At 59.7% G+C, this 57671-nt stretch carries 48 protein-coding genes (2 of these 48 only partly in view); 21 read left to right on the forward strand and 27 right to left on the reverse strand.

The window, feature by feature from the left end; all coding sequences use genetic code 11:
• Positions 1 to 798, forward strand: the 3' portion of a protein-coding gene (gene purU / locus FH08_RS0102870; RefSeq protein WP_031356871.1) for a formyltetrahydrofolate deformylase. Its footprint begins 87 nt before the window's first position; the window shows 798 of its 885 coding nt (coding positions 88-885); its start codon lies beyond the left edge, outside the window; its stop codon occupies positions 796 to 798.
• Between the two features lie 92 nt (positions 799 to 890).
• Here the strand turns inward: purU and FH08_RS0102875 are convergent, their stop codons facing one another.
• From FH08_RS0102875 to FH08_RS0102920, 10 genes are all read right to left on the reverse strand, one after another.
• On the reverse strand, positions 891 to 1754 hold the full coding sequence (locus FH08_RS0102875; RefSeq protein ID WP_031356872.1) for a glycine betaine ABC transporter substrate-binding protein: 864 nt from the start codon (positions 1752 to 1754) through the stop codon (positions 891 to 893).
• Positions 1755 to 1896: 142 nt separating this feature from the next.
• Positions 1897 to 3102 (reverse strand): hybrid-cluster NAD(P)-dependent oxidoreductase, encoded by a 1206-nt coding sequence (locus FH08_RS0102880; protein WP_031356873.1) that lies wholly within the window; start codon positions 3100 to 3102, stop codon positions 1897 to 1899.
• Between the two features lie 53 nt (positions 3103 to 3155).
• Positions 3156 to 4454, reverse strand: a complete 1299-nt coding sequence (locus FH08_RS0102885) for an aromatic ring-hydroxylating oxygenase subunit alpha (RefSeq protein WP_031356874.1) — start codon at positions 4452 to 4454, stop codon at positions 3156 to 3158.
• Between the two features lie 63 nt (positions 4455 to 4517).
• Positions 4518 to 5324 carry a drug:proton antiporter gene (locus FH08_RS0102890; RefSeq protein ID WP_031356875.1) on the reverse strand — a complete coding sequence of 269 codons (807 nt, stop codon included), beginning with the start codon at positions 5322 to 5324 and terminating at the stop codon, positions 4518 to 4520.
• Complete coding sequence (locus FH08_RS0102895; protein WP_031356876.1) at positions 5321 to 6508, reverse strand: electron transfer flavoprotein subunit alpha/FixB family protein; 1188 nt, start codon at positions 6506 to 6508, stop codon at positions 5321 to 5323. The genes FH08_RS0102890 and FH08_RS0102895 overlap by 4 nt, the downstream gene beginning before the upstream one ends.
• Before the next feature lie 3 nt (positions 6509 to 6511).
• Entirely contained in the window at positions 6512 to 8431 is a 1920-nt protein-coding gene (locus FH08_RS0102900) for a (Fe-S)-binding protein (RefSeq protein WP_031356877.1), read from the reverse strand.
• Between the two features lie 2 nt (positions 8432 to 8433).
• Positions 8434 to 10497, reverse strand: coding sequence for an NADH:flavin oxidoreductase (locus FH08_RS0102905; RefSeq protein WP_031356878.1), 2064 nt, complete (start codon positions 10495 to 10497; stop codon positions 8434 to 8436).
• A 49-nt stretch (positions 10498 to 10546) separates the two neighbouring features.
• The gene (locus FH08_RS0102910; protein ID WP_031356879.1) at positions 10547 to 11083 is read right to left on the reverse strand and encodes a DUF5943 domain-containing protein; all 537 of its coding nucleotides are present in this window, start codon (positions 11081 to 11083) and stop codon (positions 10547 to 10549) included.
• 32 nt (positions 11084 to 11115) lie between these two features.
• Positions 11116 to 12087, reverse strand: a complete 972-nt coding sequence (locus FH08_RS0102915) for a dipeptidase (protein ID WP_031356880.1) — start codon at positions 12085 to 12087, stop codon at positions 11116 to 11118.
• A 36-nt stretch (positions 12088 to 12123) separates the two neighbouring features.
• Positions 12124 to 13413 (reverse strand): serine hydroxymethyltransferase, encoded by a 1290-nt coding sequence (locus tag FH08_RS0102920; RefSeq protein ID WP_031356881.1) that lies wholly within the window; start codon positions 13411 to 13413, stop codon positions 12124 to 12126.
• A gap of 441 nt (positions 13414 to 13854) precedes the next feature.
• On the opposite strand from FH08_RS0102920, the gene FH08_RS0102925 reads away from it, so the two are divergent.
• Positions 13855 to 14871: a GlxA family transcriptional regulator gene (locus FH08_RS0102925; protein ID WP_031356882.1), complete on the forward strand. Its 1017-nt coding sequence runs from the start codon at positions 13855 to 13857 to the stop codon at positions 14869 to 14871.
• 40 nt (positions 14872 to 14911) lie between these two features.
• On the opposite strand, the gene fdhA is transcribed toward FH08_RS0102925, so the two are convergent.
• Entirely contained in the window at positions 14912 to 16111 is a 1200-nt protein-coding gene (fdhA, locus tag FH08_RS0102930) for a formaldehyde dehydrogenase, glutathione-independent (RefSeq protein WP_031356883.1), read from the reverse strand.
• Between the two features lie 219 nt (positions 16112 to 16330).
• Here fdhA and betI point away from each other — a divergent pair, with 219 nt between their 5' ends.
• The 12 genes from betI to FH08_RS0102990 all read left to right on the forward strand — a co-directional run bounded on the left by betI (position 16331) and on the right by FH08_RS0102990 (position 32104).
• The gene (gene betI, locus FH08_RS0102935) at positions 16331 to 16930 is read left to right on the forward strand and encodes a transcriptional regulator BetI (RefSeq protein ID WP_031356884.1); all 600 of its coding nucleotides are present in this window, start codon (positions 16331 to 16333) and stop codon (positions 16928 to 16930) included.
• A gap of 11 nt (positions 16931 to 16941) precedes the next feature.
• Complete coding sequence (gene betB / locus FH08_RS0102940) at positions 16942 to 18411, forward strand: betaine-aldehyde dehydrogenase (RefSeq protein WP_031356885.1); 1470 nt, start codon at positions 16942 to 16944, stop codon at positions 18409 to 18411.
• Between the two features lie 11 nt (positions 18412 to 18422).
• A complete protein-coding gene (gene betA, locus FH08_RS0102945) occupies positions 18423 to 20111 on the forward strand; it encodes a choline dehydrogenase (RefSeq protein WP_031356886.1) in 1689 nt (562 codons plus the stop codon).
• A 678-nt stretch (positions 20112 to 20789) separates the two neighbouring features.
• A complete protein-coding gene (locus FH08_RS0102950; RefSeq protein ID WP_031356887.1) occupies positions 20790 to 22181 on the forward strand; it encodes an undecaprenyl-phosphate glucose phosphotransferase in 1392 nt (463 codons plus the stop codon).
• Between the two features lie 88 nt (positions 22182 to 22269).
• On the forward strand, positions 22270 to 23418 hold the full coding sequence (locus tag FH08_RS0102955; protein WP_035565153.1) for a polysaccharide biosynthesis/export family protein: 1149 nt from the start codon (positions 22270 to 22272) through the stop codon (positions 23416 to 23418).
• A 34-nt stretch (positions 23419 to 23452) separates the two neighbouring features.
• Positions 23453 to 23902, forward strand: a complete 450-nt coding sequence (locus FH08_RS0102960; RefSeq protein WP_031356889.1) for a low molecular weight protein-tyrosine-phosphatase — start codon at positions 23453 to 23455, stop codon at positions 23900 to 23902.
• Positions 23903 to 23907: 5 nt separating this feature from the next.
• Positions 23908 to 26151: a polysaccharide biosynthesis tyrosine autokinase gene (locus tag FH08_RS0102965; protein ID WP_031356890.1), complete on the forward strand. Its 2244-nt coding sequence runs from the start codon at positions 23908 to 23910 to the stop codon at positions 26149 to 26151.
• Complete coding sequence (locus FH08_RS0102970) at positions 26148 to 27596, forward strand: hypothetical protein (protein ID WP_051887686.1); 1449 nt, start codon at positions 26148 to 26150, stop codon at positions 27594 to 27596. Before FH08_RS0102965 ends, FH08_RS0102970 begins: the two co-directional genes overlap by 4 nt.
• Entirely contained in the window at positions 27593 to 28660 is a 1068-nt protein-coding gene (locus FH08_RS0102975) for a glycosyltransferase family 4 protein (protein ID WP_031356892.1), read from the forward strand. Before FH08_RS0102970 ends, FH08_RS0102975 begins: the two co-directional genes overlap by 4 nt.
• Positions 28647 to 29738, forward strand: a complete 1092-nt coding sequence (locus tag FH08_RS0102980; protein WP_031356893.1) for a polysaccharide pyruvyl transferase family protein — start codon at positions 28647 to 28649, stop codon at positions 29736 to 29738. The genes FH08_RS0102975 and FH08_RS0102980 overlap by 14 nt, the downstream gene beginning before the upstream one ends.
• Positions 29698 to 30879 (forward strand): glycosyltransferase, encoded by a 1182-nt coding sequence (locus tag FH08_RS0102985; RefSeq protein ID WP_235210272.1) that lies wholly within the window; start codon positions 29698 to 29700, stop codon positions 30877 to 30879. Before FH08_RS0102980 ends, FH08_RS0102985 begins: the two co-directional genes overlap by 41 nt.
• Positions 30872 to 32104, forward strand: coding sequence for a hypothetical protein (locus tag FH08_RS0102990; RefSeq protein ID WP_035565157.1), 1233 nt, complete (start codon positions 30872 to 30874; stop codon positions 32102 to 32104). Before FH08_RS0102985 ends, FH08_RS0102990 begins: the two co-directional genes overlap by 8 nt.
• Position 32105: 1 nt before the next feature.
• On the opposite strand, the gene FH08_RS0102995 is transcribed toward FH08_RS0102990, so the two are convergent.
• From FH08_RS0102995 to FH08_RS0103025, 7 genes are all read right to left on the reverse strand, one after another.
• The gene (locus FH08_RS0102995) at positions 32106 to 32369 is read right to left on the reverse strand and encodes a hypothetical protein (RefSeq protein ID WP_031356896.1); all 264 of its coding nucleotides are present in this window, start codon (positions 32367 to 32369) and stop codon (positions 32106 to 32108) included.
• Between the two features lie 7 nt (positions 32370 to 32376).
• Positions 32377 to 32826 carry a dihydroneopterin aldolase gene (locus tag FH08_RS0103000; protein WP_031356897.1) on the reverse strand — a complete coding sequence of 150 codons (450 nt, stop codon included), beginning with the start codon at positions 32824 to 32826 and terminating at the stop codon, positions 32377 to 32379.
• Positions 32823 to 33473: a sarcosine oxidase subunit gamma gene (locus tag FH08_RS0103005; protein WP_031356898.1), complete on the reverse strand. Its 651-nt coding sequence runs from the start codon at positions 33471 to 33473 to the stop codon at positions 32823 to 32825. Before FH08_RS0103005 ends, FH08_RS0103000 begins: the two co-directional genes overlap by 4 nt.
• The gene (locus tag FH08_RS0103010) at positions 33463 to 36465 is read right to left on the reverse strand and encodes a sarcosine oxidase subunit alpha family protein (RefSeq protein WP_031356899.1); all 3003 of its coding nucleotides are present in this window, start codon (positions 36463 to 36465) and stop codon (positions 33463 to 33465) included. Before FH08_RS0103010 ends, FH08_RS0103005 begins: the two co-directional genes overlap by 11 nt.
• The gene (locus FH08_RS0103015) at positions 36462 to 36764 is read right to left on the reverse strand and encodes a sarcosine oxidase subunit delta (protein WP_031356900.1); all 303 of its coding nucleotides are present in this window, start codon (positions 36762 to 36764) and stop codon (positions 36462 to 36464) included. Before FH08_RS0103015 ends, FH08_RS0103010 begins: the two co-directional genes overlap by 4 nt.
• 141 nt (positions 36765 to 36905) lie before the next feature.
• On the reverse strand, positions 36906 to 38150 hold the full coding sequence (locus FH08_RS0103020) for a sarcosine oxidase subunit beta family protein (protein ID WP_031356901.1): 1245 nt from the start codon (positions 38148 to 38150) through the stop codon (positions 36906 to 36908).
• 51 nt (positions 38151 to 38201) lie between these two features.
• Entirely contained in the window at positions 38202 to 39596 is a 1395-nt protein-coding gene (locus FH08_RS0103025) for an L-serine ammonia-lyase (RefSeq protein ID WP_031356902.1), read from the reverse strand.
• 313 nt (positions 39597 to 39909) lie between these two features.
• Here FH08_RS0103025 and FH08_RS0103030 point away from each other — a divergent pair, with 313 nt between their 5' ends.
• From FH08_RS0103030 to FH08_RS0103040, 3 genes are all read left to right on the forward strand, one after another.
• Positions 39910 to 40191 carry a hypothetical protein gene (locus FH08_RS0103030; RefSeq protein ID WP_031356903.1) on the forward strand — a complete coding sequence of 94 codons (282 nt, stop codon included), beginning with the start codon at positions 39910 to 39912 and terminating at the stop codon, positions 40189 to 40191.
• Positions 40192 to 40435: 244 nt separating this feature from the next.
• The gene (locus tag FH08_RS53975) at positions 40436 to 40570 is read left to right on the forward strand and encodes a hypothetical protein (protein WP_268810816.1); all 135 of its coding nucleotides are present in this window, start codon (positions 40436 to 40438) and stop codon (positions 40568 to 40570) included.
• 282 nt (positions 40571 to 40852) lie between these two features.
• Positions 40853 to 41959 (forward strand): GlxA family transcriptional regulator, encoded by a 1107-nt coding sequence (locus tag FH08_RS0103040; protein WP_031356904.1) that lies wholly within the window; start codon positions 40853 to 40855, stop codon positions 41957 to 41959.
• A gap of 54 nt (positions 41960 to 42013) precedes the next feature.
• On the opposite strand, the gene FH08_RS0103045 is transcribed toward FH08_RS0103040, so the two are convergent.
• From FH08_RS0103045 to FH08_RS0103060, 4 genes are all read right to left on the reverse strand, one after another.
• The gene (locus FH08_RS0103045; RefSeq protein ID WP_419177980.1) at positions 42014 to 42913 is read right to left on the reverse strand and encodes a choline ABC transporter substrate-binding protein; all 900 of its coding nucleotides are present in this window, start codon (positions 42911 to 42913) and stop codon (positions 42014 to 42016) included.
• Positions 42914 to 43059: 146 nt separating this feature from the next.
• On the reverse strand, positions 43060 to 44064 hold the full coding sequence (locus tag FH08_RS0103050; protein WP_031356906.1) for a GlxA family transcriptional regulator: 1005 nt from the start codon (positions 44062 to 44064) through the stop codon (positions 43060 to 43062).
• A 70-nt stretch (positions 44065 to 44134) separates the two neighbouring features.
• Positions 44135 to 45037, reverse strand: coding sequence for a choline ABC transporter permease subunit (gene choW, locus FH08_RS0103055; protein WP_031356907.1), 903 nt, complete (start codon positions 45035 to 45037; stop codon positions 44135 to 44137).
• Positions 45030 to 46208, reverse strand: coding sequence for a quaternary amine ABC transporter ATP-binding protein (locus tag FH08_RS0103060; protein ID WP_031356908.1), 1179 nt, complete (start codon positions 46206 to 46208; stop codon positions 45030 to 45032). Before FH08_RS0103060 ends, choW begins: the two co-directional genes overlap by 8 nt.
• 464 nt (positions 46209 to 46672) lie before the next feature.
• Between FH08_RS0103060 and FH08_RS0103065 the strand changes: the two genes are divergently transcribed.
• Positions 46673 to 48640 carry a methyl-accepting chemotaxis protein gene (locus FH08_RS0103065; RefSeq protein ID WP_031356909.1) on the forward strand — a complete coding sequence of 656 codons (1968 nt, stop codon included), beginning with the start codon at positions 46673 to 46675 and terminating at the stop codon, positions 48638 to 48640.
• Positions 48641 to 48710: 70 nt separating this feature from the next.
• Here the strand turns inward: FH08_RS0103065 and FH08_RS0103070 are convergent, their stop codons facing one another.
• The 4 genes from FH08_RS0103070 to FH08_RS52910 form a co-directional block, all read right to left on the reverse strand.
• Complete coding sequence (locus FH08_RS0103070; protein ID WP_031356910.1) at positions 48711 to 49331, reverse strand: flavin reductase family protein; 621 nt, start codon at positions 49329 to 49331, stop codon at positions 48711 to 48713.
• A complete protein-coding gene (locus tag FH08_RS0103075; RefSeq protein WP_051887702.1) occupies positions 49328 to 50266 on the reverse strand; it encodes a 3-hydroxyacyl-CoA dehydrogenase family protein in 939 nt (312 codons plus the stop codon). The genes FH08_RS0103070 and FH08_RS0103075 overlap by 4 nt, the downstream gene beginning before the upstream one ends.
• Before the next feature lie 264 nt (positions 50267 to 50530).
• Positions 50531 to 50830 (reverse strand): hypothetical protein, encoded by a 300-nt coding sequence (locus FH08_RS52905; RefSeq protein WP_031356912.1) that lies wholly within the window; start codon positions 50828 to 50830, stop codon positions 50531 to 50533.
• Positions 50831 to 51390: 560 nt separating this feature from the next.
• The gene (locus FH08_RS52910; RefSeq protein ID WP_200878703.1) at positions 51391 to 51543 is read right to left on the reverse strand and encodes a hypothetical protein; all 153 of its coding nucleotides are present in this window, start codon (positions 51541 to 51543) and stop codon (positions 51391 to 51393) included.
• A gap of 490 nt (positions 51544 to 52033) precedes the next feature.
• Between FH08_RS52910 and FH08_RS0103100 the strand changes: the two genes are divergently transcribed.
• The 3 genes from FH08_RS0103100 (at position 52034) to FH08_RS0103110 (ending at position 57162) form a co-directional block, all read left to right on the forward strand.
• Complete coding sequence (locus FH08_RS0103100) at positions 52034 to 54091, forward strand: FUSC family protein (protein ID WP_152602713.1); 2058 nt, start codon at positions 52034 to 52036, stop codon at positions 54089 to 54091.
• A 566-nt stretch (positions 54092 to 54657) separates the two neighbouring features.
• Entirely contained in the window at positions 54658 to 56007 is a 1350-nt protein-coding gene (locus tag FH08_RS0103105; RefSeq protein WP_081889338.1) for an MFS transporter, read from the forward strand.
• 33 nt (positions 56008 to 56040) lie between these two features.
• The gene (locus FH08_RS0103110; RefSeq protein ID WP_031356915.1) at positions 56041 to 57162 is read left to right on the forward strand and encodes a porin; all 1122 of its coding nucleotides are present in this window, start codon (positions 56041 to 56043) and stop codon (positions 57160 to 57162) included.
• Positions 57163 to 57279: 117 nt separating this feature from the next.
• Here FH08_RS0103110 and FH08_RS0103115 read toward each other — a convergent pair whose 3' ends face one another.
• Positions 57280 to 57671: the 3' end of a DUF3100 domain-containing protein gene (locus FH08_RS0103115; RefSeq protein ID WP_031356916.1), read on the reverse strand. It continues 961 nt past the right edge of the window; 392 of the gene's 1353 nt are visible here — the last part of the coding sequence; its start codon lies off the right edge, out of view — the gene reads right to left on this strand; it ends in the stop codon at positions 57280 to 57282.

Below are 57671 nucleotides of genomic sequence, written 5' to 3' on the forward strand. Positions count from 1 at the left end.
GTGGTCGGCTTCCTCGACCGGCATCAGTGTTACGTCGATGAACTCACCGTCTTCGACGACGACCTCAGCCAGCGCTTCTTCGTACGCTGTGTTTTCCACGGAGTGGATCACGATGAAACGCTGCAGATCGCCGCGTTGCAGCAGGAATTCACGCCGATCGCCGAACGTTTCTCGATGACGTGGGCGATACACAACGTGGCTGCGCGGCCGAAGGTTCTCATCATGGTGTCGAAGCTTGAACACTGCCTGGCCGACCTGTTGTTCCGCTGGCGCATGGGTGAACTGAAGATGGACATTGTCGGAATCGGATCTAACCATCGTGAACTGGAACCGCTTGCCGTGCAGCACGGCCTGCCCTTCCGTCACCTTCCGGTTACCGCCGATACCAAACCACAACAGGAAGCACGCCTGCTCGATTTGTTCGAGTCGTCCGGTGCGGAGTTGATGATTCTCGCGCGCTACATGCAGATCCTGTCAGGAGAGACGAGCCGGAAACTGGCCGCACGCGCGATCAACATCCATCATTCGTTCCTGCCCGGTTTCAAAGGTGCGAAGCCGTATCACCAGGCGCATACGCGTGGCGTGAAGCTGATTGGTGCTACGGCGCATTTCGTGACCGATGATCTGGATGAAGGTCCGATCATCGAACAAGTGGTCGAGCGCGTGGATCACTCGTACAAACCGGAACGCTTGCTCGCGACGGGGCGCGATGTCGAATGCATCACGCTTGCGCGCGCGGTGAAGGCGTTCATTGAACGGCGCGTCTTTATCAACGGCGACCGGACGGTGGTGCTGTAATCGGCCTTTCAGATTCAGCCTTCGAAATCAGGCTCTAAAACGAACAACGCCGCTTTTCAGCGGCGTTGTTTCGTTGAAGCTAAAGCCAGACTTTAGTTAGCAGTCCAGCTCGACACACGGTCGCCATGTGCGCTCACCCACGCGTCCGCAGCAGCGGCCGGCTTCGCGCCGTTCGTGGTAGCCAGCATCACGCTGTCGATCTCGCCCGGTTTCCATTGGAACTTCTTCAGGAAAGCGACCACGGTAGGCGCCTTCTTTTCGAGTTCCGGATTCACCACGCTGTCCACATGCTCCGCTTCACCGAACACCTTCTTCGGATCTTCCAGGAATTTCAGCTTGTACTTCGCGAACATCCAGTGCGGTTTCCAGCCGGTCACAATGATCGGCTTCTTCGCATTTTCCGAACGTGCCAGCTCCGCCGTCATCGCACTGCCTGAACTCGGCATCAACGTGTAGTCAAGACCGTATGCCTTGATCGCTTCGCTCGTCTTCGACATCACGCCGGCACCGGCATCGATACCGACAATCCGCCCGCCGAACTCCGCCTTCTTCGCTTCGAGATCCGTCAGGCTCGTCACGTCCGCATCTTCCGGCACGATCAGGCCGATCTTCGCGTCAGGGAAGTTGGTGCCGAGATCGACGACCTTCGACTTGAAGTTTTCCCAGTACGCACCGTGCGTGACCGGCAGCCACGCCGACAAAGTAGCGTCGAGGTCACCGCGCGCCACACCCTGCCACATCACGCCGGCAGCGACCGGTACGAGTTGCACGGGATAACCCAGTTTCTTCTCGATGATCTGAGCCGCCACGTTCGACGTCGCCACGCTGTCGTCCCAACCTTCCACGTAGCCGATCTTGATGGTCGGCTTCGCATCGGCGGCAATCACACCCGCGCTGGTTGCAGCCAGCGCAGCACTTAAGGTGCTTAAAACAAGCAGTTTCTTGATCAGTCTCATTGTCGTACTCCCCTTTGCGGTCCTCACCATTGAGGCTTAAGAATCACCGGCCAGAAAAGCGCCGACTGGTTAATTTTCGACACCCAGTTGTCTGGATGCGACCTCATTTTGTCCGGCTGTACCGCCGGTCCTGATGAATACCCTACTTATCGACGACAAGGTCCGTCAGCGGCTTGCTGCAACACAACAGAACCATGCCCTGATCGATCTCGCGCTGACGAATGCCGCCGTTATGCTTCATGTCGACTTCGCCGGAGAGCAGCTTGACCTTGCAGGTGCCGCACATGCCTTGCGTACACGATGCCGGCAAGCGCACGCCCGATTTCTTGGCCGCGTCCAGCACATGCTGCGCGCTGCCGCACTCGATCTCGCGATTGCTCTTGGCAAAACTTACCTTGAAGGTGGTCTCGACAGGCGAGGGTGCGGGCGCCGGATCAAAGCCGATCGCGCTCTCCCGCATTTCGCTAAAAGTTTCGGTGGACCGCAAGGCATCCGCCACGTGCGCAGTCGTCAATTGCGCTGCGACTTCGGCGATCGTCTCGAAGGAGAAGCTTTCCTCGTGATAATGCGTCGTGTCGAAACCGCCTTCCGCGAGCAGATCGCGCACCGCTTTCATGTACGGCGCCGGACCACAGGTAAAGATTTCCCGCTCCAGAAAATCTGGTGCGACAAGCTTGAGCAACGGGAGTGTAAGGAAGCCTGTTACGCCGGGCCAGTTCGTCCGCGCGCCAACTCTTTCGCACACGAACGCCGTGCGGAAATTCGTCTGGTTCGACGCAATCAGATCGAGCTCGCGCGCGAAGATGATGTCGTCGGGCGTGCGTGCGCTGTGCACGAATACGATATCGCGATCCTCGCCGAGTTCGTGATGCGCACGGCTCATGGACATCAACGGCGTCACGCCGGATCCCGCCGATAAAAACAGGAATTTGCGCGCCGGATGCCGCGCGCAGGTGAATTCGCCGGCGGGTCCGAGCACGCGAACCTTGCCGCCCACCAGCAGATTGTCGTGCAGCCAGTTCGACACCTTGCCGCCCGGCACGCGCTTCACTGTGATGGAAATTGTGTGAGGACGCGTAGGCGGCGAGGAGATCGTATAGCAGCGATTGATCGACTCGCCGTCTATCTCCAACTCCAGCGTGATGAACTGACCCGGTTCAAAAACGAAGGTCCGTTCACCCGGCGCACGAAAGAAGAAACTCTTAACGTCGTGCGTTTCCTGACGAACGTGACAGCAGACGAGCGTTTCGTCAGTGTCGCTGTCCCAACGGGCGGGAAGCGTGCCCCAGAACTCGGGCTGGGTCACTCGGTTCGGGGCAGGCTCGAACGTCGCCTGATCGCGCATCATCTGTTTCTCCGCTGTAGCTTTGTGGGCGACGTTGTTTGTTGGTTAGCCGCCGGTTAGCGCTTGAACGACACGACTTTCTCGCCGTGATCGCTGACGCTTGCTTCATCCGGCGTGTTCGCGTAGTCGTCGAGCCGACCGACATACCACTCGCAGAATTTCTCCACGAGGCCTTCCGTGAACGGCGAATAGGGACCCGGTTCATACGCGCTGCTCGTCACGCCCAGTTGCGAGAATTCCACCAGCGCACGGTCCTGATCATTGGTCGCGCGCCAGACGGCGGTCAGGTTGTCGACGTTGTAGTCGATGCCTTCCTTCGCGTCCTTGTGTACGAGCCATTTAGTGCGAACCAGCGTCTCGCCGGCCGACAGCGGAATCACAGAGAAACTCACAATATGATCGCTCATGAAGTGATGCCACGAATTCGGTTGCGTCCAGAACGACAGGCCACCAAGATCGGCTTGCTGGAAACCACCAAGCAATTTCTTCGATGCCACCTTGGCGTCCATCGTCTGCGACTCGCCACTGCGATCGAGCGGCAAACGTTGTGTGCGAAAACCACTGACAAGGTCAGCCAGCCGGTCGATTTCCTTCGACGGCAGGTTCATGGCTTCCCATTGTTTCGTGCGTTCTTCAACGGTCTTGTCGAAGGCTGCCATCGCTTCTTCGTTGTCGGCAGAACGCTGATAACCGAAGCCATATTCGTACAGCGAGATGGTCAGTTCCGGATGGTTCGCGACGCAGTGATAGCACTCGCGATTGTTCTCCATCGTGAGCTTCCAGTTGCCCTTTTCGATGATGTCGATAGCGGCGGCCACCTTGCAGTCGGCCAGGCCATGCGGCTTCAAATACGGTTCCATCGAAGCGCGCAATACAGCGAAGTCAGCCGGTGGCGTTTCAGCGAGGCAGATGAAGATCAGCCCCGCGAGATTTTCGAGGTGGACCTTCTTGAGGCTGTGCTTGCACTTGTCGAACTGCTCGCCCATATGCTCGGCGAACATCAGGTCGCCGTTCAGGTTGTAGGTCCAGCTGTGATACGGGCACACGATATTGCCAAGCGAGCCCTTTTCGGAGCTGCACAGGCGCGCACCGCGATGCCGGCAGACGTTATGGAACGCGCGGATCTGCATGTCGTCGTCGCGTACGATGAGGATGGAGTCGTTGCCGAGTTCCACCGTCATGTAGTCGCCCGCTTCCGGCACGTCCGGTTCGACCGCGACCTGGATCCAGTGCCGCCGGAAGATCGCGTCCATGTCGAGCGCGTGGATTTCCTCGCTTGCGTAGAACGGCGCTTCGAGCGTGTGACCCTTCTTGCGGCGTTCGATCATTGCGCGAACGTCTGCGGAAACTTTCATCGTGTACTCCGTGTTTTGGTGCCCCGCCCGACCTTGAATGTGCGGGAATTTTCGTGTCGCAAATCAGTAATCGACGAGTTGATGCTCGCGCAAATAGGCCAGGATCACTTGTGCTTTTTCGACGGAAGTCCCTTCAATTACGACGCTGCCGCCGCGGCTTTCCGTCGTCGTGGCCGAGAGCATGCGCGCATGACCCGAACGCTTTTCGGCCGCCGCCAGCCGCACGGGTTTTGCCGTCGCGGGCTTGATCGACCAGCGCAGGCTCTCCGATGCGTTGGCGGCGCTCACCAGCACCGGTTCGATCGTGCCTTCACGCAGTTTTGCGTACGCGTAACGCGGCGTGGCGTTGGCCATGGGATGCACCGCGACAACGGCGGGCAAGCTTGCCCGCACGCGGCGACGCAAACCTTTCGGCAGGAATTGTCGGACGGCGATGCTTGCCGCTTCAACGTCTGCTTCAATCTCTACGTCCACCGCCGATGCAAGCAGCGCGAAGCCCAATGCGTCGGCAAGTTTATAAGGCAGCATGCCGCTGTCTTCCGTGCCTTCCGCGCGCGTGCCGGTCAGCACAAGGTCGTAGCCCTTCAAGCGTGCGGTTAGCGCTGGCGCAATTTCGTCGCCAACGGCTACCGCCAACACTTCCACCTTTGCCGCGCCCAACGCGAGATATTCGCGCAATGCGGGATTGGTTGGCTCGCCTGCGTGCAACACGTCAAGCGTCGCCTGGTGTTGGGCCGCGAGCCGCGTTGCCAGCGTCAGCGCGGCAGCGTCGTTGCGGCTGTAGCGCGCAGTTCCGCTCACCGGATGACGTCCGACCGAGACCAGGACGGCGATCTTGCTTACGTGCTTCGTGGTCGATGCATTACTCATGCGAGCGCTCCTTCCAGCTTTGCCGAGCTCGAGGCGTTGCCTCCGGACGTTGTTAGCGAGCCCGGGTTGGCACGCGCGCGACGTGCTGCAGCGGCGGCGTCGGTCAACGCCGCGATCGTCTCCTGCGCATCGCCGATGATCGTCAGGTTCGCGCGTTTCGCGATTGGCGCGCTCGCGTCCAGGTTCACCGCGATAACGTGACGGCAATCCTTGATGCCCTGCAAGTGCTGCACCGCGCCGGAGATACCGAACGCGATGTAGATGCTCGCATCGACCGTCTTGCCCGTTGCCCCGATCTGCTTGTCGCGCGGGAACTTGCCATCGTCGACGGCTACCCGGCTTGCGCCAATTGCGGCGCCCACGGTGCTGGCGAGACGCTCGAACGCCGGGATATCAGTCACGCCATTCCCCGCCGACACGATGAAATCGGCTTCTTCCAGCGCCACTTGGGCGGCATCGATTTCTTCGATGCCTAGATCTTTGTATGGACTCGCGTTTTGAAGGCCTGCAACGGCGAACTGCTCCGCCTCGACCCGCTCGCCTGCGCCAACGAAAGGCAGCCTTGCGTCAACGGCATTCGGGGCCAGCAGGATCACATCGGGAAGCGAACGCACGGAAAACGCCTTGTGCGCTTGTGTGTAAACCGACACGTGCGCGGCGTCGATTTCGACCACATGCGCCGCCACCGATGCCTTCGCTTGGGCAGCGTATCGGCGTCCGAGATCGCCGTCGCCGGTCGCGTTATCGGGGATGAAAACATGCGCGGGCGAATAAGCCGCGACACACGCGGCGAGCGCGTCCAACGCGGCATCAGGTACGAATGCGCGACGGTCGAATGCCGGCATCTCGATCACCTTGTCCGCGCCCAACGCAGCCGCATCGTCCTTCAATTCGCCCAGGACAAGCAACACGACCTGCGTTGTCGAGTCCGCCAGTAACGCGGCGGCAGCAAGCGTTTGCCGCGCGTGGTCATCCAGCGAACCACGGTCGCTGTGTGCAGCCACGAGCAATGAGCGCTGCGCCGTGGCCATCGTACGCCGCGCCTTTGCTTGTTCACGATGCCCGCTCAGCGCAGCAGCATTGACGTCTCCCGCCACGCCGACAAACCCCAGCGTAATGCGCTTGAGCCCTTCTGTCGTGACAGAAAACGGCCGGCGCGGATCAATTCGTTTGATGGTGTGCATTGCTTACTCCAGCGCCGCTGCAACGAGTTCAGCCACATCCAGCACTTCCGGGCGAGTACCTACTACACCTTCCAGCATTGCCGTGCAGTTCGGGCATCCGACCGCGACGATCTCCGCGTTGATCGAGCGGGCGTCGTTGATACGGATGTCCGGGATACGCTGCTTGCCGGGGATGTCCGTGAGCGGCGCTCCGCCGCCACCGCCGCAGCATCGGCCGCGCATGCCGTTGCGTTCCATCTCAACGACCTTGATTCCGATCGATTTGAGAAGCTTGCGTGGCGCTTCCGTCTCGCCGTTATAGCGGCCGAGATAGCACGGGTCGTGATACGTGACGGTCTTGCCCGCGGCAAGCGCGCTTTCAGCGGCGGGCGTGAGCTTGCCGTTCGCGACGAGTTCCGCAATCAACGACGTATGGTGCTGCACTTCATACAGACCGCCCAGCGCGCGATATTCGTTGCGCAGGCTATGCATCACGTGCGGATCGGCGGTGACGATCTTCTTGAACGAATACTTCGAAAGGGTCGCGATGAGTTGCGTCGCCAGTTGCTGGAACGTGGCTTCATCGCCGAGACGACGGGCGGTGTCGCCTGTATCCGTCTCCACGCCGCCAAGCACTGCATAGTCCACGCCTGCTTTGTTCAGCACTTTTACCAGCGCGCGTAACGAGCGCTGGTAGCGCATATCGAACGCACCTTCGCCTGCAATGAGCAGCACATCGACCGGACGTCCCGGCTGCGCGACCTGCACTTGCAGATCCACGGCCCAGTCGTAACGCGCGCCGATATCGAAGCCGTTCGCGCTGCCGGTCTCGCGCAAGTTCGCCAACGTTTCAGGACCCTTGCCCGGCACGATGCCTTCGACCAGCGTCTGGTTACGCCGCATATCCACGATGGCGTCCACGTGCTCGATCAGCATCGGGCACTCCTGAACGCATGCTCGGCACGTGGTGCATGACCAGATCGTATCTGCTTCGATCATCGTGGAAATCAGCGGCTTCGACGGCGCCCCTGAATGCTTGCCGAGCGGGATGCCAGGCGTCGGGCTGCCTGCATACGCGGCGTCCGTGCCGCCGACCATACCCGTCACCAGATCCTGAATCAGCTTCTTCGGATTCAGCGGCTGTCCCGCAGCGAATGCCGGACATGCCGCTTCGCACTTGCCGCATTGCACGCAGGCATCGAAGCTCAGCAATTGATTCCAACGAAACTCCACCGGCTTGCCGACGCCATATTCCTTTGCATCGAGCACGGGCATCTTGAGCGCAGTAGGCGGCACGACGTCATGCTCGTGGCTACGTCCGGTGAAGCGCTCTTGCCGCGGATGAAACGCGAGATGCAGCAAGCCAGCGAGCGCGTGTTTCATCGGACCACCGCGGGCTGCGCCAAAGGTCATCGTAAAAGCACCCACGGCAATCAGCAACGCAACGATGATCGCCAATGCGCCAGACATGGCTGCTGCGGGCAACACGATGAACAATACCAGCCCGAGTGCGAACGACCCCAGCAGCAACGGCAGGCTGTCCCACGGCCCACGGGACAACCGCGCCGGCACCGCCTTCGCGCCGTGCCGCCGACGCCACACGAACACCGCACCCACCAGCATCACGAGCGCCGCGAGGAAGATCAGCTTGTCGAGCCAGGGCGAATAGATAGCCAGCCCGTAGTTGAGGAACACCAGCGCCATGGCGGCAATCGCGCCGCCTGCGGTGGCCACGTGGGTCTTCGCGATGTACGGATCGCGTGCGACCACATGATGCAGATCGACGAAATAGCGCTTGGGGATCGACAGCAAATTGCCCCAGCCGTATGCACCCGCAGCCGTCGCCCGACCCTCGCGCCAATACGCGGCACGCTTGAACAGTGCGAATGCCAGACCCGCCACCGACAACCACAACAACGCGGTAATGACAAACACCGGGCTCATTATCAGAAGTCCTTGACGAGGCGCAGCGCGTCGTAGATCGCGCCGTGAATGTTGTGCATGGAGATGCAGTCGCCTACGCGGAAGAGCAGGAAGCGGCCGTTGCCCAGTTCTTCACTCAACGATGGTTGCGGTTCGGACGCGAACAGCTTGTGCACATCGATCTGGCCGCGATTCAACGACTCCGGTTTCAGCTTCCAGTAGAGTTCGTCGTTCGGCGTAATGCCGTTCTCGATCACCACCTGATCGACCGCGCGCTCTTCCTGTTCCTCCGTGTACTCGTTGCGGATCACGGCGATCTTCTTGCCGTCTTCCTCGTACACTTTGTCGAGCCAGTAGTTCGGTGTCGAGATCACGCCTTGCGCGTACAGACGTCGATAGAAAATCGGGAAGGTCGTGCCGCCCACATCGTCGGACACTTTCACATCCGGCGTCACGATCTCGACATTGCCACCCCGGCTCGCGATGAAGTCCGCTACGCCCGCGCCTGCATGCGTGCTGACGCCGTCATAGACCAGCACGTTCTTGCCCGGCTCGACCTTGCCAGAGAGAATGTCCCACGAACTCACGGCGAGACCATCAGCCACGCCCCACGCCGGCACCTGCTGCGTAAACGACGACCCGCCCGTTGCCAGCACGACGATGTCCGGCTTCTCCGCCATGATCATCTTGTCATCGGCTGCCACACCCAGCCGCCGATCCACACCAAGGCGCTTCGTTTCCATGTCGAACCAGCGCACGATGCCCGCCATCTGCTCGCGCTGCGGCGCCTTGGCCGCCAGCATGATCTGGCCGCCGACATAATCGTTCTTCTCGAACAATACGACGTCATGTCCCCGCGATTTCGCCACGCGTGCAGCTTCGAGCCCCGCAGGACCCGCGCCCACGACGACGACCTTGCGCTTCGGTCCACGCGATTTTTCGATCACGTGCGGCATGGTCTCTTCACGTGATGTCGCCGCGTTCTGCACGCACAGCACATCGAGACCGTTGTACTGCCGGTCAATACAATAATTCGCGCCCACGCACTGCTTGATCTCGTCTTCGCGGCCATCGCGAATCTTGATGACCATGTGCGGATCGGCGATCTGCGCCCGCGTCATGCCGACCAGATCGATCATGCCGGACTCCAGCAAGCGCTCGGCTTGCCCTGCATCGCGAATACTTTGTGCGTGCATCACCGGGAGCTTGACCACCGACTTGATGCCAGCCGCGAGATGCACGAACGGCTCGGGCGGCAGCGCCATCGGCGGCATGCAGTTTGCGAGGGTGTTGTGCGTGTCCGCACCGGAACCAATCACGCCGATGTAGTCGATCAGGCCCGACTCCGACATCGACTGTGCGATCTCTTTCAACTGCGTGTGATCGAGGCCATCTTCGTGAAATTCATCGCCGCACATGCGCAGGCCGACGCAGAAGTCCGGACCTACCGCTTCACGCACGGCCTTGAGCACTTCGTTGCCGAAGCGAAGGCGGTTTTCGAGCGAGCCGCCCCATTCATCGGTACGAAAATTCGTGCGCGGACTCCAGAACTGGTCGATCAAATGCTGGTGCGCCGCCGATATCTCGACGCCATCCATGCCCGCCTCTTTCACGCGCTTCGCGGCCGCTGCGAAGTCGGAAATGATGCGCTTGATTTCTTCCACTTCAATGATCTTCGCGTTGCCGCGATGCACCGGTTCACGCACGCCGGACGGCGACATCAGATGCGGCCAGTGCTCGCCGTGATACGCGGTTCGACGGCCCATGTGCGTCGCCTGGATCATGATCTTCGCGCCGTGCTTGTGCATGGCTTCGGCCAGGCGCGAGAGCGGATCGATGACTTTGTCGGTCGCAAGATTCACCGACTTCCACCATCCTTGCGGACTATCGATGGACACCGGGCTCGAGCCGCCGCATACGGCCAATCCCACACCGCCCTTGGCCTTTTCCTCGTAATAACGGATATACCGGTCACCGGGCAAACCGCCCGGTTCCGCGTAGACCTCCGCATGCGCGGTGCTGACAATGCGATTGCGCAAAGTCAGCTTGTTCAGCGTAAGAGGCTTGAAAAGGTTGGGGTAACGCATCGCGGTCGACCTCGGATTTATCTATGTACTACGCTGCTTTATTACTCGTTCACGCTGCCAGCGGCGTCACTTCGAACACGCAATGCGAATGGCCTTCGGCCGCGCATTGGGTCTCGACCGAAAACGACTTCGGGCCTTTCTTTGTGCCTTCCGGTGCGGTGTCGTTGACCCAGTCCATCGCGCCAGAGAACCAGCCTGCGAACATGTAGCAAAGCTTGCCTTCCTTGCCCGGCTGCGCCAGCACGAAGGACGAGTTACGCAGATGCACGGTTGCAGTTGAAGCCGCCGGATCGCTTTTCTCGATCGAGAACAAACCCCAGCCGCGTTGCGACAAGCGCTTCAGGTAATGTTCGAACACGGCCATGCCGCTGATGCCGTGTTGCTTGGCTTCTTTATCGCACCAGTGATACGCCGACTTGTGGCCCGCGGTATAAAGGCTCTTCGCATACACATCGCGGCCGAGCGCTTCTTCAACGGCCAGATGGTTGTTCGTGAAGAAGTGGCGCGGCACATACAGCATGGGCAGCGAGTCGGTCGTCCAGACGCCGGTTTCCGGATCAACGTCAATAGGCAGTTGCGGTTGCATCGGGTGGGTTCCTTTTTATTGGGTGAGCCGGTTCAGACGTTCCAGACGCTGTCGAACACGCGCACCCAGTTCTCGCCCATGATCTTCTTGATGCGCGACTCGCTCCAGCCGGCGCGTTCCATCGCGGCGGTCAGGTTCGGGAACTCACCAATCGTTCGGATACCTTCGGGATTCACGACCTTGCCGAAGTTCGTCAGTTGACGATAGCGGCCCTTGTCATGCGTGATCCAGTCGAAGAATTCCGTGCTGTAGCCTTGCGTGAAGTCCGTGCCAATGCCCACGTTGTCTTCGCCGATCAGGTCGACCACGTATTCAATGGCCTCGAGATAGTCTTCGACCGTCGCATCCGCACCGCGCTTGAGGAACGGCGCGAACATGGTCACGCCGACAAAACCGCCTGCGTCGACAATTTCCTTAAGCTGTTCATCGCTCTTGTTGCGCGGATGTTCTTTCAGGCCGGACGGGCAGCAATGCGAATAACACACCGGCTTCTTCGAGAAGGCGATAGCTTCTGAAGAGGTCGTTCCGCCCACGTGCGACAAGTCAACCATGATGCCCACGCGATTCATTTCCTGAATCACTTCGCGACCAAAACCCGAGAGACCGCCATCGCGCTCGTAGCAACCGGTGCCCACGAGGTTCTGCGTGTTGTAGCAAAGCTGCACGACGTTCACGCCAAGCTGCTTGAATGTTTCGATGTAACCCAGGTTGTCCTCGAACGCGTGCGCGTTCTGGAAACCGAAAATGATGCCCGTCTTGTTCTCTTTCTTTGCGCGGCGAATGTCGTCTGTCGTGCGCACGAGCGTGAGGATGTCGCTGTGCTCGCGGATCATCTGGCGCATTTCAGCAATGTTGTCGACCGTCTTCTGGAAGCTCTCCCAGACCGAAACGGTGCAATTCACCGCGGTTACGCCGCCCTTTCTCATGTCTTCGAATACCGACGGCTCGAACTTCGAAATGTTCAGGCCGTCGATGATGATGCTGCTGTCGTGAAGTGTGCTCATCTCTTGCTCCGGAAAAGGAGGGCGTAATCAAAAAATTCAATAAATGGGGAAGCGTTCGCACAGCGCGAAGATTTCGCGGCGCACGCGGTGTTCGGTGTCAGCGTGACCTTCGGGGTGGTCGCGCAGCGCGTCGAACACTTCCACGATCAGTCGGCCGATATCGCGAAACTCTGCCACGCCAAAACCACGCGTGGTGCCGGCCGGCGTGCCGAGGCGCACGCCTGAGGTAACCGTGGGCTTTTCCGGATCGAACGGTATGCCGTTCTTGTTGCAGGTGATGCCCGCGCGTTCCAGCGCATGCTCGACCTGATTGCCCTTCAAGCCCTTCGGACGCAGATCGACGAGCAGCAAGTGGTTGTCCGTACCGCCGGTCACCAGATCGACGCCGCCAGCCTTCAGCACTTCGCCGAGCGCCTTCGCGTTGGCCAGCACGTTATCGATGTACGTCTTGAAACCGGGCTGCAGCGCCTCGCCGAAGGCGACGGCCTTGGCTGCGATTACATGCATCAGCGGACCGCCCTGGAGGCCCGGGAACACTGCTGAATTGATCTTCTTGGCGATGTCTTCGTCATTGGTCAGTACAAAACCGCCGCGCGGGCCGCGCAGTGTCTTGTGCGTGGTGGACGTCACCACATGCGCATGCTCGACCGGGTTTTGATGGCGCCCTGCAGCGATCACGCCGGCAATGTGCGCCATGTCAACCATCAGCTTCGAACCGGCCTTATCCGCAATCGCACGCAACCGCGCAAAGTCCAGTTCGCGCGGATAAGCCGAGAAACCCGCAATCAGCAACGTCGGCTTGTGCTGCATTGCGAGTTCTTCGATCTGCTCGTAATCGATCAACATCGTCTCGCGGTTCACGCCGTACTGGACCGCGTTGAACCACTTGCCGGACATCGCCGGCTTGGCGCCGTGCGTCAGGTGGCCGCCTGCATCGAGCGACATGCCGAGCACGGTGTCGCCCGGTTTCGTCAGCGCGAGCATCACGGCGCCATTCGCTTGCGCGCCGGAATGCGGCTGCACGTTGGCGAACTTTGCGTTGAAAATCTGCTTCACGCGATCGATCGCAAGGGTTTCGATTTCATCGACGAATTCGCAGCCGCCGTAATAACGCTTGCCCGGATAACCTTCCGCATATTTGTTCGTCAGCACCGAACCCTGCGCCTCAAGAACGGCGCGCGAGACAATATTCTCCGACGCAATCAGTTCGATCTGCGACTGCTGGCGTTCCAGCTCTTTCAGGATGGCGCTGCGCACTGGCGCGTCGCGGGTGGCAAGCGGTTCGTCGAAGAACGGGGCGGCGGGGCGAGTCGGGGAATTTGACATTGAAGCATCCGTGGGTTCGGGGACAAGTCGTTTTTTGAAAGACGGTTTGCTTCGAGAGCCAACCTGCAAAGACACTCGAAACCACGCTGAGAACCGCTTTCCGATGCGTCTATTCTTGACTTTCACCCCACGCGCCAATTTATGAATTTAGACGTGTTCTTGGCCTTTTCCGACATTCACGTCCGTTTTACACAAGTCGCGAAGCGCCGCTCTGGCGCGCGCTTTTCATGCTGCACCGCAGCGGACAATTTCCGCTCCCGTGCGGTGCTCAACTAGGTCTCGATCCCCTTCGCGGTGCGTCTACAAGCGCTTACGCCACCGTAAGCTTCAGCGGCAATAGGGTTTAGCCTGATGGCATGCATGTTGCAAAGATCTACAAAATGTCCATAGTCGTGTCCCCACGACATAGCCACACCTTAGATTCGAAGGATTCCCTCCTCCATGTCCCCCGACCGAACCGCGTCGCTCGCGCATTTCGCGTTCATGCCGCTGCCTAATTTCACGATGATCGCGTTCACCAACGCCATCGAAGTGCTGCGCATGGCGAACTATCTGACCGGGCAGAAGCTTTACACGTGGTCGATCGTGAGCCCGGACGGTGGTCCCGTGGCAGCAAGCAATGGCCTCTCCGTCGATACCGGACCAGTCGAGTGCGTGGGGCAACCGGACATTGTGTTCGTGGTCGGCGGCATCGACGTCCAACGCGAAACCACGCCCGCACATCTGGCCGCGCTGCGCCGTTTTGCCCGGCTCGGCAGTGTGCTCGGCAGTCTCTGCACCGGCACCTATGCCCTTGCGCGCGCCGGTTTGCTCGCGGGTTATGCGTGCGCGATTCATTGGGAAAACATGTCGGCGTTGAAAGAGGAATTCCCGGAAACACGCTTTCTCAAAGAGCTATTCGTGATCGACCGGGACCGCGTGACGTGCACGGGCGGCGTCGCGCCGCTCGACATGATGTTGAACCTGATCGCCACGCGCGTGGGATCGGCGAAGGTCACGCAGATTGCGGAACAGTTCATCGTGGAGCACGTTCGCGATACCAGCGCTCAGCAACGCATGCCGCTGGTCGCGCGGCTGGGCTCGGCGAACAAGTCGCTGTTCGAAGTGATTTCGCTGATGGAGAACAACATCGAGGAGCCGTTGTCGCGCGAAGAGCTCGCACGGCTGGCGGGGATGTCGCAGCGGCAATTGCAGCGGCTGTTCCGCGAGCACCTTGGCATGACGCCGACGCATTACTATCTGACGCTGCGGCTGCGCCGCGCCCGTGAGTTGCTGCTGCAGACCGACATGTCGATCATGCATATCACGATGGCTTGCGGCTTTCAATCGGCCTGCCATTTCAGCAAGAGCTACCGTGATTCATTCGGCACGGCGCCCACGCGGGAACGCCGGCGCCAGTTGCCACCGCTCGCAGTCGTTGCCACTCCTTCGTTGGCAATTGCTCAAAACGCCGCTTAAGCTTCAACTCCAGCTAGAGCGGCGCCTTGAGCATGGACACTTAAGCCGCCTTCAACATCCCGTGCGGGTCGATCACGAACTTGCGCGGCGCACCGCCATCGAATTGCCGATACCCATCCGGCGCCTGATCGAGCGTCACCACTGAGACGTTAACAATATCCGCAATCGGCAGGCGATCCCACAAGATGGCTTGCATCAGGTTCTGGTTGTACTTCACGACCGGCGTCTGCCCGGTGAAGAACGAATGCGACTTCGCCCAGCCCAGGCCGAAGCGAATGCTCAGTGCACCCTTCTTCGCGGCTGCGTCGGCGGCGCCTGGATCGTCGGTGACATAGAGGCCCGGAATCCCGATTGCGCCCGCTACCCGCGTGATTTCCATCAGCGAATTCAGCACCGTGGCAGGCGCTTCCTGATGGCTTCCACTGCTGCCGTGACCATGCGCTTCGAAGCCGACGCAATCGACTGCGCAATCCACTTCCGGTGTGCCGAGAATGGCCGCAATCTGCTCACTGAGCGTTGCGTCCTTCGATAAATCCACAGTCTCGAAGCCGACCTTGCGCGCGTGCGCGAGTCGCTCTTCGTTCATGTCGCCGACAATCGTGCAAGCCGCGCCCAGCAAACGAGCGGACGCCGCCGCGGCCATTCCGACCGGACCCGCGCCCGCTATGTACACGGTCGAACCCGGCTTCACACCCGCCATCACGGCGCCGTGATAGCCCGTAGGCAGGATGTCGGAGAGGCACGTGAGATCGCGGATCTTCGACATCGCCTGGTCGCGGTCGGGAAACTTCAGGAGATTGAAGTCGGCGTACGGGACCATCACGTATTCCGCCTGGCCGCCAATCCAGCCGCCCATATCCACGTAACCATAGGCACCGCCCGGTCGCGACGGATTGACGTTCAGGCACACGCCCGTGTTCTGCGACTTGCAAGTCGGACAACGGCCGCATGCCACGTTGAACGGCACGGAAACCAGATCGCCAATTTGAAGCGTCTCCACGTCGCGCCCAATCTCAATCACCTCGCCAGTGATCTCGTGTCCGAGCACCAGGCCGACCTGGGCGGTCGTGCGACCGCGCACCATATGCTGGTCTGACCCGCAAATATTGGTCGTGACGACCTTGAGAATTACACCGTGGCCGATCTGCCGGCCGCGTGGATCAACCATCTTCGGATAGTCGATGGTTTGCACTTCAACCTTGCCCTGCCCCAAGTACACAACGCCGCGATTACTGCTCATTGCCTGTCTCCTTGTCTCGTGGACGATCCGCACGGCGATCAGCGCCATGCACCGCCTAACGAGCGTAGTCCTGTGGCGCACCACCGACGCGCATCGAACGCGACATGGGTTTGGCAGAATCCGACATCGCGGTTTTATATTGATTGACCAATCAATATAAAATACCTAGCATTCAATCCTGGTTTTCTCAACGCCACGTATATAAACCCCGTAAAACCCATGCCCAAGCTCGGAATGCGCGAAATCCGCCGGGCGCAGTTGATCGACGCCACGCTGCTGACCATCGACCATGCCGGTCTTGCCGGCACGACGCTGGCGTCGGTCGCGCAGCGCGCGAGCATTTCCACGGGTATCGTCAGTCATTATTTCGGCGACAAGGACAGCCTGCTCGAAGCCACCATGCGCCATGTGCTTCGAGACCTGTGGAACGCGACATCGCGCAGGCGCCGGGTCGCGAAGGACGAACCCCGCGCGCGCTTGCGCGCGGTGGTGGCGGCGAACTTCGATGCCGCGCAAGTCAGCAATCCGGTGATGAAAACGTGGCTTGCGTTCTGGTCGGAGAGCATGCACAAACCGCAATTGCGGCGCCTGCAGAACGTCAATACGCGCCGCCTGTATTCCAATTTGTGCGCCGATTTTTCCAAGGCGCTGCCCCGTGCCGCTGCCCGACGCGCCGCAAGCGGACTGGCCGCATTGATCGACGGCCTGTGGTTGCGCGGCGCGCTGTCGGGCGAGCCGTTCGACACGAAAGCGGCCATGCGCCTGGCCAATGATTACATCGACCTCGTGCTCGACACACGCGGCCGGACCCTCACTTAAAGGACTACGCCATGCCCGTTTTCGAATTGCAGCGCTTGTACATCGGCGGCGCTTACGTCGACGCCACCAGCGGCGAAACCTTTGACACGCTCGACCCGGCCACGGGTGAAACGCTGGCCAGCGTGCAACAAGCCAGCGCAGCGGATATCGATCGCGCCGTGCGCTCCGCTCGCGAAGGGCAGCGCGAATGGGCCGGCATGACCGCAATGCAACGCTCGCGCATCCTGCGTCGCGCGGTGGATATTCTGCGCGAACGCAACGACGAACTCGCAGCGCTCGAAACCCGCGATACCGGCAAGCCGATTGCCGAAACGCGAGCCGTGGATATTGTCACCGGCGCCGATGTCATCGAATACTACGCCGGGCTTGCAACGGCCATAGAAGGCCAGCAGATACCGTTGCGGCCAAGCTCGTTCGTCTATACGCGGCGCGAACCGCTTGGCGTGTGCGCGGGCATTGGCGCGTGGAATTATCCGATCCAGATCGCCTGCTGGAAGTCCGCGCCTGCGCTCGCCGCCGGCAACGCGATGATCTTCAAGCCCAGCGAAATCACGCCGCTCAGCACGTTGAAGCTCGCTGAGATCTATTCCGAAGCCGGCGTCCCCGCGGGCGTGTTCAACGTCGTGCAGGGTGATGGTCGTGTCGGCGCGTTGCTTGCCGCGCACCCGGACATCGCGAAGATCTCGTTTACGGGCGGTGTCGAGACGGGCAAGAAAGTAATGTCGATGGCCGGCGGTTCATCGCTGAAAGAAGTGACGATGGAACTGGGCGGCAAATCCCCGCTCGTCATTTTCGAGGACGCCAATCTCGAACGCGCCGCCGACATCGCGATGAGCGCCAACTTCTTCAGTTCCGGCCAGGTCTGCACGAACGGCACGCGTGTGTTCGTCCAGCGACCGGTGTACGAGCGCTTCGAAGCGCTCGTGCTGGAGCGTGTAAAGCGCATTCGCGTGGGCTCGCCAACGGACGCCAACACCAACTTCGGCCCGCTCGTCAGCGCAGCACAATTGCATAAGGTCCTGGGCTTTATTGAAAGCGGTAAGCAAGAAGGTGCGCGACTGATCGCCGGTGGATCGCGGATCACGCATGATGCATTCGCTCAAGGGCAATACGTCGAGCCGACCGTCTTCACTGATTGCCGCGACGATATGCGGATCGTGCGCGAAGAGATTTTCGGCCCTGTCATGAGCATCCTCGTGTTTGATGACGAAACCGAAGTAATTGAACGTTCCAACGCCACCGAATACGGCCTCGCCGCAGGCGTGGTCACGGAGAATCTGTCCCGTGCGCATCGCGTGATTCACGCCCTGCAAGCCGGCATCTGCTGGATCAATACGTGGGGCGAATCGCCCGCTGAAATGCCCGTGGGTGGATACAAGCAGTCGGGCGTCGGCCGCGAAAACGGCATTACCACGCTTGAGCACTACACGAGCATCAAGTCCGTGCAGGTCGAGCTGGGTCCCTACCAACCCGTATTCTAAGGAGCGACGCGATGAGCGCGAACGAGTTCGACTACATCGTCGTGGGCGCAGGTTCGGCAGGCAACGTGCTCGCCTCCCGTCTCACCGAAGACCCTGACGTGACCGTGCTGCTGCTTGAAGCGGGCGGTCCGGACTATCGCTTCGACTTCCGCACGCAGATGCCCGCCGCGCTGGCGTTCCCGCTGCAAGGACGGCGCTATAACTGGGCCTACGAAACGGATCCCGAACCGCACATGAATAACCGTCGCATGGAATGCGGACGCGGCAAGGGACTGGGCGGGTCGTCGCTGATCAACGGCATGTGCTACATCCGCGGCAATGCGCTGGACTACGACGGCTGGGCTGAGCGGAAAGGCCTTGAAAACTGGACCTATTCCGATTGCCTGCCGTATTTTCGCAAAGCGGAAACCCGCGATGCAGGGCCGAACCCTTATCACGGCGGCGATGGTCCGGTACACGTGACGACCTCGAAACCCGGCAACAATCCATTGTTCGCCGCGATGGTCGAAGCGGGCGTGCAGGCGGGCTATCCCCGCACCGATGATCTCAACGGTTACAGCCAGGAAGGTTTCGGCCCAATGGACCGGACTGTGACGCCGAAGGGCCGTCGCTCGAGTACCGCACGCGGATATCTCGACCGGGCGAAGGGCCGGCCGAATCTCACGATCGTCACACATGCCGTCACGGATCAGGTCTTGTTTGCCGGGAAAAAAGCGATCGGCGTGGCGTATTTGCATGGCGGCGAACGTGTCACCGCGCATGTGTGCCGCGAGGTACTGGTATGCAGCGGCGCGATTGCATCGCCGCAATTACTGCAGCGTTCGGGCGTGGGCCGGTCGACGTGGCTGCGGGAACTTGACGTGCCTTTAGTGCATGACCTGCCCGGCGTGGGTGAGAATCTCCAGGACCATCTGGAGATGTACATGCAATACGAGTGCCTTGAGCCCGTGTCGCTTTATCCTGCGCTGCAGTGGTGGAACCAGCCGCAGATCGGGCTCGAATGGATGTTGAACGGCACGGGCATTGGTGCGAGCAATCAGTTCGAGGCGGGCGGTTTTATCCGTACGCGCGACGACGACCTTTGGCCCAACATCCAATACCATTTCCTTCCGGTTGCGATCAATTACAACGGCTCGAACCCGATCAAGATGCACGGCTTCCAGGCGCACGTGGGTTCCATGCGATCGCCAAGCCGCGGCCGCATCAAGCTGAAGTCACGCGATCCGAACGCCCACCCGAGCATCCTGTTCAACTACATGTCGGACCCGCTAGACTGGCGTGAATTCCGTGACGCGATCCGCATTACGCGCGAGATCATGCATCAGCCGGCGCTTAAGAAATATCGGGGACGTGAACTGCATCCGGGCGCCGACCTCACGACCGACGATCAACTCGATGCGTTCGTGAGGCAACGTGCGGAGACAGCTTTTCATCCTTCATGCTCGTGCAAGATGGGTTATGACGACATGGCCGTGGTTGATAGCGAAGGCCGAGTGCACGGGCTCGAGTCGCTGCGCGTGGTGGATGCGTCGATCATGCCGCTAATCGTGACCGGCAACCTCAATGCGCCGACCATCATGCTGGCCGAAAAAATCGCGGACAAGATACGGGGACGTGAGCCGCTCGCTCGTGTTGATACGCCGTATTTCGTCGCGCATGGAGCCAGGGCGCGTCACGCGGAGACAATCGCCGCGATCTGATTAGCAGCGCTTATTGCAATTCAGTTTGAATCCTGGGGCATCCCGGCTTAGCGGCCGCGATGCCTTTTTTTGTTTTGCGTCATTCATTGACTGTCCGTTGCAATTTATAACGCCATTCGTCTTGCGAGCGACTATTAGGATTATGGCGATTTTAATTTTATAAGTCTTCAGCCAACTCTATATTTTATCGAGCACGCATCTCGAGGTATCTTGCCGAGTTAAATTTTGCACGTCATAACCGCGATGTTTTAAGAGTGCATGTTATTCATTTAAGACTCATCCGATCAGCATGCAGCCGCCGCGCAGGGACAATAGCATCGCTCGACAGCACGGCGAAGCTGCTCCATTGGTATCGGCCAACCGGGCCCGATTAGTTAGATTGGGCTTTCGCCGACTTACACGCGCTCACTGACTGCATTCGTATCGCGCTCATTTTTTGCCCGATTAACTGAATTTCAATTCAGATCAATTTGACATCCATAAGCCTATTCCGAAAGTAATCGAAAACCCGTTAATTCAATTATTCACTCAACTTAAATTGATCACAATGACTTTCAAAAATACAGGGCGAAACCGCAGGCGCGAAAGGCTTTGCGCCAGCCTGGCTCTGGTGACGAGGTCGATCGTGTTCTCCTTCGACGAAATTGGCATGCGCCGCCGGTTCGATTGGAATCGATCATGCTGACCCTGGGCGGACTGATCGCCCGTCTGCTGGATGTCGCGCTGATCCTCGGTGGCGCCGCGCTCGGCTGGACTATCCGCAGCGGTAGCCTCACGCCGGCAGCATCGGCAACCGCAGTCGCGGCGTCGACTACTGCGTTTTCAGCGGCGATCTCGCTCGCGTTGTTAGCTGCTGTCGGCGTATATCAGTCACGGCCTGCGCGATCGCTTTCCTCGTTTGCCGGACAGATCCTGTTCGCTTGGCTCGCCACCCAGATCTGCACGGTGCTCGTGATGTTCTCGATCCACCGCGTCGATCTCGTATCGCGTCTCTGGTTCGGATACTGGACCGTTGCCACCGCTGTTGCGTTGATAACGTCACGGCTGATTGCGCACATCGTTCTGAGTCGGACCCGCCATGCCCGTTTGAATCTGCGCCGCGTTGCGATTGCCGGAACTCGCGAGCAATGCGATGCCTTGATGCGCAAGATGCAAGCAGCACCTGATTCGGCCTTTCGCCCAGTCATGACGCTCGATCTTCACGCAACATGTGGAATGTCGGATGCAGCTGTTCCACGTTATGCCTCAACGCAAGCGTTCGTACAGCGTGTCCGCTCGGAAAACGTTCGTGAACTCTGGCTCGCGCTGGCGTTATCGGAAGAGCCGCGAATTGCTGCGCTGGTGGATGAGTTCAGGAACGACCTCATCAACATCCGCTTCTTCCCCGACGTACGCAGCCTCGCCCTGTTCGACGGCGGAGTTATCGATCTGCTCGGTGTGCCCGCGATCAACCTGGTTGCATCGCCGCTGTCGCCGCTGGCGCTCGCCAAGAAGGACATCTTCGACCGCGCATTCGCTGCACTTGCCCTCCTCGCGGTGGCGCCGCTGATGCTCGTGATTGCCCTCGCGGTGAAGCTCTCCTCGCGCGGACCGGTGTTATTCACCCAACGCCGCAAAGGCGCCGACGGTGATGTCTTCCGGATCTTCAAGTTCCGTTCGATGACCGTACACGCTTTGGAGACCGGGGTGCTCAAGCAAGCAATCCGCAACGATCCCCGCGTGACTCGGGTCGGGGCTTTTCTCCGTCGGACCAGCCTCGATGAGCTGCCGCAATTCTTCAACGTGCTGATCGGCGATATGTCGGTGGTCGGTCCAAGACCTCATGCGATCGAACATGACGCGCTGTATCAAACGGTCGTCGATGACTACATCCATCGCTATCGCATCAAGCCCGGGATTACCGGCTGGGCGCAAGTCAACGGCTTCCGCGGTGAAACCGACGGCATCGAAAAAATGCAGGGCCGCGTGGACCACGATCTGTACTACCTGCGCAACTGGTCGTTCGCGCTCGACATGCGCATCGTGATCGCGACTGTCATGAAAGGGCTGAAGCACAGCAATGCTTACTGACGGCCGCCAAGAAATTCGTATTCAAGCGCTGGCGCCTTCAACGAACAAGGATCGCGAGCCACACCTCAATCAATCAAGGAAGGCCCTAATGAAATCATCAATTACCCAACCCCACACGGGCTTGCGCCGTCTGCTTGCCGCGGGCGTTACCGGCACCGTGTTGTCCGGTTGCGCACTGGCGCCCGGTCTGAACATTCACGGGAACGATGTTGGAACGGCCTTCCAGACCGGTGAGAAAACGGAGCAGCAAGAACCAGCCGTTCCAATCAGCGAAATCGACGTGACGTTGCTCAGGCAAATGCGCGAAGCCGCGCGGACCGTCTCATCGTCCTCCGCATCGCTGATCACCGCGCCAACGCCCTATGTGCTTGGCCCGGGCGACGTTCTGAATATCACCGTTTGGGATCATCCCGAGCTGGCTGCCGCGCAATCTGGACCATCGCAGACGGTCACACGTGCAGCGGATCCGGTCGCAGGTTTCGTCATCGACCAGCAGGGCAACGTGATGTTCCCGTATGCGGGACGAGTCCATGTGGCCGGAATGCGCGCCGAGGATGCTCAAGCCGTATTGGCGAAGGCGCTCACCAAATCGTTTTTCGAGCCGCAGGTGACGCTTCGCGTGGCTTCTTATCGCGCAGCACAAGTGTACGTGGACGGCGAAATTCATACGCCGGGAGCTCAGTCAATCAACGACATCCCGATGGGACTTTACGAAGCCATCAGCCGCGCAGGCGGTTTCAGCGCGACCGCCGATCAAAGCAGGATGGTGCTCGTGCGCGACGGCGTTTCGCATTCGATCAACCTGTCCCAGTTGCTCGAGCGCGGGCAGAACCCGTCGGACATCGTGCTCCGGAGCGGTGACGTCCTGCGCGTTCCGGCACGCGATGAAAGCGGGGTCTTCGTCATGGGTGAAGTGAACAAGCCGTCGACTGCGGTGCCCATGCGAAACGGCAAACTGACGCTTGCCGACGCGCTTGCGCAAGCGGGCAGCGTCACCGCGAACTCATCGGACCCGGGGCAGGTGTATGTGATCCGCGGCTCGATCAGTGACGAGCCGCTGGTCTTCCATCTCGATGCGAAATCACCCGTCTCGATGGTCCTCGCCAATCAGTTCGATCTGGAGCCACGCGATGTGGTCTACGTCGATAGCGGCAACCTCGTGCGTTTCAGCCGCATCCTCAGCCTGTTGATGCCCGCGGTCAACGCCGGCCTCACGGCAGCAGTGGTAGCGAAATGATGGCCGCCGCGAATCTAACCAAAGCGTCGCTGGCATGAAAACCATCCTCGTATTGTGCATCGGCAATATCTGTCGAAGCCCAATGGCCGAAGCACTGCTGTTGCGCGCGTTGCCCGGCATGACGGTTCGCTCCGCCGGCCTCGAAGCAATGATCGGCGAGCCCGCCGATCCCACCTCGATCGCATTGATGTCCGAAGCAGGACTGAATATCTCGGCGCACCGGGGCCAGCAAGTCAACTCGGCGCTGGTGACCCATGCGGACCTGATCCTGGTGATGGACCGGCAGCAGAAACAAGAGGTGTATCGGCGTTATCCAACGTCGGCGGGAAAGGTGTTTTGTCTCGGAGAGCACGAAGGGACCGACATCCCGGATCCGTATCGCCAACCTCGCGCTTCCTTTGAACACGCGCTCCATTTGATCGAGCTGAGCGTCAACAGTTGGCTGCCCCCGATTCGGGCGCTACAAGAACCGAATAAAGAGTAATTCTGATGAAACAAGAAAACACGAAAACCACGGTCGCGTTGTCACCTGTCGAGGAACTCGACCTCGTTCGCTATCTGGATGTGCTGCTCGCGAACCGTCGCGTCATTGGCGTAGTCACCGCTATTACCCTCGCCATCGGCGTGGCGTACGCGGTCATCACACCGCCCGTGTACGAAGCCGACATGCTGATCCAGGTCGAAGACAACGGTATGAACGCAAGCAGCCTGTTGGGCGACGCATCGTCTCTGTTCGACGTCAAGACGCAGGCTGCAGCGGAACTTGAAATACTGCGCTCGCGCATGGTGGTCGGGAAGGCGGTGGATTCGCTGCAACTCTATATCGATACTAAACCGAAGTATTTTCCGGTCATCGGTTCATGGATTGCCAGCCGCAACAAACACCTCTCCAATCCGGGACTTTTCGGCAAGGGAGGTTACGTATGGGGTGCGGAGTCGCTGCAGATCGCAACCTTCGATGTCCCCAAGTCGATCGAAGGTGAAACGATCACGCTGACCGTGCTGAACGACGGTAGTTTCCAGCTCGACAACCCTGATCTCGCGCAGCCGATCCGTGGTCACGTTGGTGTTCCTTTGCAGGTTACGCAGGACGTCGGCACGTTCCGCCTGCTCGTCACCGAACTTCACGCCAAGCCCGGCGCGCAATTCATTCTCGTGCGCAACTCGCAACCCAAGACGGTGTCGAGCCTGCAGCAAGATCTGAACATCACGCCTAAAGGGAAGCAAAGCGGGATCATTGGCGCCACGCTCCGTGGGACCGATGCATCGCTGACAGCAACCATCCTGAATCAGATCGGGCAGGAATACGTGACGCAGAACGTCGAACGCAGGTCGGCGGAAGCACAAAGCTCCCTCTCCTACCTCGAAGGCGAGATGCCGCGCCTCAAGGCGAAGCTGAGCGCCGCCGAGGATAGCTACAACGCACTTCGCAACAAGAGCGGCACCTTTAATTTGAGTCAGGAAGGCACGGCATATCTGCAGGAAAGCGTCGCATCAGAGACCGCGTTACTCGCGCTGAAACAGCAGAAGGCTGAGTTGTTGACACGCTTTGCGCCTGGTCATCCGGCATTGCGCGCACTCGACAAGCAGATTGACGCTGTGAGCGCAAAAAGCAGCAGCGTATCGACCCGCATGAAGACATTGCCCAACCTCGAACAGAATTCGTTGCGGCTCATGCGCGATCTTCAGGTCGATAGCGATAACTACGTCAACGTCGTGAATAACGTCGAGCGCCTGAAGCTGGTGAAGGCGGGCAAGGTCGGGACCGTCCGTCAGATCGACTTTGCCAATATCCCCGAAGAACCTGTCAAACCGCGTAAGGCAATGGTCCTCGCCCTGGCGGCAATCATCGGCCTGATGCTGGGTGTGGTCGCCGCATTTGTTCGCGATGGTCTGTTTGGCGGCGTGACCAACGCGCACGAGATCGAGCAACACACCGGCATGAAAGTGTATGGCACGGTACCGTTCTCTCCCGCGCAACTGACACACGCCAAGGCTATTCATGCACGTCTTCCGGGCGTGCATCTGCTGGCGGTATCGGGGCCAACCGACGCGCCCATCGAAAGCCTGCGCAGTTTCCGCACCGCGTTGCAGTTCGGGATGCTCGGAGCCGCGAACAATCGCGTGGTAATCACCGGGCCCACGGCATCCATCGGCAAGTCTTTTGTATCCGCGAACCTCGCGGCCGTACTCGCTGCCGCCGGCAAGCGTGTCCTGCTGGTCGATGCAGACTTGCGCAAGGGCTACCTTAACCAGTACTTCGGCAAGCAACGCACGTCCGGCCTGTCCGATCTGCTGATAGACACCGCGACCATAGACGACGTGGTTCATCGCGACGTAACCGCCGGACTCGACTTCATCGGCACGGGCGTCTTGCCGCCGAACTCCGCCGACCTTGTGCAGAGCGAGCGCATGGCGCGCCTCTTGGACCAGTTGAGCGAACGATATGACCTGGTGATCGTCGATACACCACCGGTCCTCGCCGTCTCGGATACCGCCAACATTGCCGCCCATTGCGCGACGGTATTCCTGGTCGGGCGTTTCAAGCGCACGACTATCGGCGAACTGCTTGAAACGACGAAGCAACTCGAACAGGCAAACGTAGCTGTCAAAGGCGTGATCTTCAATGGCCTCGACTCCAAGGGTTTGCGTTACGGCTCCAAGTACGGTCAATACCGCTATGTGGCATATGAGTACGACGCGCCGGGCAAGGGAAAGGGGTCGAAAAAATGACCGCCAGCCTGATACAACGCCGCGAACAGGCTTCCGTACCCATGCTTCTGCTCGCGGCGGGCGGCATCCTGATTGCGGTCGCCGCGCTGTTTCTCGGCAAGATCACCGGCGTGACCGCCATACTGGCGGCCATTCTGGCTGTGAGCATTCTCGCGATCCGTCCGCGCAATGAATTGCTGCGTCTGTTCAAGCTCTTCCTGCTCGCGACCTTCTGTGTCCTTCCCGCCTGGCAACTCGCCGCCGGCGACGAGATCTATCTCAATCTGCTCCCGCAAGACAGTACGGCGGTCATGCTGTGGTTCTTGCTCAGCATTGCCGGGGTCTGGTTTCTGAAGCTCTCGCTGGACGTCGCGCAGCGTCGTCTGGCGCCGATTGATCCCATCGCCTATGGGCAGACAGGCGTCACGGGACTGGTGTACTTTTTCGCTCTGGCTTCGGTTGCCGCCATCGTGCTCATCTATGTGAAGCTCGGGGGTTACGCAAATATTGTCGAGCTCTACGACGAAAGACTTCAAAACTCCGTCACCGACTACGACCCGCTCGGCGGCCTCGGCATGGTCCAGGCGCTCGCGAACACTGCGCCGCTCTGGATCTTTGTATGCCTGACGCTGCGCCCGCGCTGCAGCAAGCTGATGACAGTATTCGCATTCGCCCAGTTGGGTGTACTCGGCTGGTTGTCTTCAGGTGTGTTCGGAAATCGCCAGGGCATCATATTCGTCTACCTGTTTGCAGCATTGCTCTATCACTTCCTGATCGCACCCGTTAGCCGCCGTGCGGCGAAAACCTCGGCCGTTTTGCTGGCGGTAATCGCATTGGCCCTGATGCCGTTGAAGTTTGGCGTCGATTATTCCGACCTGGGTGAACTGACCGAACGATTCGCGGATCAACGCGCGCTCGAACTCAGCATGGGCCCGGTCAGCTTCTTCCTGTTTCGCGATCTTTCACGCTTCGACGTACAAGCGCAAACAATCGAAACGGTGATGAAGACCTCCTACGATTTGCCTATGGGACGAAGCTTCGCGGGAGCCACCGCCTCGATCGTGCCGAAAGCGATATGGGATGACCGTCCCGCCACATTCGCTCAGGAAAAAAGCGACATTGTGAGCGACGTCCAGTCATCCGGCGGTGACGAAACCACGCTTTTGTTCGGCATGCCCGGTGAATTTCTGGCGAACTTCGGCTTGATCGGCTACGTGCTTGCCTTCGTATTTCCTGCATTGTTGTTAGTCGCTGTCAACGCGTTAAGCGACTCGCGTCACCGAAAATGGCTGCCGATGAAAATAGTCCTGATGCCGCTGCCATTCCTGTTCTTTCTGTTTGATTCCAACGTCATCGCTTATTACGTCGTGCGCTGGATCGTCTTGTTCGCGCTGCCGATGGCCTTGGTGTTGAGGTTCTCCGAGCGAGGCCAAGACACCGTCGCCTTCGGAGGGCGCATGTCATGAAAATCGTTCATGTAGTTGAAACGTGGACCGGCGGCATTGCAACTTATGTGCAGACGCTGGCTATCAAGCAACGTGATCTTGGCCACCACGTAACGCTTCTTTGCGACTTGGGAAAATTAGAGGATGGTTTGCATATCGAGGGCGTGGACATAGTCCATTATCGATCGAGCCGCAACCCTGCCAGATTCTGGTCGATCTCGCGACGCCTGCAACGCTGCATAGCGTCGTTGTATGCCAATGTTGTCCACTGCCATAGTTCGTTTCCAGGCATGTATGTGCGGATGAGAAACCATGCGGGCGTCAGGATCATCTATACGCCACATGCATGGTCGTTCCTCAAGACGGACGTGACGACACCGGCCAAGTGGGGGTATGGTCTCGTCGAACGCATGCTCGCGCGACGCTGCGACCAGATTCTCTGCATGTCGTTTGACGAACTGCGCGCCGCGCGCAGATATCGGATTCCGGCTGAGAAGATCGAGTTCATCTATACCGGCATTGCTTCCGACGAATATGTCTATGCCCCGAAGCAAAGAGGTGAAACCAATTCGATCAAAGTGGGATATTTCGGACGCCTTGATTATCAAAAAGGCTTTGATGTGGTTCTTGAAGCATTACCGTTGCTTGATGCAAGCCTCGAGCTTCATGCATACGGCGCGGCGGTGCGCGGCGGAATCGACGCTAACAACAACGCAAGTGACGACACCCGCATTACGTATCACGGCTGGCTCAACGCCGCAGGTATCCGGCGCGCGATGCAGGAGATGGATGTGGTCGTGGTGCCCTCGCGCTGGGAAGGGCTTGCGCTCGTCCCTATTGAAGCCATGCGGGCGGGAAAGGTCATTGTTGTATCCGGAGAAAGCTCGTTGCCTGAGCAGGTCATCCATGGTTACAACGGCGTCATCCTCCGCGAACTGAGTGGCCATTGCCTGGCCGACAACCTCAACCGGCTGACGCTGGATGAGTGCCGGCGCATGGGCACAAACGCACGTCACGTCTTCGAAAGTACGTTTCAGATTGATCGTTTCCTCAACACCCTGATGAGTTGCTATGAACGCCCCTGAGTACTATCTGCTGCACGCCTATAGCTCGCACAACAGCGGCGACGGACTGCTGGTCAAACTGAGCCTGAAGGCGATCCGCGCTGCGGGCGTGACCCGGACAATCACGGTGGTGTGTCTGGACAAGGCTTCATTCGCAGGCTATCTGAACGACCCGAGTATCAAGCTGGTATCTCTGGGCGAGTTCTTGTGGTCCAGGATTCGCAACGCATTCTCACGCCGCCGGAGTGTCTATTTTGGCGTGGGCGGCGGCTACCTGCGCGCATCGAGCAAGTCAGAAGGCTGGAAGTCGTTCATTGCGCATGGTAGCCAGATTTTCATGTCTAGCATCGGCGGCCGTAGCCTCCGAATTTATTTCCCTCAAAGCGTGGGACCGTTCGATACGCGTCCCGGCAAAATGCTGGCTTCGCTGGTGCGCCGCCATGTCGAACGTATTTTCCTGCGCGACGACAAGAGCGTGACCGAACTCGCACACCCCGGTGCAACCCGAACAGGCGACCTCGTAGTCCTGGAAATTGCCAGGGAAGCGATGGAGGGTACGCTAAGACGCCCCGCCGCTGTCGCACCGCAGGTCTACCTGGTCTTTCGCGACCTGCAGGGTAAGCCGTATCGCGATGCTTATCTGCAACGCATCCGCGCGCTCATGGCGCTTCTTCCCGATGCAAAGCTGGCCGTCCAGGCGCGCGGCCGCGGCAATAGCGACGACGTGTTCTATCGCGAGCATCTCGGTGTGAACGACGCGGTGCTGCTCAAGGACGTGCTTGCCGAGGGCAACGCAATAGTCGTCTCAGTGCGGCTGCACGGGAGCCTGGAGAGCATTCTGGCCGGCGTGCCAAGCGTGCATCTGGCCTATGAGCGCAAAGGCCGTGCCGCGTTCGCCGATCTTGGCCTGGATGACTTCGCGTTTCATGCGAGCGACTTCGACCCGCAAGCTGTCGCTGATGCAGTGCAATCCATTGTGCTCGATGAGGAGCAGTACTGGTCGCGTGTCGAGCGCAGTGCGCAGCACAGTCATCAGTCTTTTGTGGAGGCCATCAAACATGAACTGCGAGCGTTCGATCACGCTGATCATGGACGGTAACTTCCGCCGCGTAGGCAGTCAGATCATCAGCCCACATATGGGCTATGCACGTTTTGGCGCGCGTTTTTCTGAAAGCTTCGACGACGTCGTCATCGTCGCACGTTCGTTTCCTGCCGCTGAAGCGATTGGAGAAAGCGTCGTGGGTGAACGGGTTTCCTTCGTAGACCTGGGTGCTAACCGCGGCGCGTCGGGACTCGTCAAGAGCTTGCCGCGTTTGCTGATTCGGCTTTACCGTGAAATCTCGGCGGCATCGATTGTGCTGATCCGGTTCCCCGGCAATATCGCGTCACTTGCCCTACTGCTGTGCCTGATAAGCGGCAAGCGCTTCTCGGTTGAAGTGGTCGCCGATCCCGCCGATTATTTCAGCGCGGCGGCATCGAAGCATCCATTGCGTTCGATTGCGGGATTCGTTCATCGCTGGACCACGCGCCTTGCGGCAAGGCGTGCGGTCACCGTTCGCTACGTCACGCGCGACTATTTGCAAATTCGCTACCCCGCGCAGAGCCCGGACAAGATGTTCGGTTTCAGCGATGTCCATCTTCGCGACTCATTATTTCAGACATCCGGCGTGCGCACTGCGGCGCCCGATGGGCACCTGCGAATCATCAACACCGCCATGATGCACAACCACAGCAAAGGCCATCTGGTCCTGCTTGAGGCCATGGCAGAGCTACGTCGTCGAGCCGTCGATTGTTCTCTGACCTTGATCGGCGACGGCGCGCGGCGCACTGAGTTCGAAGCGCAGGCGGCGAGGCTCGGGGTCTCCGATAACGTACGTTTCCTGGGGCTTATCGATGCGGACAGCGTAGCCGCTCATGTCGCGCAACATGACTTGTTCGTGCTGCCCTCTTATCAGGAAGGTATGCCGCGCGCCATGCTGGAAGCAATGGCTGCCGGCACGCCGGTCATTGCGTCAAACGTCGGGGGCATTTCTGAAGTGTTGTGCGAGACAAGCATGGTGCCTGCGGGCGATGTCATCGCGTTGGCAACGCGCATCGAAACACTGGCCCGCGACAGGACGCTGCTGGCTACGCGCGCTGAAACTGATCGCGAGGCGACGCGACCCTTTGGCTACTCGGCGTTGCAATCGCGCTATCGCGCGTATTGCGCGGCGCTCGCCCGGGCTCATCTTCATGCGTAAGGATCTGGTGTACGTCACGCTCGGCTCCGCGCTGCCCGCCATCAGCAACTTCTTCGCGGTCGTGTTCGCGCTGAGATATCTCGATGCCGCGTGGCTAGGCCGTTCGTACGCGCTGCTGGCGTTGTTCTTCGTGTCGATAGATGTGTTCAACTTCGGATCCGCACGGCTTTATAGCGTCGCAAAAATTAGTGATCGCTTCTCGAGCTTGCTGTTCCTGGATGCGCTCAGTGCGACCGGTTCCACGCTGTTTTTTATCGTGGCGACAAGCATTCTGTCGCGTTACGGTGCCATTGCGATGCCGCATCTTTTGCCCGCACTCGTGACGGCTCCGGTGGGATACGCGATGTCCCATTTTGCGCTCGGCTATTTGCGTCTCAATGGCGGCAATGGTGCAATATGCGCGGTCTCAACGGTGTCCGCGCTCAGCCGTTGCGCGGTGGTCTGGCTTGTCGCCAGGAATGCGTCCTGGTCGCCGTATCTTCCCGACCTGCTGCTGATGATCGAGGGTTCGTACGGGGCCATGCTGCTAGGCACTTATCTGGTTTTACGCCGACGCGATAAAGTCAGTCAGCGCAGCACTTCCGGATTAGCCGCAATCCCGCAACTGGCTAAACTTGGCGGCAAGGAACTGATCAGCAGCTGGTATTCGAATGCGATCTTCTCGGGAGCGAAACACCTCGATGTCATCATCGCGGTGATGCTTCTCGGGCCTGCAGGGGCCGCGCTGTATCGCGGGGCGAAAAGCGTGCATAACCTCGCGTTCAATCTAGGGCAAGCGCTCGCGCTTGTCGTCCATTCGCGCATGCGGGGATGGTTTTTAACGTCGGCGAAACGCCTTTCTGTTTCGTTGGGCTTCGCGCTTGGCGCGTCAGCGTTTGCCTTGCTCGCCCTGGCGACGCTCTGCGCCTACAAAATAAGGCTATTCCCCACGGCGAGTCTTGGCGCACCCTCGATTCAATGGTTGTTTCTCTTGCTGATCTTCACGGGCGCCGCGCTTATGTTCGCCTGCCGGATCACCTCTCTGATGGTGTTCTCAATCAGCAAGAGATCGTTCCTCATCCTCTCGACCATGGAGGTCGCCGCCTCGCTCTCGCTGCTTTCGGCACTCTGTGTCGCCTTCGGCGTGGTGGGTGCCGCGTTGTCCGTCGCAGTGTCGTGCGGGTGTGTGCTGGCTTCGTCGTTGATGGTTGTGCGGCGTTCGTTCGGCATTCAGGCTGCGCGCTAAATCAACTCTCGAACCGCGCACGCGCGGCCATCGCTATGCGCGCGATCGTCTCGGTGCTCAAGCGTTCTGCCACCTTGTGAACATACTCATGATGACGCGGCTCGAGCGGCGCACCGAGATACTGGGCATGCAGATAACGGATCAACGCAATCCGCCGATGCCCGAGCGCAAGGCTGCGATCGAGCAACGCGAGCGCCGCATGAGGATCATGCTGCTCGCACGCAAGCTGCGAAAGTCCGGCGGTTTGAACGCGCGTCGACGTCATGGCCGTTTCAGCCCACTGCCGCCGCATGTAAAGCGGCCGACGCACGCCAAGCGTCGAAATCCGCGCGATGCCAATCGAGTTCGACGCCCACGCGTCGCGTGCCTTCGCGAATCTTCGGTTTGTACAGCAGCAACGTCAGCGCATCGAGTGCGGGCCATTGGGTGAACGATAGCGCAGCTATTTCCACCGCCAGCGTTTCAAGCAAGCGCGTATGCGGCTTGCTCTCCAGATGGTCCGACACCCGGGCGCACCAGGACTCGTAATCAATCAGCTCGTGCGCGTTCTCCTCGGCCGGCACACCTCGATAGTGCAGGCTCGCATCTATGGCAACAGGCTGCGGCGCCAGATATTCCTGAGGATGCAGGCCGATACGCGTCGGCACCACGAGCTCATCGACAACGATGCGCCAGCCTCCGCCGCCCGGGCTTAATGTTCCGAGTGGTTCGTAGGGTTTCACGACATCAGCGGCTCGGCCGCATCGAGCATCATCTTCACGAAGTAGTCCGCAAAACTGCGGCGGATCACGAGGTCGAAGCTGTCGTCACCGGTCGGTAGCACCGTGACGGAGGCCTTGAAGTAGTGGCTCTGCGCGCATTGGCCAACGCCGAACAAACCCGGATGCAGATCGAGCGGACAACCGCGCGCGAGTATATCACGCGTACGCGTACCGCTGATTTCGAGCACGGTGTAACCGCTGCCGATATCGACGGCGGCCGCGAACAATCCCTTGAACGCCTCGCGTAATCTGGCCTCCATTGGCGCAGGCTGCGTCGCGGAATGCGCAGCCGTCGAACGCACGAGCCACTCGTCCGGGCCGAGCCACATCAGGTCGTAGCCATTGCCCGTTGCCGTCGTATTCGCCTTCTCGGGTGGCTTGCAACCAATCACGCTTTCCACCGCCGCAACAAACGCGGCGTCGCGCAGATCCCCACGCACGTTGACCAGTTCGAGGAACGGCCGCTCGACGAGACGAAACGCCTTCGATGCGCTCGCCTGATGTTTTTTCAGCAGACCATCCACACCTACGAGCGGCGACTCCTGCCATACGCCCTGCCCGATTGCGCGATCCACGACCGTCTGGTTGCTTCTGTTTTCATTCCACATGTTGACGTGCTCCTTCGCTGTCGTAGAACACCGAGCTGGTGATTTTTGCCGGCATCTGTTTACCGCCTGCGAGCGGGATCATCACCGACTCGCCGATCTTGTCGAGACCACCCTTGATGACGGCCATCGCGATCGAGCGCTTCAAAATAGGGCTGAAATAGCTGGATGTGACGTGACCGAGCATGGGCGCCGTATCACCCGTGAACGGACCCGGCACGATCTGCGAGCCTTCGGGAATCACAAACGACGCATCTTCGGCCAGCAAGCCGACGAGTTGCTTGCGCCCGGCCTTCGCCGTATCCGAGCGCGTCAGCGAGCGCTTGCCAAGGAAGTCCTTCGACTTAGCGACCAGTCCGCCCATGCCGAGGTCGTACGGTGTCATCGAGCCATCTGTATCCTGCCCGACGATGATGTAGCCCTTCTCCGCCCGCAGCACGTGCATGGTTTCCGTGCCGTACGGCGTGATGTCGAACTCGGCGCCAGCGGCCATCAGCGCCTCCCATACCGCACGCCCGACGTTCGCCGGCACGTTGACTTCGTAAGCAAGTTCGCCGGAGAAGCTGATCCGCATCACACGCGACGCAGCGCCCGCCACGGTCCCTTCGCGATAACTCATGAACGGGAACGCGGCGTTCGCGAAGTCGATATCACGGCAGACCTTTTGCAAGACCTTGCGGCTGTTCGGGCCCACCACGGCGAAGGTCGCCCAATGATCCGTCACCGATGCCAACCGCACCCGCATGTCGGGCCACTCGGTTTGCAGCCAGCGCTCGAGCCACGTCAGCACGCGCGCCGCGCCGCCGGTGGTGGTCGTCATCATGTAGTGCTGGTCGGCGAGGCGCACGGTCACGCCGTCATCGAAGATCATGCCGTTTTCGTCGAGCATCAGGCCGTAGCGGCACTTGCCCACTTCCAGCTTGCTCCATGGGTTCGTGTACACCCAGTTGAGCAACTTCGCGGCATCGGGACCCTGGATGTCGATCTTGCCGAGCGTCGATGCATCGAGAATGCCAACGCTCGTGCGCGTTGCCAGCGACTCGCGCGCAACGGCCGCGTGCATGTCTTCACCATTCTTCGGGAAGTACCAAGGACGTTTCCAGTTGCCGACGTCCTCGAACTCTGCACCGTTTTCCACGTGCCATTCGTGCACCGCGGTCTTGCGGACCGGATCGAGGAACTCGCCAAGCTCGCGGCCGGCGAACGTGCCGAACGTGACCGGCGTGTAGTTCGGACGGAAGGTTGTGGTGCCGGTTTCGGGGATCGTCTTGTTCAGCGCCTGAGCAAGAATCGCCATGCCGTTGATGTTGCCGAGCTTCCCCTGATCCGTGCCGAAGCCCATCGCCGTGTAGCGCTTCACGTGCTCGACCGATTCGAAACCTTCACGTGCGGCCAGGAAAATATCGGCGGCAGATACGTCATTCTGGTAATCGATAAATTGTTTAGGACCCCGTGTCGCCAGCTCACGGCCGCCGACGAGCCACAACGGCATGACCGGCGCCTCGCTGACTTCCGCCACTTGCACAGGCGTCGGACGCGCCACGATCAAACCCGCGGCACGCGCAGCGTCCACGCCGGCATCGACCGCGAAACGGATCGCACGGGCGAGCGTGAACTCACCGCCGCACGCGCCTACGCTGCTCTCGGCCTGCATCGCTTTACCGGGTACGAAGCAGAGTTTTTCGTCATGCCAGTGCGCCTTGCCGCCGGACTGCGCGAACAGGTGCAGGATCGGGCTCCAGCCGCCGGACACAGCGAGCAGGTCGCAAGACAGGTCGGCTTGCTTCGCGCCAACCGTACCGTTCGAATAGGCGCTGACCTCAACCGACGCCACGCGCAATTTGCCATGCGCCACCGTGATGACCGATCCATTCAGGACTTTCACGCCGTAGCGTTTCGCTTGGGCCTGCAATGCACCCTTGTCGTTGGCAAGACGCGGGTCAACTACCGTGACCTGCGCGCCTGCCGCTTTCAGATCAAGCGCGCATTGATAGCCGCTGTCGTTGTTTGTGAACACCACTGCATTGCGTCCCGGCAGAACAGCATAGCGATGCAAATACGACGACACCGCCGACGCCAGCATCACGCCCGGCAGATCGTTGTTGCCGAACACAATCGGCCGTTCCTGCGCACCCGTGGCAAGAATCACCCGCTTGGCGCGCACTTTCCACAGCAGTTCCCGCGTACCCTTGCGCATCGATACCGGCAAATGCTCGGTCAAACGCTGCGTGATCGTGACGAGGTTGTGATCCTGATAACCGAACGCGGTGCTGCGGGACAGGATCTTCACATCCGGCATCTTGCGCAGTTCAGCTTCAATTTTTTGCGCCCACTTCAAGCCGGGTGCACCATCGATTTCCGTGCGATACGACAGCAGCGAACCGCCGAGTTCAGGCTGGTCATCGACGAGAATCACGCGTGCACCCGACAAGCCGGCGGCATGCGCCGCCGCGAGACCCGAAGGACCGGCGCCAACCACGAGCACGTCGCAATGCGAGAAGCACTTGTCGTAGCGGTCCGCATCCACGTGTTCGGGCGCCTTGCCCAAACCCGCCGCATCGCGGATCACTTCTTCGTATTTCGGCCAGAACTTGCGCGGCCACATGAAGGTCTTGTAGTAGAAGCCCGCCGGAATAAACCGGGCGATCTTCTGGTTCACCGCCATGCGATCGTTCTCGATACTCGGCTTGGCATTCACGCTGGTCGCCACCAACCCCTGATACAACTCGATCTCGGTGGCGCGTGCATTGGGCACCGTATAAGCGCCGGTTTCAAGTTGAACCACTGCATTCGGTTCGGCCACATCGGCCGTCACAATGCCGCGCGGCCGGTGATACTTCCAGCTACGCGCCACGAAATGCACGCCGTTCGCGAGCAACGCCGAGGCGAGCGTATCGCCCTGATGGCCCTGATACGTCTTGCCGTTGAACGTGAACGTGAGCGCGATGGCGCGATTGATGCGCCCGCCCGTGGCGAGTCGGTCTTTCTGGCTCATTTGGATTGTCCTTCTTCTTTCTGTTCCATCACGGCGAGCGGCCGGGCGAACGTTTCATAGCCCTGGAATGCGTAACTCACGGTGTCGCGTTGCGCCATGAACCAGCGGCGGCAACCTTGCGCGTGCATCCATTGCTCACGATGCACGCCGCGCGGGTTCTTGCGCATGAACAGGTAGTCGCCCCATTCTTTGTCGGTGAGCTTTTCGGTGTCGAGCGGACGGGCGATATCGGCTTCGCCGCCGCACGAGAATTCGCTTTCGGCGCGTGGCCCGCACCAGGGGCATTCAATCAGCAACATGTCTTATCTCCTGTGTCGACCAGAGTTGGCGCTTTAGCGCCTTACTCTGGTCCCATGCAATCTCGATGCGGTCGACCAGAGTTGGCGCAAAGCACTTACTCTGGTCCCATGCAACCTTGGTTGCCTCGGTTAGTGGGCGAACTAATGGGCGACGGCCGCAGCGCCGTGCTCGTCGATCAGGTGACCCGTGTAGAAACGGTCGATGGAGAACGGCGCGTTCAACGCGTGAGGCTCGTCGTGCGCGATGGTGTGCGCATAGGCCCAGCCCGAACCCGGCGTCGCCTTGAAGCCACCCGTGCCCCAGCCGCAATTGAAGTACAGGCCTTTCACGTCGGTCTTGCTGATGATCGGGCACGCATCCGGCGACACATCCACAATCCCGCCCCACTGACGATTCATGCGCACGCGCGAGAACACCGGGAACATCTCGACGATCGCCTCCAGCGTCCCTTCAATGATGTGAAAACTGCCGCGCTGACCAAAACCCGTGTACTGATCGACACCGGCGCCGATCACGAGATCGCCCTTGTCGGACTGGCTGATATACGCGTGCACCGCGTTCGACATCACCACTGTATTGACCACCGGCTTGATCGGTTCGGACACAAGCGCTTGCAGCGGATGGCTTTCCAACGGAAGCCGGATGCCGGCCATGTCGGCAAGCGAAGAGGTATTGCCGGCAGCCACGACCGCGACCTTCTTGGCCTTGATGAAACCCTTGGTGGTATCCACGCCGATCACCTGGCTGCCGTTACGGCGAATACCTGTCACCTGGCAGTTCTGCACGATATCCACGCCTGCCTGATCCGCACCGCGCGCAAAACCCCATGCCACGGCGTCATGACGAGCAACACCACCACGCCGCTGGATGGACGCACCGAGCACCGGATAGCGGCTATTCAGGTTGATGGTCGGCTCGATCTGCTTGATCTGCTCAGGTGTGAGGAATTCGGCATCGACACCATTCAGGCGGTTCGCGTTCACCCGACGTTCAGTATCCCGAACGTCTTGCAACGTATGTGCGAGATTCATCACGCCGCGCTGGCTGAACATAACGTTATAGTTCAGGTCTTGCGAAAGCCCTTCCCACAACTGCATCGCCTTTTCGTACAGCGCAGCCGATTCGTCCCACAGATAATTCGACCGCACGATAGTCGTATTGCGCGCCGTATTACCGCCACCGATCCAGCCCTTCTCGAGCACGGCGACGTTGCGCACGCCATGTTCCTTGGCAAGGTAGTAGGCGGTCGCGAGACCGTGCCCGCCGCCGCCGACGATCACCACATCGTATTCCTGCTTGGGCTCCGGGCTTTTCCACTGGCGTTCCCAGTTCTCGTGATACGACATGCCGTTGCGCAACAGGCTGAAGATCGAATAGCGGCTCATGGTGTTTCCTTAAACTTGTTGATGTTGCAAACGCGGTTGCCAAACCTGAAATCAGCACTCGATGACGTTCACGGCCAACCCGCCGCGTGACGTCTCCTTGTATTTCGTCTTCATGTCCGCGCCGGTTTCGCGCATGGTCTTGATCACGTTGTCGAGCGACACATAGTGCGTACCGTCGCCCTTCATGGCCATGCGCGCCGCGTTGAGCGCCTTGATCGCGCCCATCGCATTGCGTTCTATGCACGGGATCTGCACGAGCCCGCCAACGGGGTCGCAGGTCATGCCGAGGTTGTGTTCCATGCCGATCTCGGCGGCGTTCTCGACCTGCGTCGGCGTGCCGCCCATGACGGCGGCGAGCGCTGCCGCGGCCATCGAGCACGCCACGCCCACTTCGCCCTGGCAGCCGACCTCGGCACCAGAGATAGACGCCGTTTCCTTGTAGATGATCCCGATAGCCGCCGCGGTCAGCAGGAACGTGACAATGCCCTCGTCGGTCGAGTTATGCATGAACTTCACGTAGTAATGCAGCACTGCGGGGATCACGCCGGCCGCGCCGTTCGTGGGTGCGGTCACCACGCGGCCACCCGCGGCGTTCTCCTCGTTCACGGCCATCGCGTAGAGGTTGACCCAGTCGAGCATGGAGAGCGGATCGCGCAACGACTCTTCCGAATGCTTGCGCAACTGAGCGGAGAGATCGGCTGCACGACGCTTCACGTGCATCGGGCCGGGCAATTCGCCGCGTACCTTGCAGCCGCGCTCCACGGACGCGGCCATCACGCGCCAGATGGCGAGCAGGCCGTCGCGCACTTCACGCTCCGGGCGCGATGCGGATTCGTTAAGCATCGTGATCTCTGCAATCGATAAACCTGTCTCGCGGCATACGCGCATCAGGTCGTCGCCAGTGCGGAACGGATGCGGCACTCCACCGCTCGCTTGCACGCCGTTCACGCGCGTGCCCTCACTATTGATCACGAAACCGCCGCCGACCGAGTAGTACTCTTTTTCGACTACGAGCTGGCCGTTTTCATCGAAGGCCTGGAAGCGCATGCCGTTCGGATGCACAACGCTTGACCCCGGCGCGCCCGGCATCAGCTTGCGAAAGAAACCAATGTGCTCGCGCTCGTCGAATTTAACCGCCTGCTTGCCGAGCAGGTTCAAGCTCTTGCACTCGCGGATCTCCCGCAGACGCGGTTCGATCGCATCCGGATCGATCGAGTCGGGGAGATTGCCTTCGAGTCCAAGCAGCACGGCTTTATCGGTCCCATGACCCTTGCCGGTTGCACCCAGCGAGCCGAACAAATCCACCCGCACACGGCGCACGAACGCGAGCAGGTTGGCGTCCTCGATATGCGATGCGAAGCGGCACGCAGCGATCATCGGGCCGACCGTATGCGAACTTGACGGTCCGATGCCGATCTTGAACAGATCGAAAACGCTAACGTTCATGGGGTGCCTTGTTGGTGGACTGCATGGGATTTCACTAGGTAGCCATTGCACCCCACGCCAATTTCCGCTGATAGAACAAAAACGGCATGCACGTGGGATGGCGGCGTCAGTACGGCAACACGGGAGGATGGCAAGGCGCTTTAGCGATGATCGGCGTCGAAAACTGGCAGATAGTGGCCCGGGCGGCCCTGCGCCGTGGTGGTGGCACGTCACATGCTGAATAGATTGTCGAGCAAGCTAGCGAGCGTCCGCTTGCCCGCTTTCGACAACCTATGGGCGTCTCGTCGCCTGTTTTAAATAAAGGAAATCCGGCATGAAGCACTTTTCAATGGCATACGCGATCGGCGCCGTACTTTGCATCTCCAGCACAGCCTTCGCCCAAAACAACCCGCCGAGCTCGAGCACTGGCTTACAGGCTGGTGATAACGCTCAGACGACCAATCAGTCGGCGGGAACGACGGCAAATCCCGGCATGTCGCAGCACAAGAAGATGAAGCACACCGCGACATCGTCAACAGGTAGCAAAGCCGGCATGGGAACCGCAACCCCGAGCGGTCCGGGAGCCCCGGTGACGGCTAGCGGTTCGGGCAGTTAAGCGCGGCATAACGTTATTTCTATTTTGGTAAGAGGGGTGGCGAGACAAATCGGGCAGAAAAAGAGACTGAAATCAACAGCTGGAAAATCGACGCAAAAATTACGTGTCGGCGGTATACAACACTTTGAGCGTCAGGCTTATTTACCCTTTCCGGGTTGAAGAAGCGCTGAGATAAACTCTGTTGGCATTTTGGAATGCGCTCGAATCAACCAGTCATTAAACTCTCGCCCATCAGGTTTGCCCCATGAATAATGTTCTGAAGAAAGTCCTCGCGATCTTTATCGTTGCGGCTGTTGCTGCGCCGGCTGTGTCGTATGCAAAGCCGCATCATCATCACCATTACACGAAGGCCAAGCACGTCGACCACGCAGCTCATTAATTGGGCCAGCAGGTCAATATCAAGCTCGTACTAAATCAGCCTTGATGCTTTTAGAAATAGCCGGCAGACAGCTGGCTATCGGAGACGGCTTGCCCTGATCAGGGCAAGCCGTTTTCGGTTCTGCACCACGTGCAAGGCTTATCAAACCCACAGCGTAAGATCCCCGCGTAGATCCCGGTATTTCAAACCGGTTAATGACGGTGATATGCTGATTGATTACCGGGTCGCCATGTCGCCCATCACCTATGGCCCGAATGACGGCTGCACATCTTTGGCAAGCGCATGAATCCCGCTGACGCTCTTCCCCCTCAATCGCCCGACACGGCGTCCAAACAACGCATCCGTTTTGGCATTGTGTTGCTGCCGAATTTCACGCTGACGGCGTTTTCCGGCTTCGTCGATTTATTGCGCCTGTCGGCCGATGAAGGCGACTTCAGCAAGCCGGTGCGCTGCTCGTGGAGCGTGATCGGGGAAACGCTTGCGCCGGTGCGCGCGAGTTGCGGCATCCAGATCACGCCTTGGGAAACCTTCGAGAAAGCTGAGCCCTTCGACTACGTGGTGGTTGTGGGCGGCTTGCTGCATTCCGGCGCGGGCGCGAGCGATGCCACGCTGCAATTCATCCGCCGTGCCGCGACCACGGATGCGACGCTTGTCGGCATTTGCACGGGTGTGTTTTCCCTGATGCGGGCGGGTGTGCTGGATGGTTACCGCATCTGTGTGAGCTGGTTCCACTACTGGGATTTCGTCGAGCGTTTTCCAGGTGTGAATGAGGAGATGCTGGTCGCAGACCGTTTGTTCGTGATGGATCATCGTCGCATTACGTGCTCGGGCGGAAGGGCTTCCATTGATGTTGCCGCGGCAATCCTTCTGCGCCATTTCGAGGCCGCCACGGTACAAAAGGCGTTGCGCATCTTGCTGGTGGACGACATGCAGAAGGGCAATGCGCCGCAGCCGCATCCGCCGGGGCTTGCGCCTGCCACGCATCCGAAAGTGAAGCGGGCAATCCTGCTGATGGAACAGCACGTGGGGCGTTCGTTGACGCTCGATGAGCTAGCGCACAAGCTGGATTTATCGACGCGGCAGCTGGAGCGTTTGTTCAAGGCGGAGACCGGCAAGGCTCCGCAGGCCTACGCGAAGCAGGTCAGGTTGCGCACGGCGGCCTGGTTGCTGACGAGTTCCGACAAGACGGTGGCGGACATTGCGTCGAGTTGCGGCTTTTCCGATGCGTCGCATCTAGGGCGGGAGTTCAGGAAGCAGTTCGGGCTTCCACCGATGATGTATCGCGAGCAGCGTGGCACGGCAACACCCGACGATGCCGCGAGCGCCGCGACGCTCGACCTTGCGGCGGATTTCGATGAGACTTTTCCGGGGCGAGCCCAGGCTATCTAGACCTTTGTCACCCGCGCCGGCAGACCCCTTTTGGTCCACCGGCGCGAACAAACTTTACTGCGCCGCTACATACGCCTTCACAGCCGGCAACCCATCCTTGCCGTCAAACGTCTTCACCCCCGCCAGCCACTTATCCAGCACGGCCGGATTCGCCTTCAGCCACTGCTTCGCAGCGACATTCGGATCGGTCTTGTTCATGATCGGCGTCATCACGTGATTCTCGATGTCCGTCGAAAACCGCAGGTTATCGACCAGCTTCGCCACATTGGGGCAGCGCGCAGCATAATCCGGCGGCGTTACCGTCAGCACCTTGGCCTCACCATAGTTCGGCCCGAACACATCGTCGCCGCCACTCAGGTAGTCAATTTTCATTGTCACGTTCATCGGATGCGGTTCCCAACCCAGGAACACAATCCACTTCTTCTCGCGAATCGCACGGCCCACTTCCACCAGCATGCCGGCCTCGCTCGACTCGACCATCTTGAACTTGCCAAGCCCATACTGATTTGAATCGATCATCTTCTTGATCAACGCGTTACCGTCATTACCCGGCTCGATGCCGTAGATCTTGCCGTCAAGCTTGTCGTAGTTCTTGGCAATATCGGCGAATGATTTCAGGCCGCCGTTATACGCGTAGTCCGGCACCGCCAACGTGTATTTCGCGCCCGTCAGGTTAGGCGCCGGCAATACCTTGACTTGGCCCGCCTTCTGGAACGGATCGACAATGGGGTCCATCGTCGGCGACCAGTAACCCAGGAATACGTCGATCTGCTTGTTCTTGATACCGGCAAACGTGATGGGCACCGAGGCGATGGTCTTCGTCGGCTTGTATCCGAGGCCCTGCAGCACGGTGGTCGCCAGACCCGTGGTCGCGGCAATATCGGTCCAGCCCACATCGGCGAAACGGACGTTCTGGCACGTGGCCGGATCAGCCGCAAACGCGCCGCCGGACATCGTGAGATTCAGCAAGACAGCCAGCGCGCACGATGACGCGATTCCGTGAAGTTTCATGTTTTCTCCCTATTTTGGAAACCACCAGACACGACGATGCCGCGCCCCAATGAGCGCACCACGTCTAAAAATGGATCACTAAAAGATCACTAAGCCGACTGCCTGCGCTCAATACTCGGCGCGTGGCCAAACTGCGCGCGGTATGCCTTGCTAAAGTGACACGGCGAATGAAAGCCGCACACGGCCGTCACACGTGAGATCGATGCATCGGTATTACGCAGCAACTCACGCGCTCGCCGCAGCCGCAGCGTGAGGTAATAATGCGTCGGCGAAACACTCAGGAACATCTTGAACATGCGCTGCAAGTGGCGCTGCGAAAGCTTCACCAGCCGCGCGAGCTCTTCAAGCGACAACGGCTCTTCAATGTTCGCCTCCATCAACCGCACCACCTCGATCAACTCAGCCCTCGAAAAACCCACACGCGCATCAACAGGAATGTGCTGGTAATCGGTCGTGCCGCGAATCCGCTCCACGATGAATTGCTCGGACACCTGCGCCGCATGGGCCTGCCCAAGCCGCTGGCCAACCAGGTTCAGCATCAGGTCAAGCGGCGCGGTCCCGCCCGTGCAGGTCACGCGATCGCGGTCGATCACAAAGAGTTCATCGGCGAATCGCACGTCGGGGAAACGCTTGTGCAACGGCGACATGTCCTCCCAGTGCACCGTGCATCGATACCCATCCAGCAAGTTCGCCGCGAGCAACGCATACGCGCCCGTGCACACGCCGCCAAGCGGCACACCTTGCGCCGCGACGTGCTGAAGCAACGCAATCACCCTGTCATCCACGTAATCACGCACATGCCAGCCCGCGCAGACGATCAGCACGTCGGGCATGCCCGCTTCAGCCAGTGTTTTCGTCGGCTTCACGGTAATGCCGTTGCTCGCGCGCGCCGGTTCGCCGTCCGGGGTGATCACCGACCACGTGTAGTGCTCGGCCCGGCCGACGTAGTTCGCCATGCGCAACACTTCGATCGCGCTGGTGAACGCGATCATCGAAAAATTAGGCAGCGTCAGGAACCCGAAGTGCGCAAGCTTCGATAACGGTGAATTCTCAGGAGGGTGAATCCTGTCCGGCACCATCGCGTCGCGTTTCATCGGGTTTTTATCCTTAGGGCCCTGGCCTGGCTTTATTTCGACTTCGCTGCCTGATTGCTTATTTTCCTGCTCAGCTTTGCTGCGCAGCCGGTGCGCGGCGCACGCGCATCACGCTGCGAAGTCCCGACAACAACGGTGCCCGCGCCATACCCGGCGACCGGCCAAAGCTTTCCGTAATACGGTCAAGAATGATCGCGAGCAGCACCACCGACAAACCGCTCTCAAACCCCAGCCCGATATCCAGCCGCTGAATACTCGCCAGCACGTCGTTGCCCAGACCGCCGGCGCCGACCATCGAAGCGATGATCACCATCGACAGCGCCATCATGATGGTCTGGTTGACGCCGGTCATGATGGACGGCAACGCGTTCGGAAACTGCACCTTGTAAAGCAATTGCCACGGCGTGCAGCCGAATGCCTGACCCGCCTCCACGATCTCCCGATTCACATGCTTGATACCCAGCGACGTCAGGCGCACAGCAGGCGGCATGGCGAAGATAACCGTCGACAGGATCCCCGGGACGCGGCCAAGACCGAACAGCATGGCAGCCGGAATCAGGTACACGAACGCGGGCATGGTCTGCATCAGGTCGAGCACCGGACGCACGATCGTCTCGATGGTCTTGCTCTTCGCCGTCCAGATGCCGAGCGGAATGCCGAGCAGCAAACTGATCAGGGTGGCGGACAGCGTGAGGCCGAGCGTGATCACCATCTCGTCCCAGAAGCCCGTGGCATAGATCAGCAGCAACGACAGCAACGTGAATAGCGCAAACCGCCAGCCGACGCGCCACAAGCCGATGCCGACGAAGATCGCCATCATCAGCCACATCGGAATGGACTGCAGGCCGTGTTCGATCAGCGCCGCGAAGCTCTCGATGACTCTACCGATTGCGTCGAAGGTGTTTGCATCGTGGTCGAGCAGGTATTTGACACCGTGATCGACCCACGTACCGAGCGGGATAATTTCAGACATGGGAACCTCGATGCCGAGTCAGAGCCTTGAGAACATTCGTCTTGTTGACCGAACCACAATACGATCCGTCCGCCTCGACCACCGGCAACGGCGCGCGGCTGTTGACCACCCGGCTGACGACAACGTCAAGCGGCGTGGTGCGCTGGATACATTCGATAAGATTGATTTCCGGGGACGCCTGCCCGATCGCATCGCGGCACACGAAACCGCGAATCTTGCGCTCATGGTCCATCACGAACGCGTAGTCGGCGCTGCCGTTGAGCGCCTGCGAGACGCTCGATGCGTCGATCTGCGAACCGTGCTTCATCAACGGCACCACGTCCGTCTGCATCAGGTCGCCGGCGGTCAGGTAACGGCTGGTGTCGATTCCTTCGAAGAACGCCCGCACGTAGTCATCGGCGGGGTTCGAGATGATTTCCTGCGGCGTGCCGATCTGCACCACCTTGCCGCCTTCCATGATCGCGATACGCGTACCAATGCGCAGCGCTTCCTCCAGATCGTGCGACACGAACATGATCGTGCGCTGCTGTTCGCGTTGCAGATCAAGCAGCACGTTCTGCATTTCCTTGCGTTTGAGCGGGTCAAGCGCGGAGAACGCCTCGTCCATGATCATCAGCGATGGATTCACGGCCAGCGCCCGCGCCAGGCCCACGCGCTGCTGCATGCCGCCCGACAACTGCGCCGGCAGCTTCTGCGCGAACGGCGCAAGACCCACTTGCTCCAGCACGGCCATCGCGCGTTTCTCGCGTTCCTTGCGCCCGATGCCCGCTACTTCGAGCCCGAACGCGGCATTCGACAACACCGTGCGTTGCGGCATCAGCGCGAACGACTGGAACACCATGCTCATGTCCTTGCGGCGCAGCGACGTGAGTTCGGAACGCGGCACGGACGCCACATCGCGGCCATCGATCAGCACCTTGCCGGCGGTCGGTTCGACCAGCCGGTTGATGAGGCGGATCAGTGTCGATTTGCCTGAACCCGACAAGCCCATCAGCACGAAAATCTCGCCTTCCTTCACTTCGAAGGACACGTTGTGGACGCCGACAATCTGTCCGGTGCGGGCGAAAACTTCTTCCTTCGTTGCGCCGCCGGCAAGCATGTCGATCGCCTGCTTCGGGCTCGTGCCGAACACCTTGCACAGGTTTTCGACCACGACCTTGTGGGAATTCATCGAACGCTCTCCTGGTTGGCGGACGTGCGTCCGCGCTCTGCATACATAGTTGCCAGAAAAAAGTGCGGGTTGCCGACTATTTCCGACAGTCACATGTGGAAATACGACACTCCGATTTGCCATTTTTGGCAGATGGAAAGCCGGAGCCTTGTAGGGCATGGCTTTGCGGGGAGTGTGGAGCCAATTTTGGCGTTTTTTTACATGTCGCGCCAGAGCAAGTGGACCGTCGATTCGTAAAGTTTTTTGGGGCTTATTTGAGTTTTGGACGGTGTGTCGTCCGGGTTGCGGAGGCTTTTTCCGTCCGGCTCATCATATTCCAGGAATGTGGCCGGATGGACGATGTCGGGATTTGGCTGCTTTGCAGCGCTTGTGAACAGGACCCGGTGGAACCGGGGCGGTCAAGAACCACGAGCCGACGCCGTTAACCATTCATATTCCCACCATTTCGCTTATCCGGTTCATCCATGTCTCTATTCAACATCCGCCGGGCAAGTGTCGGCGCGAAATTCGCCATCCTCGCTTGTGCACTCGCGGCCACGGTCGTAGCCGGGTTTACCATCGCGGTCACGCATCTGGCCGGTCAGCAAATCGACGCGCAGGCGCTCGAACGCATGGACGACGACAACCGCGCGATCGGCACGATGATCCGTCTCTACGACAAGGCCGTCAGCGCCGAAGTCGAGCGCTACATGACGCTGTTTTCGAGCTTCCTGCCCACGGAGTTCGCGCTCGATGAAACGCAGAAGGTGGATATCGGTGGCTTGGCAACACCCACATTCAAGGCCGGCGACAAGCCGATGAACCTCGATTTCTCGATTCCCGACCAGTTCCTCGAACGCAGCGGCGCAATCGCGACCGTGTTTGCGCGCACCGGCGACGATTTCGTGCGCGTGACGACATCGCTGAAAAAGCAGGACGGCGCACGCGCGATCGGTACGCTGCTCGACCGGAAAGGCCCGGCGTACACGCTTATGCTGGCCGGAAAACGCTTTATCGGCATGGCAACGCTCTTCGGCAAGCAGTACATCACCGAGTACAAGCCCGTCACCGATTCGTCGGGGCGCGTGATCGGCGCATTGTTTGTCGGCGTGGACGTCACGCCGGAAGTTGCAACGTTGCAGCAGAACATCCGCGACCTGACGATCGGCCAGAACGGTTACTTCTTCGTCATCGATGCCTCGAACGGGCCGAATCGCGGCAAGTTCCTCGTGCATCCGGGATTGGGCGGTACGACCGCCCCGCTCGCCGATGAACGCATCGCTCCGTTCAAGCAGATGCTCGACGCGAAAGAAGGCCGTCTTTCCTTCGATGCCCCCGAGATTCCCGACGCCGCCGATCCCAAGGTGCACGGCGGAGCGAAGGAGATCGTGTTTCGCACGGTGCCGGAATGGCAATGGCTGATTGGCGGAATTGCGTATCGGGACGAATTGCTCGCGGGCGTGCGCGCCACGCGCAACCGCTTCCTGCTGATCGGGCTGATCGTGATCGCCGCGTTCGTGGCCGTGCTGCTCATCGCGGTCGCCAGGCTGGTGGGCCGGCCGCTCGCGGACCTGACGCAAGCCTCCGAACGCATCGCGGCAGGCGATCTGAGCGTGCGGCTCGCGACCACTCGGGAGGACGATATCGGCCGGCTGATGATTGCCATCGATGGGATTGCGACCGGGCTGGCGCGCATCGTGACGCAGGTGCGCAGCGCGTCGGCGGATATGTCGGACGGCACAGGACGGATGGCGGCGGGCAGCAGCGACATCTCGCTGCGCATCGCGACTCAAGCCAGCAGTCTCGAAGAAACGGCGGCGAGCATGGAGCAGATCACGTCCACCGTGCAACAAAACGCGGCCAACACGGCGCAGGCGGATCAGCTCGTGGCATCGGCGTCCGATGCAGCGCGCGCCGGTGGCGAAGCGGTCGGCCGGGTCGTTGCAACAATGGGCGAAATTGACGCGTCTGCGCGCAAGATTTCAGACATCACGTCGGTGATCGAAAGCATCGCGTTCCAGACCAACATCCTCGCATTGAACGCGGCCGTGGAAGCCGCGCGAGCCGGCGAGCATGGCAGGGGCTTTGCTGTGGTGGCGTCGGAAGTGCGCGCACTGGCTCAGCGCAGCGCCGCGGCAGTGAAGGAGATCGAGGCGCTGATCGCGGTATCGGTCGGCCGGGTCGCCGATGGTTACCGGATCGCCGAAGAAGCCCGCGGCACGATGAACGGGATCGTGGAGCGCGTCGCGCGGGTGAACGCGATCATTGGCGAGATCAGCGTGGCGTCGCGTGAACAATCGAGCGGCATCGAGCAGGTGAACCTTGCCGTGGCGCAGATCGGCGAAGCGACTCAGCAGAATGCGGCGCTGGTGGGAGAAGCTGAACAATCGACCGCCGGCTTGCTTGAGCAAGCCGAACAGTTGAGCCGTGCGGTGAGCGTGTTCCGGCTTTGATCTCGGGCGGGGGCGCGGCGGATGATCCAGACGGCCTCGCTCGGAATCAACGCCGCGCCTCGGACGATCACTAACCCGGCCTGATCATCTCGAACATTTCGCCGATACCGGCGTAGTCCCCGCGATACCCCGCACGCATGATGGGCTGCGCGGCGGCTGTATCGAAGAGACCGTCCTTCAGGAACTCCCGCCGGATATGCACGCCAACCACTTGCCCAAGCGCAAGCCAGTTGTTCATCGGGGTTCCGTCCAGCGATTTCAGCCGCACGATCTGCAACAACTTGCATTCGAGCGCGGCCGGCGATTCCGCCACATGCGGCACGGCCACGTTCACGCCAGACGCTTTGGTGAGTCCCGCCAGCTCGAATTCATCGATTTCGTGGGGTACGGTCGCGGACGTCCGGTTCATCTTCTCGGCAAGCGGCTTGCTCGCCAGATTCCACACGAATTCACCGGTCGTTTCGATATTCGCGATGCTGTCCTTGAAGCCCTCGCTCGAGAATCCGATGATGTGCGGGAACGAAGCGAACGCACCGAAAAAACTGTACGGCGCGAGGTTCACGTGGCCGTCCGGATCGCAGCTCGAAATCCAGCCGATCACCCGCGGCGCGACGATCGCCTTGAACGGATCGTGGCGTAACCGGTGGCCCTCGTCGGGATGGTAGAAATGGTCTGCGTTGCTGTCGCTCATGAGTGCTGTCCAGTCTTCTTTGCAGTGTGGTGAATCAGGCGCTTGCGCCCTTGTTTGACTCGCGAATGGTGCGCGCTGTCCCATTCGTAAAACCCTTGCCCGCTGCGCACGCCCACCCGCCCTTTCTGCACATGGTCACGCATCAGTTGCAACACGTCTTCGTCCTTGGCGAGCTCCGGCATCAGGTGCGAGCCGATATCCAGCAACGTATCCAGCCCGCCAAGATCCGCGCTTTCCAACGGCCCGACCATGCCATAGCGCCGCCCGAGTGACGCCTTCATCACCGTGTCGACTACCTCGGGCGTCGCTGCGCCCGAACGCACAATGGCGAGCGCTTCGCGCAACACGGCGAACTGCAGCCGGTTACCGACAAAACCTGGAATCGCCTTCGTCAGCACAACCGGTTCCATGCCAATCGCCGTCATCAGTTCAGCCGTGCGGCGCGTGACATCCGGATCGGTTTCAGTACCCGGAACGACCTCAACCAGCGGAATGGTGTGCGGCGGATTCCAGAAATGCGCGATCACAAAACGCGCCTTGTTTTGCAGCACTTGCGCGAGCAGATCCGGCGGAAAGCCGCTCGTGTTGCTCGCGAAAATAGCGTCCTTGTGCAACAGCGGTTCAAGCGCCCGGTAGGTACGGTTCTTCAGTTCGAGCACTTCCGGAATGGCTTCCACGATGAAACCCGCCGTGGCCACGCGCTCGAGTCGGTCTGTAGTTTCAATACGCGCGAGTACGCCCTGTTTATCGTCCGCATTGAAGACGCAGGCGTCGATCAATTCGTCGAGGATCGCTTCTGCTTTGCCATGCACCGATGCCAGCCGCGCGGTGTCTATGTCGTGAACGATGGTCGGATAGCCATGCAGCGCCGCTTGCGTCGCAATGCCGACGCCCATCAAGCCGCTGCCCACCACGCCGATAGTGATCTGATTCAAATTTTCCCCGCAATGCTTAAATTCCGAGCTTCGGTTCGACAGCCTGTTCGGGTCCTTGCGGGACACATCGAAGCCGTCCGATGCGGCTCTCAAGGCCGCCACCAAGGATAGCGCAGCGCCTTCAATCGCGCGGTGCAGCAAATGGCCTATTGGCCTTTGATTTGAAGCTGATCGCCCGGCGCGCTCCGTCGAAAGCACTGAGCAAAAAAAACCGGCTTCCCTTGCGGGAAGCCGGTTTTTACGACGAGGCCCTGTGACCGGCGATTAGCCGTGGTGATCCGGACCGTGGTCATCGTGGTGATACGCGTGCGACGGACCATGATCATGCGGGTGGTGACGCATCCATTCGTCGCGCTGCCAGTAGCGGTGGCCGTCCCAATAGCGGTCGCCATGCCAGCCGAGGTTGATCACCACGGCGGCCTGCACCATGTGCGGTTGCGCATAAGCTTGCTCGGGCACGGGTCCGTGGATCATCCCGTTATCGACTTGCGCGAACGCGGTTGTTGCGGTCAAGAGCGCGCCACCAGTCAGCAGCGCAGCCAGGATTGAGCGTGAAGTGTTCATGACTATTCTCCCTTTTCAGCTTGATTTTGTTTCAGAACGCGCGGTCGGCCGGAACGAAATGCCGTTGCTTGATGTGCCGTCAGGCGCCGCGTCGTTGAAACCACTTTAGCGGGGCGTAAGGTTGCACGACGTGAGCGGTTGTAAGTGTTCGTATCATCGCTTTCAGCGCGTCCCAGCGGCATCGGATTTTTGCAAACCGCTGATTTCATTCGCCTTTACGCCTGTCTGACGTAGCAAGCTGGCACTATTTCGCCCAGCGGCGTGTAAGCAATGAAAATATGAGATCGAGAATTGGCCGAGGCGAGCGCCGGGAGAGCAAAACGGGGAGGTGATCTGGGAGGCATGCGCCGAGCGGCGCGGACAGGAATGTCGCGCAAAAGCGACCTGATGGCCGTGCAGTCCGTAAGGACAAATATGGCGATCGGTGAAACTATCAAGCTAGAAAAACTACATAATCCACAACAACGAAAGCAGACGGACCGCACTACGAAAAAACCTTGTCAAGCACAAACCGACAACACTTCAGTTTTTCCAACAGTCCAGCCTGCCTTCCTTACAGCTCACAGACGAATGCCCATGATCGTGCCGCGCGACTTGCGAATGCGCTCTGCTTCTTGTTGACGCGCTTGGTACGAGTAGTCTGAATCCAGCGGAAGATGCGGCGATTCAAACAACGATGCGAATTTTTGCAGCAATGCGAAGAGGTAGCTCATGTCAAACTCCAGGTAGGTGGTCAAGGGTTATCCCTTAGAAGCCATTATAGGGTTTTCACTAGCTGATTCCTAGTGCAATGCAACATTTCTTGTGTAGTTTTTCTACATAATTGCGTTTCTGCCACATGCGAAGGTCATTGATCCGTCTGAAATCAGTAGGAATTACAGGATTACGAGCTCCGCGGCGCTATCCGGAACACAGTGAGAAACTGTGAGCCCGAAAAACATCGGGCATCCGACATTTTTGGCTGGATTCACATCAACTTTTTTGGATCCGATTTTTGTGCTTCGAAAATTAGCCCGCAACCACCTCGCACCACCGAACCAGCGTCCAGGACGCTCGATCGGATAGCAGCGATCACGCACGTCATGCTGTAGCCACCCGATTACCGGCATCCACCACTTGATAAGCCAGGCCATGTTCCGCCTTCGCAACTTTCACCGGCAGTCACGACAAGCGGCAAGCCGCCGCACTAAAGCGTTCTCCCGAATGCTCGATTCCATTACGCGCCATCGGCCCGTCTGGATGGTTTCGTTCGCGTTGAGCCAGGCTGACTTGTCCGAAGGGCTGCGGGCCGCGTTCGCATCGACTGCCATGCTGCTTCTCGGCAACCTGTTGCACATGCCCGAGTTCTCGTGGGCCGCCATCGGCGCGTTCTGGACCTGTCTCGCCGATGCCGCCAGCTCAAACCGCATGCGATTCGCGTCCATGGCGGGCTTCGCAGTGCTGTCGACCATTTGTGGCGGACTGACCGCGTATGCGTCCGGCGTGGGCATCGTGGCCGCGGCCGTCGCCGTGTTGGTGTTTTCATCTCTCGGCGCGCTCGCGCGCGCGTGGGGCGCGGCGTCCGCCCAGGTCGCCATTCTTGCTGCCACCGCCTGCGTGGTGATGGTGGACAAACCCATCCATGGATCGCGCGGGGAATTGCGTTTCCTCGCGCTCTACTTCGTGGGCTGCCTGTTCGCGACGGCGCTCAGCTTCACCGTGTGGCGGATTCACCCGTTCGGCGCAAGCCGCACGGCCATGCGATCGGCGTATGCGAGCCTCGCGGCCATCGCGAGCGACGGCGCACGGCTGCTCAAGCGAGACAGCGCGGGCTTCGGCGAATGGGCCTCGCACGCTTCGCGCTTTCGGGGCAAGGCGCGCAGTGACATCGAATTGGCGCGCAAGGCGCTCGCCCGCGTGCCGTCATCGAAGACGGATCGGCAGGACACGTACGACATGCTGATGCTCGCGCTCGCCGACAGCGAGCGGATTTTCGCGTACCTGATCGCTGTCACCGATGCCTGCGAGCGCGGCCACCATCGCCTGCCCAACCTGCCGCGCGCGGTGCGCGTGCTCGAGGCGTTCGCCGAAGTCCTGGCGCGGCTAGCACGCTCCATTGCCGATAAGCCCTGGGAGCCGCTCACGGCGCTGCGCGACCGGTTGCAGGCGCTCGCTCGCCAGCTAGAGATTGCGTTGGGCGAGACCGTGTCACTGAGTTTCGATGTCGACTTCAGCGAGCTCGAGTCCCCGGCTCGGCGACGCGCAAGCGTGTGGTCCGCTGCGCTCACGACCTTGAAGCGTGGTGTGGAAACCTTGAAGGCGAATGCATCGACGCAATCGATAGGCGCACGCCATGCCGCTCGCGTCGGTGTTGCCGCAACGGCGGCTTTTCTGACCGTCAGGCTGCTGCATCTGCCCTTCGGGTATTGGGCAACGATGGCAACACTCCTGATCCTGCAGCCGTCGATTGCGACGAGCTGGCCGCGCAGCATCGAACGTGCGGCGGGGAGCATTGTCGGCGGATTGCTGGCGGCGGCCATTGGGCTGGTCGTTCATTCGCCAATAGCGATCTCGCTGGTGGTGTTCCCGCTGGTCTGCGCGACGATGGCCTTGCGGCCCGTCAGCTATAGCTTGTTCGTGCTCTTCATCACGCCGGCGTTTGTGCTGGTCGCCGACTTTGCAGCGCCTGGGGGCGCCGAGCTTGCCTACGCCGTGACTCGCTTGGAGAACAATGTGTTCGGCTGCGTGATTGCGTTGCTCGCGACCTTTCTTCTCTGGCCAAGCCGCGAGCCCAGCCGCTTCAGCGACCGCTTGGCGAAGGCGGTGTCCGCGAACCTTGGTTATCTTGGCGCGTCGCTGCGGCGTGGCGAAGACAGCGAGATCGAACTGGAACGGCTACGTCGTGCAGCGGGGTTGGCGAGCAATAACGCGGAAGAGGTGTTGGCTCGACTAAGGCTGGAAAAGCTCGATACGAGCAACGACGACCGGACTGGCTCAACCGCTCTCGCCCTGTTGCGACGTGTGGCGGGCACGGCGACCCGGGCTCGTTTTGGCCGTGCGGGCACCGCGCCGAATCGGGACCTTGCAGCATGGGTCGAGCGTGTCGGCAAGGGCATCGAGGCGCGGATTGGGAGTGACCGGAGCAGCACTGGCATCAATACCCAGGAGGTCTTTCCCAAACACGGTCTCTCGTTGCTTGAAGCGGATGCTGTTAATCAAGTCGTGCTGCTGCGCCGGTTGTTGATCGAACACGCCGACGGTCTGAAACGCGGTGAGGCATGAGGGGGGCGTTGGCGCGTCTCAGCCCATTCGCATCGCTTGAATTTAAGATCCGGGAGAAGCTATGTCTTCACGCCCAATTTACGCAACAACGCCCTTATCAGCAGGCAAGCCCATTATCTCAAAATAAATCCACGGAGCATTATCTCAAAATAATCGGAGGGGCATTAACAGGATAGCCATCACTCAATTTCCCACATTGCGGCACTACGCACCTTATATCGACAAATCAAATCACTTGAAATAAAGTGCGTTCAAGTCGTTCGCATGAAATGCACTTTAATCAACCCGACGACTTAAGAGTCAGACAAGGCGCGAAGCACAGCTCGGCGCACCGGAATGGCGTATCTCGGCTTTGCCGCCAATCGTATATGGCACGGGCGTCACAGACATTGGACAGAGTGCAACATTGCATCGCAATTACGGCATGGCTTTTGCAATCTAATCTGCCTTCGTAAGGATGAAAGTATCGTTCAATTGCGCAAACGTCGTTTGAACAGGGGCGATCGTATCTCAATATTAACGACTGTTAATTGACTTAATCACATAAAAATTAGAAGGAGACGTAAATGAGCGACACGACGCAGGATAACAAGCAAGATACATCCGCTCCAGGTCGGGAGAAGACTGCGCGAATTTCCCACCAGCCAGCAAGCCGCAAGCGCTGGCTGATTGCGATGTTATTGTTCGTCACCGTGGTAATTAACTATCTGGACCGCAGCAATCTGTCGATTGTGGCACCCGAACTGATGCGCGAACTCTCCATCAGTTCCGTCCAGGCAGGCTGGATTTTCTCGGCTTTCGGCTGGACCTACGCCGCCATGCAGATCCCCGGCGGCTGGCTAGTGGACCGCGTGCCACCGCGCTTTCTGTATGCGCTGGCCCTTGCCTCCTGGTCACTGGCAACGGTGACCATGGGTTTTGTCGGCAGTGTTGCGGGGTTATTCGGCTTGCGACTCGCGGTAGGCGCGCTGGAAGCCCCGGCTTACCCCATCAACAGCCGCGTCGTCACGACCTGGTTCCCCGAACGCGAACGCGCCTCGGCAATCGGAATCTATACGTCCGGCCAATTTGTCGGTCTGGCATTCCTCACGCCCGTGCTGGCCTGGTTGCAGCATCGATACGGCTGGCACGTCGTCTTCATCGGCACTGGCGCGGCGGGCATCGTATGGGCCGCAGTCTGGTATGCGGTGTATCGGGAACCACGGCACTTCAAAGGCACCAATCGGGCGGAAATAGAACTGATCAGCGCGGGCGGCGGTCTGGTCGACCTCGGGCACAAGAATCCAATCCATGCGCCAGGGTTCAACGCGGGAGGGCTTCGAGTCGTATTGAGCAGGCGCAAGCTGTGGGGAATTTATCTCGGCCAGTATGCCGTCGGTTCCACGCTGTGGTTCTTCCTCACCTGGTTTCCGACGTATCTGGTCAAGTATCGCGGCATGGACTTCATCAAGTCAGGATTCCTGACCTCGCTGCCATTTCTCGCCGCTTTTTGCGGCGTCATCAGTGCGGGTCTGTTTTCTGACTGGCTGATCCGCAAAGGCGCCAGCGTCGGCTTTGCCCGTAAACTCCCGATCATCTCCGGCCTGCTGATATCGACCTGCATCATTGGCGCCAACTACACCGACTCGAACGGATGGGTCATTTTCTTCATGGTCGTCGCGTTTTTCGGCAACGGCTTCGCATCCATCACATGGTCACTGGTGACGTCGCTGGCCCCCGAAAACATGTTGGGTCTCACTGGCGGCGTATTTAATTTTGTCGGCAATCTGGCCGCTGTCTCGACACCGCTCGCCATCGGCTACCTGGCTAGCGGCAGCAATTTTGCACCGGCCATCATGTATGTGGCCTGCGTGGCGCTGCTGGGAGCGCTGTCGTACATCGTTCTGGTCGGGAAAGTGGAACGAATCAAAGCATGACGAGACCCGGCTTACAGGGGTCAAGTAATCCCCATGAACCACGCAAATCAACCCAGCATAATGAAGAAATTCTTAACAACGGGCGTAGCCAGTGTTCTGATTTGCGGCACGGCCCATGCGCAATCGAGCGTCCAGTTATACGGAACTCTGGACATAGGTGTGGACTATGCCAATCATTCCGGTACCGAAAATAGTGGCGTAGTACGCGTTGACTCAGGCACGCTCTACGGCAATCGATGGGGCATACGGGGGGCTGAGGATCTGGGTGGCGGCCTCAAAACCCTATTTACGGCAGAGAGCGGCTTCGCCCTGAACAACGGCGCCAGCACGCAGGGTGGCCTGCTCTTCGGTCGGCAGATTTTTTTTGGCCTGCAAAACCGATTAGGAACGCTAACCATAGGACGTCAATACACGCTTGATGCAGATCTTGCTTCGTACCATGCCAATGTAGCCTCCCGTGCCAACGACTACACCGGTCTTTCACACTGGGTGGATCGCCTGGCCGACCGGGTCAATAACGCCATCAAATACCAGACCCCTAGTCTGAACGGATTTACCTTCGCAGCGCAATATGGCTTCGGTGGAATCGCGGGCAATAGTGCGGCCATGCGCATACTCAACGCCGGCGGTAACTACAGCAGCGGGCCCCTTGCTTTGGGGGCGACCTATCTACGCATCAATGATGTAGATGGCAAGCGGCTGACCGGAGTCGCCGTCGTGGATGGGCAATATGTTCTTGGTCCTGCGACGGTGCATCTGGCCTATACGGATACCCGAGGTACCGCAGCAAACACACTCTGTTTTTCCACCTGCGCAGCACGGCCGGATCAGGTCGTGCGCACGGTTGAGGCCGGGCTCGATTACTACGCAACGCCGGCGGCCAGGTTTTACGCTGGCGGTGCTTACACCCGGGTCAGCCGCGACCTGACTGGCAACGCCTTTCAGTTCAACCTGTCTGGATTCTATGTGCTCTCGAAACGCACTGAAGCGTACGCGCTGGCGGGATACACCAAGACCACCGGTCTGAGCGGATTTTCCCGCGTCATGGTGGGCGCCCCCGATCTAGGGGCAACCGCTTTTGCCTCAAACGCGCAAGGCACACCCGATAACGGCAACCAACTGGGTTTGCGTATTGGCGTGACTCACAAGTTTTAGTCGGGGCGAAGCCCCATCCTCAAACATAGTGATAGGTCTGAGGCGCTGAGGGCGACGATTAAAAAGCGCACCGAAGCGTCGCCACAGGAATGCTGGCGCTATCGAAACACCATCGTCCTACACGTGGAAAATCTGAGCCACGAGCGTCGCGCCTAGAAACGTCCCGGCATTCGCCACGAACGACACCAGCACGATCCGCCAGCCGAGCCGACGAAACGCCGGAATATCCTTGGCGATGGACAACCCTGCGAACGTCAGCATAGGTGTTGTGATGCCGAGGAAATCGTTCTGCGCGCTATACGTCGATATCTGCGATGCCCAGGGGCACAGCGGCGAGGTCATGAACATCGCAACGATCGACACCCAGCAGACCGCTGGAATCTTGCGCCCGGTCACCGTGTAGATGGCATCGCCGACAATCGTTGCGAGCACCATGATCAGCATGCCCGGAAGTCCCATGAGTGGCGTGGTGCCGTGGGTGATCCAGTCACAGCCCAGCGCGAACACGG

Source organism: Caballeronia sordidicola (assembly GCF_000729995.1).
In the GTDB taxonomy this organism is placed as follows: domain Bacteria; phylum Pseudomonadota; class Gammaproteobacteria; order Burkholderiales; family Burkholderiaceae; genus Caballeronia; species Caballeronia sordidicola_A.

What these genes read in the sequence shown, in the direction of transcription:
- FH08_RS0102875 (WP_031356872.1), bottom strand. Translation starts at nt 1,754, where the DNA reads ATGAGACTGATCAAGAAACTGCTTGTTTTAAGCACCTTAAGTGCTGCG.
- FH08_RS0102880 (WP_031356873.1), bottom strand. Translation starts at nt 3,102, where the DNA reads ATGATGCGCGATCAGGCGACGTTCGAGCCTGCCCCGAACCGAGTGACC.
- FH08_RS0102885 (WP_031356874.1), bottom strand. Translation starts at nt 4,454, where the DNA reads ATGAAAGTTTCCGCAGACGTTCGCGCAATGATCGAACGCCGCAAGAAG.
- FH08_RS0102890 (WP_031356875.1), bottom strand. Translation starts at nt 5,324, where the DNA reads ATGAGTAATGCATCGACCACGAAGCACGTAAGCAAGATCGCCGTCCTG.
- FH08_RS0102895 (WP_031356876.1), bottom strand. Translation starts at nt 6,508, where the DNA reads ATGCACACCATCAAACGAATTGATCCGCGCCGGCCGTTTTCTGTCACG.
- FH08_RS0102900 (WP_031356877.1), bottom strand. Translation starts at nt 8,431, where the DNA reads ATGAGCCCGGTGTTTGTCATTACCGCGTTGTTGTGGTTGTCGGTGGCG.
- FH08_RS0102905 (WP_031356878.1), bottom strand. Translation starts at nt 10,497, where the DNA reads ATGCGTTACCCCAACCTTTTCAAGCCTCTTACGCTGAACAAGCTGACT.
- FH08_RS0102910 (WP_031356879.1), bottom strand. Translation starts at nt 11,083, where the DNA reads ATGCAACCGCAACTGCCTATTGACGTTGATCCGGAAACCGGCGTCTGG.
- FH08_RS0102915 (WP_031356880.1), bottom strand. Translation starts at nt 12,087, where the DNA reads ATGAGCACACTTCACGACAGCAGCATCATCATCGACGGCCTGAACATT.
- FH08_RS0102920 (WP_031356881.1), bottom strand. Translation starts at nt 13,413, where the DNA reads ATGTCAAATTCCCCGACTCGCCCCGCCGCCCCGTTCTTCGACGAACCG.
- FH08_RS0102925 (WP_031356882.1), top strand. Translation starts at nt 13,855, where the DNA reads ATGTCCCCCGACCGAACCGCGTCGCTCGCGCATTTCGCGTTCATGCCG.
- fdhA (WP_031356883.1), bottom strand. Translation starts at nt 16,111, where the DNA reads ATGAGCAGTAATCGCGGCGTTGTGTACTTGGGGCAGGGCAAGGTTGAA.
- betI (WP_031356884.1), top strand. Translation starts at nt 16,331, where the DNA reads ATGCCCAAGCTCGGAATGCGCGAAATCCGCCGGGCGCAGTTGATCGAC.
- betB (WP_031356885.1), top strand. Translation starts at nt 16,942, where the DNA reads ATGCCCGTTTTCGAATTGCAGCGCTTGTACATCGGCGGCGCTTACGTC.
- betA (WP_031356886.1), top strand. Translation starts at nt 18,423, where the DNA reads ATGAGCGCGAACGAGTTCGACTACATCGTCGTGGGCGCAGGTTCGGCA.
- FH08_RS0102950 (WP_031356887.1), top strand. Translation starts at nt 20,790, where the DNA reads ATGCTGACCCTGGGCGGACTGATCGCCCGTCTGCTGGATGTCGCGCTG.
- FH08_RS0102955 (WP_035565153.1), top strand. Translation starts at nt 22,270, where the DNA reads ATGAAATCATCAATTACCCAACCCCACACGGGCTTGCGCCGTCTGCTT.
- FH08_RS0102960 (WP_031356889.1), top strand. Translation starts at nt 23,453, where the DNA reads ATGAAAACCATCCTCGTATTGTGCATCGGCAATATCTGTCGAAGCCCA.
- FH08_RS0102965 (WP_031356890.1), top strand. Translation starts at nt 23,908, where the DNA reads ATGAAACAAGAAAACACGAAAACCACGGTCGCGTTGTCACCTGTCGAG.
- FH08_RS0102970 (WP_051887686.1), top strand. Translation starts at nt 26,148, where the DNA reads ATGACCGCCAGCCTGATACAACGCCGCGAACAGGCTTCCGTACCCATG.
- FH08_RS0102975 (WP_031356892.1), top strand. Translation starts at nt 27,593, where the DNA reads ATGAAAATCGTTCATGTAGTTGAAACGTGGACCGGCGGCATTGCAACT.
- FH08_RS0102980 (WP_031356893.1), top strand. Translation starts at nt 28,647, where the DNA reads ATGAACGCCCCTGAGTACTATCTGCTGCACGCCTATAGCTCGCACAAC.
- FH08_RS0102985 (WP_235210272.1), top strand. Translation starts at nt 29,698, where the DNA reads ATGAACTGCGAGCGTTCGATCACGCTGATCATGGACGGTAACTTCCGC.
- FH08_RS0102990 (WP_035565157.1), top strand. Translation starts at nt 30,872, where the DNA reads ATGCGTAAGGATCTGGTGTACGTCACGCTCGGCTCCGCGCTGCCCGCC.
- FH08_RS0102995 (WP_031356896.1), bottom strand. Translation starts at nt 32,369, where the DNA reads ATGACGTCGACGCGCGTTCAAACCGCCGGACTTTCGCAGCTTGCGTGC.
- FH08_RS0103005 (WP_031356898.1), bottom strand. Translation starts at nt 33,473, where the DNA reads ATGTGGAATGAAAACAGAAGCAACCAGACGGTCGTGGATCGCGCAATC.
- FH08_RS0103010 (WP_031356899.1), bottom strand. Translation starts at nt 36,465, where the DNA reads ATGAGCCAGAAAGACCGACTCGCCACGGGCGGGCGCATCAATCGCGCC.
- FH08_RS0103015 (WP_031356900.1), bottom strand. Translation starts at nt 36,764, where the DNA reads ATGTTGCTGATTGAATGCCCCTGGTGCGGGCCACGCGCCGAAAGCGAA.
- FH08_RS0103020 (WP_031356901.1), bottom strand. Translation starts at nt 38,150, where the DNA reads ATGAGCCGCTATTCGATCTTCAGCCTGTTGCGCAACGGCATGTCGTAT.
- FH08_RS0103025 (WP_031356902.1), bottom strand. Translation starts at nt 39,596, where the DNA reads ATGAACGTTAGCGTTTTCGATCTGTTCAAGATCGGCATCGGACCGTCA.
- FH08_RS0103030 (WP_031356903.1), top strand. Translation starts at nt 39,910, where the DNA reads ATGAAGCACTTTTCAATGGCATACGCGATCGGCGCCGTACTTTGCATC.
- FH08_RS53975 (WP_268810816.1), top strand. Translation starts at nt 40,436, where the DNA reads ATGAATAATGTTCTGAAGAAAGTCCTCGCGATCTTTATCGTTGCGGCT.
- FH08_RS0103040 (WP_031356904.1), top strand. Translation starts at nt 40,853, where the DNA reads ATGAATCCCGCTGACGCTCTTCCCCCTCAATCGCCCGACACGGCGTCC.
- FH08_RS0103045 (WP_419177980.1), bottom strand. Translation starts at nt 42,913, where the DNA reads ATGTCCGGCGGCGCGTTTGCGGCTGATCCGGCCACGTGCCAGAACGTC.
- FH08_RS0103050 (WP_031356906.1), bottom strand. Translation starts at nt 44,064, where the DNA reads ATGAAACGCGACGCGATGGTGCCGGACAGGATTCACCCTCCTGAGAAT.
- choW (WP_031356907.1), bottom strand. Translation starts at nt 45,037, where the DNA reads ATGTCTGAAATTATCCCGCTCGGTACGTGGGTCGATCACGGTGTCAAA.
- FH08_RS0103060 (WP_031356908.1), bottom strand. Translation starts at nt 46,208, where the DNA reads ATGAATTCCCACAAGGTCGTGGTCGAAAACCTGTGCAAGGTGTTCGGC.
- FH08_RS0103065 (WP_031356909.1), top strand. Translation starts at nt 46,673, where the DNA reads ATGTCTCTATTCAACATCCGCCGGGCAAGTGTCGGCGCGAAATTCGCC.
- FH08_RS0103070 (WP_031356910.1), bottom strand. Translation starts at nt 49,331, where the DNA reads ATGAGCGACAGCAACGCAGACCATTTCTACCATCCCGACGAGGGCCAC.
- FH08_RS52905 (WP_031356912.1), bottom strand. Translation starts at nt 50,830, where the DNA reads ATGAACACTTCACGCTCAATCCTGGCTGCGCTGCTGACTGGTGGCGCG.
- FH08_RS52910 (WP_200878703.1), bottom strand. Translation starts at nt 51,543, where the DNA reads ATGAGCTACCTCTTCGCATTGCTGCAAAAATTCGCATCGTTGTTTGAA.
- FH08_RS0103100 (WP_152602713.1), top strand. Translation starts at nt 52,034, where the DNA reads ATGCTCGATTCCATTACGCGCCATCGGCCCGTCTGGATGGTTTCGTTC.
- FH08_RS0103105 (WP_081889338.1), top strand. Translation starts at nt 54,658, where the DNA reads ATGAGCGACACGACGCAGGATAACAAGCAAGATACATCCGCTCCAGGT.
- FH08_RS0103110 (WP_031356915.1), top strand. Translation starts at nt 56,041, where the DNA reads ATGAACCACGCAAATCAACCCAGCATAATGAAGAAATTCTTAACAACG.